Below are 57,284 nucleotides of genomic sequence, written 5' to 3' on the forward strand. Positions count from 1 at the left end.
TTGCCGTATTGATGCCAGATCGAACCGCAGCTTCTATGGAAGAATCGATTAAACGGATATCTTCGTTATTCCCAAAAAAAGCATTTAAAACAGCCACTGTAGACCGTGGGAAAGAATTTGCGTGTTATGAGGAGATTGAAAATGAACTCCCTATACACGTGTATTTTGCCGACCCTTACTCTTCCTGGCAGCGAGGCAGTAATGAAAAGGCAAATGACCTCTTGCGTGAGTTTCTCCCAAAAGGAACAGACCTAGCCAAGGTGTCGGAGAAGGAATTAAATCGTGCTTTACACCTTTTTAACCAAAGACCAAGGAAATGTTTAAATTGGAAAACTGCACACGAAGCGTTTTATGAGGAAGTGTGGCACTTAGATTGACAAACCGTCTTATAAAAAAATAAAAAATTAGTTCGGTTTTGGTTTTGATGTTACCACTACAATAAATAACCTTTAAGAAAATTAGAGTAAATTTTATCCCTCTAAGAGATCTCTAACTACAATTTACTCCCTAAACATAGGAAAAATTTAAATGGCTGACACAATTAGTCGTTATTTAACGACCTTTTGAGTCAGCCTCTATGCTTCTTTAAAAATCCATTTATATTAGTCTTCAATCAATAAAGGGTCTGTAATCATCCGTATGGGTAATAATTTCACATTCCTCTAGCAACTCTTCATCCTCGGCTTGCCATGTATGTGACTTTTTGTCTGCGCGACGAATGCTAACGTAATGATAATGATCAGTTGAGTAGATCTTATAACCTTTCTTTCGGCACCTTTTCTGAAATAAAATACCCTTCGCCACTCTCTTTTTTGGAAATCTCACATGTGGAAAAATGGATTTTCTAAATACAAATGTTCCGCCGCCCACGTGAGTTATATATGTGTTTTGATTATCTGGTCTAATTACAGCGAGAAGCTTCTTTCCCTCCAGATAGGTGAAAGAAGAATCGTTGCCTACCACTGAAGCCTCTGTGGTATTTAGGGCATTAAGGGCTTGGGTCAGATACTCTCTACCGTAATAATCATCATCATCAAATTTAGCGACAACAGTATGCTTGGCTTTCCTAATTCCAAAATTAAGGCAAGACTCCAAGGTCATTTTGGCCCGCCTTTAAATAGTAACGTTTTTATATTTTTTGGCTTTCTTCCTCCACTTACGAATCCCCATACCAGCTCTGTTCAAGATAATGATTAGCTCTTTGTTCTCACAATCTTTCCTGTCATAATTTTCAAAAATATTATCAATTTGATCTGATCGTACAAGTGATAACTGAAACACCCTTCATTCTTCAACTCCTCCTATATAAGGAATAAAATCGTCAGTGTACGCGACAACTTCAGATTCTTTTAATACCCTTTTATCGCTGGATTTCCATGTGTGTTTTCTTTTGTCTCTTTGCCGTATCGAAACATAATAATTACTGTCAGTGGAATAAATTTTATAGCCTTTTTGTTCGCAGTTTACTTGGAAAAATACATCCTCTCCCAAGTTTTTGTTAGGGAATCCTACGTCAGGATACAAAGATTTTTTCCATACAAGTGTCCCCCCTCCTAAATGTGGTGCATTTATACCAACTCCTTGGAGATAACAATTTTCGTTATTGGGTTTACGGATTGCAAGCAATTCTCTTCCTTGGAAATAGGTGCTGACAGACATTTTTCCTACTACTGAAGCCTCAGTATTAGCCAAAGCGTCAAGGGCTTGTGTAAGATATTTAGGTGAATAATAATCGTCGTCATCAAATTTTGCAATATTGGGGTGCTTTGCTTTTTCGATTCCAAAGTTCAAGCAGGCTCCTAATGTTAAATCCGGGAGCTTGTAAACAAACACATTATTGTGTTTTCGGGCTATTCTCTTCCATCTATTAAGGCTCATATTCGCCTTATTTAATATAATAATAAGTTCTTTATTCTCACAGATTTGCCGATTATAATTGTTAAAGATATTTTCTAACTGTCTTCTTCTTATCGTGCAAGTAATGATTGAAACACCGTCCATATTTATTCCTCCCAATTAACTTGGATTCCGCCTTTATCAAAATAAACTTCTTCCCAAAATCTATACATCTGCAATCCCCAGTTAATCTTTAACTCTTCCTGAGTAATTGGATGATTTTTTGCAAGTTTGATAGCTAAGAAAGGTAAATTGATACCTGCAGCGGTGCAATGGACAATAGTTCCCTGAATACGTGGGTTTATTTCAATAATTTTAGGGATATGATTACTATCTCTTCGAACTTGGACACCTATATTTCCATGAAGGCCAAGCTCTTTGACAATTTGGGATGAGTATTGAATGACATCTTCCTCTTTAACAATTGTACTTTTCACGGAAATACCATTATTGATTTCATCTCTTAATCTTGGAACTGCAACAATAACCTCCCCATGATTGGCTAAAATATCAACACTGTACTCTTCAAAAGGAAGGTATTCCATTACCATTGTGTCAGGAATCGATGAAGTCCCTTTTAAAGTTTCCATTAATTCATTAAAGCTTATATATACGGAAGACGGTTTTTCGTAATATAAAAGGTCAATCCGGTTTTTATTTTTGTCTAATATACGGAACCCCCGACTTCCGTCAGAAATGACTGGCTTTATGCAAACGGGTTTTTCAGGATAACCTAAAGCAAAAATTTCCCGGCTTAATTCTTCAGATGTATGAACGATTGAAAATTTTGGGGTAGAGATTCCTTTCATAGATAGGGAGTTGAATAACTTCCCTTTATTTATTGTCTTATCTAATGAGTTAAAATTTGAAACCGAAACGGCGACACCACTTTTCTTAAATTTCTCAGCATGATTTGATAAAGCTAGCAACTCTTGAGATACCATTGGAAGGATAACTTCAATTTTTTCATTGAAGCATAAGGTATGAATTTGGTTAATAAATTCTGGATCAGAAGCTTTAGGGACAGTAAAGAACCTATCAACCATTGCCTTTGCAGCTATATTCTCTTTAATATCTACTCCTATGATTCTGAAATTAACTTCTTTCACTGCTCGCAAAGACTTTATTACTCCAGGTGCTCCTGGGGATCCAATACCTGTTATTAATACAGTAATTAATTCAGACATTATTAAACTCCTTATTTTAGAATTAAAGTGAGAACGCTTGAAACTTTCTGGGATACGATAGGGGAATAGGAGAGTTCTTTATTTTAGAGTATTCATTAAAATTATGTAGGGTTCTATTAATTAGCCTTTTTTTCTAAAGATTGGTTAATTAAATGAAAATATCCCAATCCAATAAGTGTCCAAGCTAAATCATAAAGTTGAGAATACAATAAGATCAAAAAAAGGAAGGAAATGAAGATTTATGTCTTGTTATGAAGATGTTCTTCAAGATTTTTTTCACACAAGCAATGGTCGAAACTATATAACATTAGTTAAATAGTGCAATTTCAAACTATCATAATTTTCTCAAAAATATTGTTTTAACAGAAACATGGTTGTTTTATCGTGTACTGAAAAATGAGGAAAGGAAGCTTTGTCTGAGGAAATAAAGTGATACTCGTTATTTAATCCTTTTCCTTTTTTGAACTAGAAAATAGAGATTAAATAAACATTTTTTGAATTTAATTATCCTATGGGAGAGTAGGTAAATGAGGGCATCAAGCAGCAAGTGGAAAAAACATAAATTGATGATGGGAAATACCAATTTACAAGCCTATTTGCCAAAAACAATTCTTTTATCAAATCGATCATTAATAGAATGGGTAGAAAATTATACTAAAGTAATGCTAAAACCATGTTTTGGTTCACAAGGCAAAGGTGTTATCCAAATTACAAGCTTCCCTAATAAAGATTTTGAAGTTCATCATGAATATCAAAGAACCATAATTAAAGGGAAAGAGCAACTTTATGACTATTTAAAAGAAAACTACTATCGAAGGAGAAACACCAAATACATTATCCAAGAAAAGATCCCCCTAGCTTCGATTCAAGAAAATCCCTTTGATATTAGAGTCATGGTCCAGCGTAAAATAAATACCAGTGAGTGGACAGTAACTGCAAAGTGTGCGAAAGTAGCAGCCAATAATTATGTCATTACTAATGTAGCAAAAGCAATTCTGCCAGTCGGTCAAGCACTAGAAGAATCGTGTTTATCAAATTTCTCTCTTGCCAATATAGATACTAAACTCAATGAAATTTCTTTGACAATCGTCGAGCATTTATCCTATTTTTATCCAAAAACCAGAGCGTTTGGAATTGATTTGGGAATTGATGAAAAAGGGGAGATTTGGATTATTGAGGTCAATCTGCGTCCCTCAATTTTTATGTTTAAATCACTAAAAGATGGGTCCTTCTCGATAATTAAATCATTTCTTTAATTTTCTTCTGTGCCTCAAAGATGGAAAATAATTTATCAATGGATTAAAAAGATCTAAAATGTAATGTCGATAATTCGTAGTGTTTTTTGTTCAGTTGAGCTTAATAAAGAAAAAAATGTTTACACACATTTTAACGATTTTTTTCAAAAAGGTTTTCGGAATGGAAAAGAGGTTTAATGTCAAAAGGAGACATACAGTTCTCCTTTTGACATTATTAATTATTCTAGTGCTGAAAAAATTCTTTTTTCAACCAATATCAATATCGTTATGATTATTACCATCACTATCACTATCAATGTGGATATCATTATTACGGATATTATCCATATTTCAGGTACCATTCCTCGTTACAAGTGTTGAAAAAAAATCATTACCTCACAATCTCCTTCGAACTGATTCGAGATTTTTTTAATATCCTTTATTTGTCCAAACGTTTTTATATTTTATTCATAAGATATAGGGACGAAGGAGGTGATTATAATGGGTATACGGAAATGTCCTCCAATTACACCGCCAAACGAGCCACCTATGTCTCCTGAAACTAATTGTGAGACCTGTACTCCACCAGAAGGATCTACACCAATTCTGACAGTGAGCGTTCCAGGTGGACTTGCTATCAACTTATTAGGCATTCATGTTGAAGCTTGCCCACTCTGTATTACCGTGTTCACTGAAGGATCAAGCCTTACAGCTTCCCAAACAAGTGTCATAAACGACTTACTCGCTGTTATTCGTGGTTTGATTCCGAACGTCCCAGGCGCTTAATTGAAAAAGACAGGATAATTTTATTGCCAAAGGATTCTTGGGGTTGCAGCGAAGGGTTTTATTGAAGCGCAAATACACTATTATATATAAGCCTAAGAAAAAGCTGTTTCTTCAAATCCCATAATAATAAAAACTGAAAAAGCGCGTTCAAAAAAACAGACTCAGAAAAACTTATCACCATAAAGAGTAATGCAGTCTGCTCATATATCCTTCAATAATTCAGAACACTTTAAAGCCGTTAAAGTGGATATCATTCTGGTGTATAGATTCCTCTAAATTCTTTTCTTTGATTTACACCATCTAATTTTTGCAAAACCATTTTTGTTGATGAAGCAGAAGGCTCGTACACATTTTTCAATAACCTGTTCAAAAGTCTAAACCTCAGGGTAACTTTCAACATATAATTTATTAGATCCATTTAGAAAGGAGTTGAGATTATGACAACGACTACTCTTCTTACTGACTGTGAGACTTGTACTCCCCCAGAAGGTTCGACATCAATTCTTACAGTTAGCGTACCAGGTGGACTTGCTATTAACCTATTAGGCATTCACGTTGAAGCTTGCCCAATCTGCATTACCGTGTTCACTGGAGGTACAAGCCTAACAGCTGCCCAAACAAGTGTTGTAAACGACTTATTGGCTGTTACTCGTGGATTGATTCCGAACGTTCCAATCGTTTAAATGGAATGGACAAGGTCCTGTTTAACAAAAGAGTCTTAGGGTTCCACCCTAAGGCTTTTTTGTGGAAAATAAATGATCATTAAATTAAAAAAAAGGAAGCCGTTTCTTTAACTGCGGGGTGAAGATGAGATAAGGTAAGCTGCGGTTCAAATTAAAATATATGAGTTCTGCAATATCGAACTACCAGATGATGCCTAAAAATTTGTGCCTAACTTTTTGGTTAAAATCATAAGAATTCACGAGTTTTTAAGAAGTAAGCCTCAAGCAAAAACTGATTTTAGGTTCGGCAGCTTTAAATTTGGCCAAGAGCTAAAAAGAAACCCTTGATTTATCAAGGGTTTTTTAGCGTCCCAGAGAGGATTCGAACCTCCGTCATACAGTTTAAGAAACTGTATTTCTAAAAAATTATAATGCAAGTAAATTCAAGAAATCTGTTGATAATACTGAATTTACTTGGATATTAGTTTCATTTAGTTTTTCCTTAATTGTACAGAAAAGAATTGACATGGGTTTAACATAAATTTGTACTCTCTGTTATCATAATGAATAACTTCTTTTGAAAGTTAAAAAATACAAAGTTGAAATGTATTTTTATTGGATTTCATAGAGAAGTGCATTGAAATTAACCTAATTGCCCAAGCATTTTCATTTTTATATCTGACTAAAAAGAGTAAAACTAAAAGAATAACTTAGAAATATCGGTAAGAGGTGAGGGGATTTGAAAAAAGGGAAGTGGAGTCTTCAGTTTACAATCATGATTCTCGCTTGTGGGGTCGTTGCAATCTCACTCGTTATTACGGATATGTTGATCAGTAATACGGTTTCCCAAACAATTGAGAAAAGTCAGGGGAAAAACGCAGAAAGTATTGCTCGTACGGTCGCCAGAACTCCATTGGTAATCAGTTCTTTAACGGGATCAGATCCGCAAAAATTGGTTCAGAACTATGTTAATGAAATCAGAAAAGCAACAGGTGTGGAGTTTATTGTTGTGATGGATAACCATGGAATTCGATTATCCCATCCGGATCCAGACAAAATTGGCAAGAGATTTGTCGGGGGGGATGAAGGACAGGTGCTGAAAGGGAAAGAGCATATCTCCATTTCAAAAGGGACACTTGGCAGATCTTTGCGGTCCTTCACGCCGGTATACGATAAGAACGGTGCTCAAATTGGTGCTGTAGCTGTAGGAGTTTCTCTTCATACTGTGGAGGCGGCAGTAAAGCAGAGCCGAAATAATATTTATATTGGAACTTTTTTTGGCATTTTAGCAGGTATCATAGGTGCAGTCTTTTTGGCTCGGTATATTAAGAAAATATTATTCGGGCTCGAACCTTTTGCTATTGCAAAGGTACTGGAAGAACGAAGTGCCATATTGGAATCTGTCCGGGAAGGAATAATAGCTGTTGATCAGGATTCACAGATAACTTTAGTGAATAAAGCCGGAATTCAAGCATTAAAAAAGGCTGGTATCAATGAAAAACCATTCGGGAAAAAGGCGGATACAGTGCTTCCGTCATCTAAGCTAGGAAAGGTCCTTCATACTGGCAAAGCCATATTAGACGAAGAACTGGATTTACAGGGAATCAGCCTGGTAGTAAACAGGGTGCCGGTTGTCGTCAATGAAAAAGTTGTCGGAGCTGTTGCAACTTTTCGGGACAAGACAGAATTCCAGCAGCTCGCAATGCAGTTAACGGGAGTTCGTTTATATTCTGATGCCTTAAGGGCACAGTCTCATGAATTCATGAATAAGTTACAAGTTATACTTGGGATGGTTCATTTGCGTTATTTTGATAAAATCGATCAATATATTAGTGAACTAGTGGGGCAAAGTGAAAATGAAATTAATGCGATTACCAAGTCGGTACAGGAGCCTGTCCTGGCAGGATTTTTAATTGGAAAGCAAAGTTTTGCCCGGGAAGCAAGTGCGAAACTGACCGTCAAGGCAGCATATCCGGTGCCTCAGCCGGAATCCCCCGAAATCATACACGAACTGATTACGATAATTGGGAACTTAATTGATAATGCTGTGGAAGCAGTGGAAAAAATGCAGGAGAAACGGATAGAGCTTGTCTTTGAATATTTAGATGAGGTTTTAACCATTGAGGTTCGGGATACAGGGAAAGGAATAGCTGAAAGACAGCTTGATCATATTTTTCAAAAAGGGTTTTCAACCAAGGGAGAGAATCGAGGATTTGGCCTGCATTTATTAAAAGGCAGTGTTGCCAAATTAGGGGGAGAGCTTGAATACTCTTCAGAAGTGGGGCGAGGGACCAAATTTGTGGTATATATCCCCTATAAAGCAAAGGAGTTTCCTGATGATTAGAATCATGATAGTAGAAGATGATCCTATGGTAGCAGAATTTAATAAGCGCTATCTTGAACAAATAGAAGGTTTTACACTTGCTGCAGTATGCGGGACAGTGGAAGAGGCTATGGAAACATTAGAGAGAGAAAAAGTTCACATGGTTTTATTAGACATTTTCATGCCAGGTAAAAATGGCCTTGAACTTCTTTCTTATATCCGGGGGCAGGATTTACCCATTGATGTTATGGTTATTTCAGCGGCATCTGATAGCAATAGAATTCAAAAAGCATTAAGACTTGGCGCGGTAGATTACCTGATTAAGCCGTTTGAATTTGAACGTTTTCATGCAGCGTTGACTGCTTACCGTGAAAATTTAGCAGCAATCAAAGAACGCCCCCGATTTAACCAGAAAGAATTAGATCAGCTCATAGTGCATAAAGAAGAAAAGCATAGGCCGGGAAAGCTTCCGAAAGGTGTCTCGGTGGAAACACTGAGAATTATTTGGGATACAGTTTTAAAGATGAAGGCTGAAGCATTTTCAACTGATGATATTGTTTTGAAATCGGGAATATCCCGTGTATCAGTTCGGAAATATCTAAAATTTATGACGGATATTGGGGTCTTGAATGTAAAAGTACATTACGGACCGGTTGGAAGACCTTTTTCAGAACACAGAATCGCAGAAAAAAATATTCATTTAATACAAGAGTACTTGTAAGCAGCCAATAGGCTGCTTACTTTTTTTAATCTCATAACTGGTTAAATAAATTAAATAATGTAGAGATTTGAACAAAAAGTGTCTAATATAGAAAAGTGAAAACAAGAGGTACGTACATCTTAATATCATCCTAGGCCTAGTTTCAATTATTTATATTTATGGATAAACCTTGTTAAACAGCAAGATAAAAATTTATCCTGAATGCCTTCATATACAATTTTAGAAAGAAGGAAGTTTCATGTCTGTTTCTTTAAAACAAAAAACCAAAAATATACTTATTACCCCCTTAAAAGGAAGAGATCTTCTTGCCAATCCTTATGTCAATAAAGGGGTTGCTTTTACAAAGAAAGAAAGAGAAGAGCTAGGATTAAGTGGTCTATTGCCGGTTCAAGTACTAAATCTCGAGGAACAGGTAAAGAGAGCCTATGAACAATATCTTGCACAATCAACCAACCTTCGTAAAAACGGTTATCTATATGATCTGCATGACAGAAACGTGGTGCTTTTCTACCGCTTGTTGAAAGACCACATAAGCGAAATGCTGCCTATTATTTATACACCAACAGTGGGGGAAGCGATTCAGCGTTACTCACACGAATATCACCGGCCGGGCGGCATGTATTTATCTATTGATAGCCCAGAGGGTGTCGAAGACGCTTTTAAAAACCTGGGACGTGATGATATTGATTTAATTGTAGTCACTGACTCTGAAAGCATCTTAGGAATTGGTGACCAGGGAGTTGGCGGAATTAATATCGCCATTGGTAAATTGGCTGTTTATACTGCAGCAGCAGGTATTGATCCTAGCCGCGTATTGCCTGTAGTGCTAGACGTTGGTACTGATAACGAAAAATTAATTAATGATCCTTTATATATTGGAAATAAATTTAGCCGTGTTCGGGGTCAGCGTTATGATGATTTTATTGATTTATTTATCAATACGGCAAAGACATTTTTCCCTAAAGTATTGCTTCATTGGGAAGACCTTGGAAATGTTAACGCCCGCAATATTATCGAGAAATATGGCAATAAAATCCTTACTTTCAATGATGATATCCAAGGAACAGGTGCTGTTACACTCGCAGCCATCATGTCTGCTCTTCAGGTGACAGAACAGTCATTAAAAGATCAGCGTATTGTCGTATTCGGACCAGGTGCGGCAGGAATAGGAAATGCAGACCAAATGGTTGAAACGATGATTTTGGATGGAATGACGAAACAAGAAGCTTATGATCATTTCTGGGCTGTCGATTATCGCGGTTTGTTAACAGATGACATCGAAGGTATCTTCACGTTCCAACAGCCATATACACGTAAAGCAGAAGAAGTGAATAGCTGGGAAAGATGTGAAACGGGAATTATTTCTTTGCTTGAAGTGGTTAAAAGAGTAAAACCTACCATCCTTATCGGTACATCAGGACAATCTGGTGCCTTTTCAGAGGAGATTATTAAGGAAATGGCTAAACATGTTGAGCGGCCAATCATTATGCCGATGTCAAACCCAACTCATTTAGCAGAAGCAGTGCCAGAAAACATCATTAAATGGACCGAAGGAAAAGCGTTAATTGCGACTGGCAGTCCGTTTGATAATGTTCAATATAATGGGGTTTCTTATGAAATTGGACAATCAAACAACGCGTTTGTTTTTCCGGGCCTTGGACTTGGGGCAATCCTAGCAAAAGCTGATGTTGTATCAAAAGGTATGCTTGCTGCATCAGCGAATGCCGTTGCCAAAATGTCAGACAGCAGCAGAGAAGGGGCCTCACTCTTGCCATCAATCAGCCAATTACAAGAAGTATCAAAGGCAGTAGCTATTGAGGTCATTAAAGCGGCTATTTCTGAAGGCATAGCCAAAGCAAAAATCACGGATATCGAAATAGCTGTAAATGAGGCAATGTGGAAACCAGAGTATAAAGCAGTTACCCGTATTAATAAATAGCTGTGACCAGTAAGGAGGGAGCAGGGCTGCCCCCTTGGTGGCTTTCCTCCTCCTTCTAAAAATACGAACATTTTTGGGGAAAGTGAAGTGTAGTTGTCATGTCAGTTGGAAATATCTTTTTAACATTAATACCTATCTTTTTTACCATCATAGTTGGTTATTTGGGTGGTTATTTTAAAATATTTAATCCAGAGTCCTCTAAGGGGCTTAATACATTGGTTACAAAATTTGCTCTTCCTGCACATTTATTTATTGGAATTACCACTACTTCAAAACAAACCTTAATTGACCAGTGGTCATTCTTTATTACGATGACACTTGGCATTATCGGTTTTTATGTGATTTTGTTGTTCGTTGCTCGTTTGGCGTTTAAATATGATTTAACAAAGGCATCGATGTTCTCATTAAATTCAACACAACCTGCGTTTGCCTTTATGGGAATTTCAGTTTTAGGAAGCTTATTCGGGGCACAGGAAATTGCAATACCTGTCGCTATAACTGGTATTGTTGTTAATGCATTATTAGATCCAATTGCTACAATTGTGGGTACCATTGGACAAACAACTACAAAAGCAGAAGGCGGTAGAGCAAATAAACTAGGTATTATCTTACATGGTCTAAGTGAACCACTTGCATGTATTCCTTTATTTGCCGTAGTATTAACACTCTGTGGATTCCACTCGCCTGAAATCCTAAAGACTTCATTTGAGCAGATTGGTTCTGTAACATCAGGCGTTGCTTTATTCGCTGTAGGTGTGACAGTAGGTATTAGAAAAATAAGCTTTCAAAAGGTTGCGGTTGGTATCTCTGTATTAAAGGTTGTTGCCATTCCTTTATTTATGATTTTAATTACCAACCTGATTGGTTTGGATCATAAAGATACTATTAAAGCTATCCTCCTGGTAGCATTCCCAGGATCAGCTGTAGCAGCTATGATTTCTACAAGATTTAATTCATTAACAACCGAAACCGCATCTTCGTTTGTTATCAGCACGATCTTATCATTAATTTCCTTGCCAATATATATTTCTTGGCTAGTATAATATGGAATCCCTCCTAAGAGGAGGGTTTTTCAGAGGGTTGTTTGTGAAAAAGTTAACAATGTTTAATGCCACTTTTTTCTATTTTATCTTTTTGAACAGGTATTTTCTGCTGACATTTAAATATGTGAAGTGTTACACAATCGTCACAAACGGGCGGTGAAAAAGGATTGAATTTAGATTAATATATACATAGAGAAAGCGTTTCCAACAAATTTTAGGGAGGTAATAATGATGGCCATTTTATTAGAAAGAGGGCTACAGCAGGTGAGACAATTTTATATTGAAAAACTGGTCAAAACCGGCATTTACCACCCTAATGATAAAGAATTGAATTACATGACAATAAGCGAATTAAAAAATATCTATATGCAGGAAACGGCACCTAAAAATAAAAGAACTCAATTATTAGTTAGATAATTTGTTTTGAATATTTAAGGAGACTCAAGTCAGAAATGATGCGCAGGAGAGCCCGGGCTGCGCAGCGAGGAGTCTCCCAAATTGTCTACGTAAAGCCATTACCTTAAGCAAAATTCAACAGTCGAGTTTAATAGGGACTTGGATTAAAGGTCAAATAAAAAAGACGGATTATAAAATTCGTCTTTTTTAGCGTTAGTATTTAAATTAATAGAGAGGGGGCATTTTTTTATGAATCCCTTAAAAAAGGTATTTCATGATTACACTGTCTGGTCCTGTACACCTGGAATAATCTCCGAATCAATCATGTTACCAACTTGCACGTCATTTTTGATGATGCCCGTATATTTTGCTGTATTGGCAAATGGCAAAGATGCGAATCGAAAGACCGACTCCGTTATTGGTCTTCCTGTGAGAGAACCAACAAGTTAGTTAATTTTCTCCTACGGCTACTGCTGCATTTGAATTTACATCGATTGTCCCAATTAATACTGTGAAAAATCACCTCTCTTTGAGAGGGCTTTTAATAATGGACATTTTTTCTTATTGGAAAGTCAACGAAATCATTATCCATAATGATAATTATATTTGATATCAGTTCATTTTTTCAGCAATTTTGATTTTGAATGTATATAATAATAAAAACCCTTGAAATATCAAGGGTTTTTAAGTGTCCCAGAGAGGATTCGAACCTCCGACCTACAGTTTAGGAAACTGTTGCTCTATCCTACTGAGCTACTGAGACATGGTATAAACTAATTAACTTACTGCTTATTAGGCGCATTTCTAATTATACTTCTCGTACTCGAAAAGTCAATAACTTTGTTTCAAATTTTGGCTGTGTTAAAGTTCATTGTTGTTTGGAGCGGAAAGCGAACACAAGTTGCAGGAAATCCACAAGCAAGTCTAACAGGGCCTAATATTTAATAAAGCTGTAAAGCCATAATATAAAAAACAATAATAATATTATGTAAACTATATTAAAATATTTAATAATTGACATATTCTTATAATTCAATTATTATCTCTTTAAATGATTAAAACTCTTAAACTCAATAAACGATTTCTTCTTATCAAGAGAGGTGGAGGGACTGGCCCTTTGAAGCCTCGGCAACAGGTTCTGCGGAATACTGTGCCAAATCCATCAAACAGGTTTGTTTGAGAGATAGGAAGAGAGTTAACGAACTCTCTTCTTGTCCGGAGAGTTTTTTTTATTTTTCTTTACCTAGTTTAGCACTTGGAAAACTTGAGAATGAGTTAGAGGAGAGATGAGAAATGAAGTTCGGATTTTGGCTTCCTATTTTTGGCGGATGGCTTCGCAATGTTGATGATGAGAATATGCCGCCCACATTTGACTATGCAAAAAAAGTCGTTCAATCAGCAGAAAAGTGGGGATATTCAACCACTCTTGTTGCTGAATTGAATTTAAATGATATAAAAGGTCCTGAACATGATTCATTGGAAGCCTGGTCAACAGCAGCTGGTCTTGCAGCTGTTACAGAGAAAATCGAGATCATGGCAGCAGTGCGCCCGGGTTTTCATAATCCTGCCGTAACCGCAAAAATGGCAGCAAATATCGATCAAATTAGTAAAGGCCGCTTTACTCTGAACGTAGTATCTGCCTGGTGGGCGGAAGAGGCTCGGCAGTATAACGGGATTTTTACCGAGCATGACGAAAGATATGATCGTACAAAGGAATTTATTGATGTACTTAAAGGAATGTGGACAGAAGACACCTTTACATATCAAGGACAATTTTACAATATCCAGAATGCAAAGCTTTCGCCAAAGCCAGTTCAGCGTCCAAATCCCATTCTATATGCTGGAGGGGAAAGTGAGAAAGGCAAGCAAACCATCGTTGAAAAATGTGATGCTTATGTTATGCATGGCGGTACAGTAGAAGAGATTCAAAGAAAAGTTGCGGAAATGAAGGACCGCCGTTCTGAAACTGAGAATGCTCCACTTTCTTCTTTTGGAATGGCTGCATATGTGATTTGCCGCGATACGGAGGAAGAGGCACTACAGGAACTTGAAAAAATTACGACCGTAAAAGACACAAGTGGTTACGCTGGCTTTAAAGATTTTACAAGCAAATCACAGCTTGAACAAAAGATCCAGCTTCAGGACTACTCCGTGTCAAACCGTGGGCTAAGACCAAATCTGGTAGGAACACCAGACCAAATTGCTGACCGTATTATCCAGTACGAAGAAGCGGGATTAGATTTGCTCCTTCTCCAGTTCTCTCCGCAATTAGAAGAAATGGAACGTTTTGCAAGAGATGTAATGCCGTTGGTTGAGGAACGCAGAAACAGGGTTGTTTCACACTAAGAACTCAAAGGGGGAAATACTTTGAAAAAGGTATATGTTATACATGAAAATAGTGAATGGACAGATCATCTTACCAGGAGGCTTGAGGAGCTTGAGGTTCCATATGAGGAATGGCATCTAGACCAGGGAACTCTTGATCTTTCTGCAGAACCTCCAGAAGGAATCTTTTACAGCCGAATGAGTGCCTCTTCCCACACAAGGGATCATCGTTTTGCGGCTGAATATACTGCTCAAGTACTGGCATGGCTGGAAGCACACGGACGGAAGGTTTTAAATGGTACTCGTGCTCTCCAATTAGAGGTAAGCAAGGTACTTCAGTATCTGGAGTTAAATAAATATGGAGTACGGACTCCTAAAACGGTTGCTGCTGTAGGACGAGGGCAAATTCTCGAGGCTGCGTCTCAATTTGAAGGCAAAGCTTTCATAACAAAGCATAACCGTGCAGGAAAAGGACTCGGTGTACAGTTATTTCAAACAATGGATGCCCTTAGGACGTATGTCGAAAGCCCTGGTTTTGAAGAACCTGTAGACGGAATAACTTTAATCCAGGAATATATCCAGTCACCTGAAAGTTTTATTACACGTTGTGAGTTTGTAGGGGGCAATTTTGTATACGCCGTAAAGGTAGATACATCAGAAGGATTCCAGCTATGCCCGGCTGATGCATGTCAGATAGGGGATTTGTTTTGCCCGGTAGGCGAAGAGGTGGAAGAGAAGCCTAAATTTCAAATTATTGATGGATTTAGTGATCCAATCATTGAAAAGTACAAACAGGTTTTGGCTGAAAATTCCATTCGAGTTGCCGGAATTGAATTTATAAGGGATGCATCAGGAGAAATTTTTACCTATGATATTAATACAAATACAAATTACAATTCAGATGCTGAAGCAAAAGCAGGAAAATTTGGAATGCTAGAAGTGGCTGCCTTTTTGAAAAAAGAGCTAGAAAATCTATAATATTGAAAAATTGCTCCCGTATCTGGGAGCTTTTTTTTGGCTAATCAGAATTTATATCTCTAAATTCTGAACGCACGACGGACAGGAATGCCTAGTTTTTCTAATGAAAAAATTAGGTTGCTTGCATTATCTCCTTTAACATAAGGAAAATTGGGTATATTAAACAAAATGGAAGGGAGAGATTTTTGTGAATCACCTTGAAGGAAGACTGCTATCAGGGGTTTATGATGACCGGGAAAATGAGTTTGCTATTCGTAGAGTAAAAAGCTTTCACATTGAATCTATCTTAAATGAAAAAATGGCAGAAAGTCTTTTTTTCTATCTGCAAAAATATGAAGAAGATAAAGAAGGAATGGTTCTGACTTTAAATGATCAGATGCCTGTCCTTTTGTCGCATGAGGAAGTCTGCGAGCTTTTGGAGGATTTAAATAAAGTTAAATCAATGTTTAAACAATAGCTACTTAATTTACAGGAGACGAAAAAGTTGAAGGATTCTTTCTATAAAAGAGAAGCTAAGGAAAATCTATTGCTGCGGCTTATTAAGCAATTGTTTGGAGAAATAGTGGGCGTTATTCTTGAAGCCATCTTTAAAGCACTTTTTTCCCTCCTTTGGAGGTTAATTCTACGTACTATTCACTTTTTCACCTGGTAGCTTTCGAATGATTTCTCAGTATTAAAAATGGAAAGATGGATACTATTAGATAAGGATGCCTTTGCGTAGCAGGAGGAAGAAATGAAGAGATTTTTAAAAGGACTGCTATTATTTTTTATCATGATTATTTCAGCCTTTTCCCAAAATAGAGAAGCTGATTCTAGTATACCTGAAAAATCGGTTCCGATTTTTGTATCTAATAATGCTGAAAAAAATAACATACATTTAAAAATAAGGAGCTACTTAAGGGAAAAAGGGATTAACGGAAGTGTTGCTGTAATGAAAGGTTCAACGGTTTTATATAATGAGGGAGTTGGTAATGCTGATATAAGAAGGGATATCAAAAACACAAAGAAAACAACCTTTCCTATTGCCTCCATCACAAAATCCATGGTAGCTGCTTGCATTCTGCAGCTTCAGGAAAAAGGGTTACTTCACACAAAAGATCCTATTTCAAAATATATCGCAGATTTTCCTAATGGTAAACGCATCAAAATTATTCACTTACTGACCAATACATCGGGTTTAAAGCCCATACTTTGGACAAGGGCGCATTCATCACCATCTGATCTTATTAATCAAATAAAATTAATGCCTGTTGCTGCTTTTGCTCCAGGCACACACTGGGAATATAGAGATACAAATTACATGATTTTAGGCTATATAATCGAAAAAATTACTAAAATGCCACTTCATACATATATAAATGATAATATATTTAAAAAATCCGGAATGAGGGATAGCGGATTTATTACTTACCAGGAGCCAAGCCCCTTTTCGTCTAAAGGTTATATTAAAATTCATAATTTTTTACGGCCCTCCAGAAAATTAAATCCCGCACTTTTGTATGGAGCGGGGGATGTATATGCAACATCTCTGGATATTTGTAAGTACGACCAGGCTCTTATCAACGGAAAGCTTATTTCCAAAAAATCATGGAAAAAAGTAAAAACACCAGGATCCGCATCAGGTTATGGTCTTGGCTTGTATATTAAGCAAAATTTTGTTTTTAGCAGGGGATTTATCAGTGGATGGAGTTCTATTCATATCATATACAAGGATGGGACCTCGATAGTTATTTTACAGAATAAAAGAGATAGGGACTTAGATACTTTAAAAGCTGCAAAAGATATTAAGAGTATTATTACAAGAGAGGAAGCTTTGGCTAATAACAGAATATAAAAAAATAAAAATGTGGATAAAAGAAGGAGGAGGACCAATAGTAAATATACAGATAAATAAAAAAACGCCCTTTGGCGTTAAGATAAGTTGAACTAGGACCAAGATATATTGTAGAATAAGATTCGGCCTATTCAATAGTTTGATTGCAAGCACATAAAAAATCCTATAATAACATTAACACATACTTATTGAGTTGTCAAACAATCGGCTTAATTTTATCCGGGGAGTGGTTTGATGAGCGAAATTCAAGATAATGATCTTTATAAAGAGCAGGAACGGGTTGAATTTATTGTAAATGAAATCAAAGCAAAGGCCCAAAAGCTGTCAAAAGGTGCTAAACATATAGGGTCAGACGTCCTCGAAATCCGGAAAACCTTCTGGGAGGATGTAACGGTTAATTTTGATGAACCTGATGATATAGCAGAAACCTACACCAGCATTAAACAGCAGGCAGCTTTACTCGCAGAGAGGGAACGCTCCTTTAAGCAAACTGATAAACAACTTAGGCTGCTGGCTCGGCTAAAAAATTCACCATACTTCGGTCGAATCGACTTTCATGAACTTGGCGAAAGTGAAACAGAAAAAGTATACTTGGGTATTGCCTCATTGATGGATAGGGAAGACGAAAACTTCCTCATTTATGACTGGCGTGCACCGATTTCGAGTCTTTATTACGATCATGCTCCTGGACCGGCAGGGTACAGTACCCCTGAAGGACGAATAGAAGGAGATATGAAGTTAAAACGGCAATTTGTCATAAGAGATTCAAAGATAAAAGCAATGTTTGAAACAGGAGTGACCATTGGTGACGAGCTGCTGCGAGAGGTGCTTGGCAATAACGCAAACACCCAGATGAAAACAATTGTTGCTACTATACAAAAAGAACAAAATCAGATTATAAGGAATGAAAAGAGCAAGCTTTTAATAGTCCAGGGTGTGGCAGGAAGCGGTAAAACATCAGCTGCACTCCAACGTGTCGCTTATTTGCTTTACCGATACCGCGGTACAATTACTTCTGAAAATATATTGCTGTTTTCTCCAAATCCTCTATTTAATAGTTATGTCGGAACCGTTTTACCGGAATTAGGGGAAGAAAATATGCAGCAGACCACCTTTCAGGAATACATTATAAGCAGGATAGGAAGGGAATTTGAAGTTGAAGATCCGTTTTCCCAATTAGAATTTTTGCTTTCATCAAGAGACGTGTCGGAAAAAAGTCCCCGCATCCAGGGGATCCGTTTTAAATCGACTCTTGAATATAAGGAAGCTATTGATGAATATGCGTCAATTCTTTCTAAAAAAGGCCTTCTGTTTAGGGATTTATTATTCCGTAATGAAGGACTTATATCTAAAGAGGAAATAGGTAAATATTTTTACTCACTGGATAAAAACTTTTCAATGCCAAACAGGATTCAGCTTGTTAAGGAATGGCTCCTTAAAGAAATGAGAAGGAAGGTTAAAAAGGAACAATCGAAGTCATGGGTAGAAGAAGAACTCCAATTTCTCGATAAAGAGGATTTTCTGGAGGCGTTTAAAAAGCTGCAGGAAAAGAACCGCTTTAACGAAAATTCATTCGATGACTTTGAACTGGAACAAAAATGGCTTTCGGAAATGGTGGTAAAGGAGAAGTTTAAGCCAATTTTCAATGCCATAAAGAAACTGAAATTCGTTGATATGCCTGGTATTTACAGCCAGTTTTTTCAATCTGTGTCTAAGAAGGCTGGTTTTCCGGACAAATGGGCAGAAATTTGTTCGGGAACCCTTAATAGACTTGAATCTTCCCAAATGGCATACGAGGATGCGACTCCTTTTGTCTATTTACAGGATCTTATAGAAGGAAGAAAGTCAAATCCTTCCATACGCCATATTTTCATTGATGAGGCACAGGATTATTCACCATTCCAGTTTGCGTTTCTTCAGTCCATGTTCCCGTACAGCAAAATGACCCTGCTGGGAGATTTTAACCAGGCTATTTTTTCAGGCGCATCGGGGGCTGATACTGTTTTAACAAGTCAGCATGACCTTAACGATGACATTTTGGAAATAAAGCTCAACAGAACTTACCGCTCCACGAGGCCGATTGTAGACTTTACCAGATATATAATCGAGGGTGGGGATAAAATCGAGCCATTTAACCGGGAAGGGAAAAGGCCGGAAGTCATTCTTACTAACGAGTGGCAAATTAATAGCGAAATCGCTAAAAAGATTAAAGAGATGCAGGATAACGGAAATGAAACGATCGCAGTAATTTGTTTAACAGCATCAGAAAGCAAGAAATTTTATGAAAAGACAAAGGATTTATTTCCTTCTCACTTAATAGAAAAAGGTACAATGGCATATGAAAAAGGGATATCAGTCATTCCAGCCTATTTGGCAAAGGGAATAGAATTTGATGCTGTCATCCTTTATGATATATCAAAATACTCCAGGGAAAGTGAGCGTAAACTCTTCTACACTGCCTGTACCAGGGCGATGCACGAACTACATTTGTTTTCAAAGGGCGGTATAAGCCCGTTAATGGATCAAGTTCCTGAAGAATTTTATCACCTATCAAAATAAGAACATGAAAAAAGGTGCGAACCGATTGGTTTGCACCTTTTTTCATCCTCATAAAGGAAAGTGATTACAAAGTTAACATTTGCATGGGGCCGTAACGATATTAAGTATATCGATTACAGACGAGCGTTCCAATGGATCGCTCCGCAAATGTTCCTTCACCACTTGCAATGCCATAAACTAACCTTTGAGTCGCTGTTAACTCCATGTGGACCAGTCCCTCCTGTTATGTTTTGGCCTTGCACTCTTTATTTACCCGGGTCTAAAAAGTATAAACATTTTTAATAAAGAAATATTTAAAAATTTTATTATCAAATATTAATACCAGGTAATATATATCACAGCTTTTTTTTAGGATATGCAATACGATAGGAGGGAATTGAAATACAAAATGTAAAGGGGTAATGAAATTGACTTTACCACAGCTACAAATAGGGCATATGGCTCCCAAGTTTCCTATCATACAGGGTGGGATGGGTGTAGGTATATCTTTAAGCGGGCTTGCCTCTGCTGTTGCAAATGCAGGTGGAATCGGCATTATTTCGGGCACAGGAATCTCAGTGGAAGAAATGAGAAATCATATTCGTTTGGCTAGAGAAAAAACAAAGGGTCTCGGTTATATAGGTGTTAATGTTTTGTTTGCCATGAATGACTTTGCAGAGAAGATGAAAGCTGCTTTAGAGGAAAAAGTTGATTTTATTATTTCTGGTGCTGGAATCTCCAGGGATATGTATTCATGGGGAAAAGAGGCCGGAATCCCGGTTCTTTCTATAGTCTCCTCTGCAAAGCTGGCCAGGATATCCGAACGGCTTGGCGCTGCAGCTGTAGTAGTAGAAGGATTCGAAGCAGGCGGTCATCTTGGAACTGACAGGCCTATGTTTGATATCCTCCCGGAAGTAGTGGAAGCAGTTAAGATACCTGTCATTGCTGCTGGAGGAATTCTGACCGGCTGTGACCTCGCTAAAGCATTGGAAATGGGGGCATCAGGTGTCCAGATGGGTACACGGTTTGTCGCGAGTGAAGAATGTGATGCCCCGCTTTCCTTTAAGCGTAAGTATGTTGAAACAAAAGAAGAAGATCTTGTACTTGTAAAAACAACCGTTGGCCTCCAGGGCCGAGCTATTCGAAATAAATTCACTGAAATGATCAGCGAGGAAAACAAGCTTAAAATAGCTAAGTGTCTCGATTGCTTGAAAAATTGTTCTTACCGTTTTTGTACTCTTGATTCTTTAAAGGTTTCACTTAGTGGAGATACGGAAAACGGATTAGTGTTTGCTGGTTCCAGAGTGGCAGAAATCAAGGACATTCTTCCCGTTAAAACAATAATCGAGCGGATCATGCGGGAATACAGTCAGGAAAAGTCGCAAGTTGTATTTTAAAAGTGGAAGGTATGTTGATTAGGAGTGGTAATAAGCTGCTGCTTTAAGGGAAATGGAAGAAGTTTTATGGAATATAAAATAGGTAGTGATTGAATTCCAATAAAGTTAAATAGCAATAATTAAACATAATGAGCGGCTCTCCCTAGCGGGAAAGCTGCTTTCTATATGTATTGAATAGTTTCCGTTGTTCCACGGAAACTATTTTACACCGGTAATTATTTTCTCCACTGGCGTTCAACCTGTTGGTGGGCCATTCTCGTAATTTCTTCCTCCGGTGTGTGTTTAGGTGCTATAACATTAGTCAGGTAGTTTTTTCCCTCGTAATTTACTTTAATATTCACTTGAACCATTTTAATCTTCCTCTCATGATGATTTTAATTTGTTGTGTATAATTTATATACCAACTGCAAATTAAAATTAAACCTGTAGCCATCAAATGATTGTCGACATTTATTTACATAATGAAGGACCTGGGTTTAGGTTTAACCCAGGTCCTTTTTTACAGGCGATTAGGAAATTGGCCTTTTGTTCTTAAACCTCTACCATTAAAAATTCTTCAGCAAATTTCTGCAATTCCATACGGTTTGACTTATGTTTTTTTGCTGTTAATTCAGCCTTTCCAACTAATGTACAGGTCAATGAATCCTTTTTTAACTCTCGGATGGATATGTCGCCATTCAATAATTGAATGGCCAGATCTCTTACATGTTGATTCTCTGAAGATTGATACATGATAAATGCAATACAAGTTAATTTATCCACTTTCATCTTCCTCCCTTTGCGAATCAAACGTGTGTTCCTTGTGTAATTTCGACGGTAGCTCCCCAATTTCCTGTAAAAAATCTAATTTTTTATAATAAGAGGTATGATTATGGAATAAAATCTTGTAAAGAGGGATTCCTTAAAGGATTTTAGAGAAATTTATAGTGAAATATTATCGCATTAAGTTGAATCTTGTTTAGTGAATATGTTATTTTAGATAGTGATAAAAGGAATACATAAAAACGATGAAGAGGAAAGTAATTTTTGCTGTAATCCATAGCGAGTCGGGGATGGTGGGAGCCTGATGAGGAAGCGCAAATGAAGAACACCTCTGAGTTTCCATCCGAAAAGGCATTCCCAGTAGGCATGGACGTCACCGGCACGTTACGGGCTGGAAAGCATTATTTGCTTGCAAGCTGGCCTTTTTAGGCAATTTGGGTGGTACCGCGGAACTTAAACCTTTCGTCCCTTTTATACGGGATGGAAGGTTTTTTATTTTATAAATGTACTAGGAGGAAGCTATATGAAGAAAACAGTCATTAAGGACTTATACAGAAATCAGGAACAGTATACAGATCAAATGGTCACTCTATCAGGCTGGGTTCGAACTGTTCGGGACTCTAAAACGTTCGGATTCATCGAATTAAATGATGGAACCTTTTTTAAAAGTGTTCAAATTGTATTTGACGACCAGATGGAAAACTTTAAAGATGTAGCAAAGCTTTCTATAAGTTCTTCTATTACAGTAGAAGGAAAATTTATTTTGACTCCACAAATGAAGCAGCCCTTCGAAATTAAGGCTGAAAAGATTAGTATTGAAGGTAATTCGACTTCTGACTATCCTTTACAAAAGAAAAAACATTCATTTGAATATTTGCGGACAATTGCCCATCTTCGTCCAAGAGCAAATACTTTTAATGCCGTGTTTAGAGTTCGCTCGCTTGCTTCCTATGCTATTCATAAGTTTTTCCAGGATAAAGGGTTTGTAAATGTTCATACGCCAATTATTACTGGCAGCGATACTGAAGGCGCAGGGGAAATGTTCAGGATTACCTCACTTGATTTAGATAATCTTCCCAAAAACGAAGACGGTAAAGTGGATGTTTCAAAGGATTTCTTCAACAAAGAAACAAATTTAACAGTTAGCGGACAGCTTTCTGCCGAAACATTTGCCCTTGCATTTAGAAATGTGTATACCTTTGGTCCGACTTTCCGTGCTGAAAATTCAAACACTGCAAGGCACGCAGCTGAATTCTGGATGATCGAACCTGAAGTGGCATTTGCTGAACTTCCCGATATAATGAATTTGGCAGAAGAAATGGTTAAGTATGTTATTGGCTATGTACTAGAGAACGCTCCTGAGGAAATGGCTTTCTTTAACAGCTTTATAGAAAAAGGCTTGCTTGATCGTTTAAAACTTGCTCATGATGCAGATTTTGGCCGAGTAACATATACCGAGGCAGTGGAAATTTTAAAGAATGCCGGAGAGAATTTTGAATATCCGGTAGAATGGGGAACAGATCTGCAAACAGAACATGAACGCTATCTTTGCGAAAAGGTTTATAAGCGCCCAGTTTTCGTGACGGATTATCCTAAAGAAATTAAAGCTTTTTATATGAGAACGAATGAAGATAATAAAACTGTTGCTGCTACTGATCTTCTGGTACCTGGCATTGGTGAATTAATTGGCGGAAGCCAGCGCGAAGAGCGTGAAGATGTATTAAAAAGCAGGATAGACGAGCTCGGAATGAACATTGAGGACTATTGGTGGTACTTGGAGCTTCGCAAATATGGTGAAACGAAGCACTCTGGATATGGTCTTGGATTTGAACGTTTAGTCATGTATCTGACAGGAATGTCTAACATTCGCGACGTCATTCCATTCCCAAGGACAACCGGAAACGCTGAATTTTAAGCAATAAGATTAGTTTAGGTCACCTTCAAGTTTTTGGTGACCTTTTCTTATTTGTCTTTTAAAGAATCCGGCATAGAACTCGCAAAACCTATATATTTTTTCTTTTTTAAACAGTGGGTGCTCTTTTTAAGGGAATGTTATAAAGAAGTAGCGGAAAGTCTATCAGTAGACATTTATAAAAGTAGGATGTACATTATTAAATAGGAAAAAAGGTATAGCTGGCTGAATAGCTTGTTGTAGGAAGGGGTTATTTCGATTGAGCAATAGTACAAGCGAAAATCGCTATGAAATAAAGGTGGGGGGGTTAGATTTTAAATGGGATATGGGGGAAGGACTATTTTTATTCGAAAATGATGATTCAGTCCTTTTTTGGATTTCCTCAGCAATGAAGACCTTTTTTGATACAATTGAAGAAGTATCCGGAGAAGATGCTGCAAGCGTAGTATTAGAAACAACCGGATTTCGGCAAGGATTGGTAGTAGGCGAATATTTTCGTAATCTTAAAGGGGTTAATGTTATAGAAGCTTCGGCTCTTATTCCACATACATACGCTTCAGCAGGCTGGGGAAAAGCCAAAATCCTCGATTTAAATCAAGAAGCATTTACAGTTACAGTTAGAATGCAGGACAGCTGGGAATATAAAATAAACAAAGCACAAGCGAAGGAAAAAGGCGGAACTTTTCTTGCGGCTCACTATGCTGGAATTTTTACAGGGTTATTTGGAAAGAACATTTGGTTTGACGTTAAAAAAGACCAAGTAAATGGCGATGAATACAGCCTGTTCGAATATTCTCCATCTTCGGTTACCGTTTCGAAGAATATTCACCAGCTCGCAAGGAAAAAAGAATCGGAACATATTCGAGAGCTGGAAATATTGGTAGAGCAAAAAACAAAGGATTTGCAGGAACTCATTAAGCAAATATCCTCTCCTATTATTCCCGTTCTTGAAGGAATCGTGGTCGTGCCTCTAATTGGTAAATATGATGAAAGCAGATCTGAAGATTTGTTAGTAAAGACACTTAATAATTTACCAAAATATCAGGCGCAATTTTTAGTGCTGGATCTAACCGGCCTTGACCAGGAAATGAGTGGTTATAGTGCAGAGTTTATTCGTAAGCTCGGTGCAGCAGCATCACTAATAGGCGTTGATACCATTTTGGTCGGTATTTCTGCTGAGTTGGGGAAAAATATGACAGAGTCTAATATAAATCTATCGAAGTTTCCTTGTTTTCATTCGCTTCAGCACGGGATTTACTATTCCTTGGCACAGGTTGGCCGGAGAATCATATAAACATCAAATACCTAGGAGGGTATTTAATGCATAGAAATCAATCTTTATTTTTGTATATGGAAGAGCATGCAACAGATATTAGCAGTGAATGGTTTGAAAATATCGAGGATTCGGATGCGATGTCTGTTTATGCTTCTAGTAATTCTCATGTTGTTAAAATACTAAGAGAGCAGAACCTTGATTTTGTTCTTCATTTAAACCGGATTTTTATTGAAGAAAAGTCACAGTTTTTCAAAACTTTTAATGAATGGATTGTTATGATAGCCAGTGATCCAGAACATATGAAAACACCCATCCCTAATGTTATACGTGAATTCGTGCGGGTTAGGGATGTGTTTTTAAAATATGTTAGAAACTTTATCAATGAAAACAAAGAGAAGATAGAGCGGTCAATAGCTGATTTATGGAATGAAATGATAATAAAAGCTTTTGATGTTGCTATTCATCGGTTTGTGGAGGAAGCTTATAAAATTTCCAACAGGCAGCTAGTGGCCCAGCAGGAAATGATCAATGAACTTAGCTCTCCAGTTATCTCTTTGAATGATGACAGGGCTCTTCTTCCGTTAATAGGAGACATTGATACAGCTAGGGCTAAAAGGATATTAGAAAATACCTTAACGCAATGCGGTGAAAAGGGAGTCAAACACTTATATATTGATTTATCCGGTGTGGTAATGATTGATACTATGGTAGCTCATCAGATTTTTCAATTACTTAAAGCCCTCGATTTAATTGGGGTTGCATCTACTATTTCAGGCATTCGTCCAGAGATCGCTCAAACAGCTGTCCAGTTGGGACTATCTTTTGACCGTGTAACCATAAAGTCCACACTTGCTAATGCATTGTCTATTACAAAAATATAAAACGAAGGATCTCCACTGCAGGGAGATCCTTCGTTTTTATATTTTTTAACAGGAAAAAGCCCGCCGTAAAAGGCGGGCTTTTACATATAACCTTAGATTCTTTCCCGCTTGGAAGATATTTCATCCGCAAGACTAAGAAACATCCCAAATCCAAAGAATACCATTGATGCAATGATGACCCCAATACCAAAAACAGAAATATAATAGTTCTCATTGTAACCGCTTGCAAAAAGGCTGCCAAAAAAGATGACTAACCCAATTAAAATACCAATGGAAGCGATTTTCTTACCTGCTAAGGCTGGTCTCATATGGTCCATAATAACATCCCCTTTTACTGAATATTCTACACTTTGACACAAATTTGTCAAATGTTTTGTATAAAAGGTTTCCAAGATGGGCAAAAAACTTGCTTTTTTCAAGTGAGCTTTCTTGGCGGGGGGAGGGTTATGGGATTTAAAAGCGGGTAAAAATGAAAAAAAGGAAGCAAAGATTGGCCTCCTCATAATGGATTGTAATTTATTGATTATTTTTATTTAAATTTTCCTTTGCCATTTTGATTAATTCACTAACCATTTGGCCTCCGAGTCTTCCCCCTGTTTTTCCCGCCTGACGGGCTGTAAGAAGACCGTTATAACCGTGCTCTAATGGGACACCTACCTCTTTTGCTATTTCAAATTTTGCTTCTTCTGGCTTGCTAGTTTCAGCTATCTTAGCCTTTAATTCATCCATTGCTTTTCGCGATTCCGGAACGAGTAATTTCCTTTTTCTGGACATGATAATCCCTCCTATAATTAAGATAACCCATTTTGCTTATTCGATTCTTAAAACACCCGAAAGCTTATTAGGTTCAAGGGATTTAACTATAAAAATAGAATACAATCTTTTAGAGGGGGATATATTTGCGAATTAGAAACATTTTGTTTCTAGTGCCAGAAATAAAATAAAATGAACAAGACTTGCTAATTTTTCGTTTTCAAGCTGAAATCAAAAAGTTTCGCATTAACGGAAATTTATAAAACAGGAAATGAGATTCTAGATATAGAAAAGGAAATGAAAAATGGAGAGACTGGGGGTGAAAAAGATAACCATGCAAGAATAAGTTTTTATGTAATCACAGGATATAAAACAACAAGGGAAAAACGAAGATGAGCTTTGGACCTACTCTATAAACAGTAGAAATAAAAAAAGCTGCCCCAGCGGAAAGAGTACCGCATAAGACAGCTTTTAACTTAGTTTGAAAGATCGCACTCTTCCAGTTTAACAACCTTTGTTTTCTTAACAAATTTATAAACAAGCCAAGTTACAATAAAGAGAGGAAGGCCAATATAGGAAACAAGAACACCATTCCAATCGATATGGTCACCCATAAATGCTGAGTAGTTTTGTCCCAAGACTACAATTGTACAAAGAACAAAAGCAAATATAGGACCAAAAGGGAACAGCAAAGCTTTATATGGCAGGACATTTAGGCTTTTACCTTGTGCAACAAATGCTTTACGGAAACGATAATGACTTAGGGCAATTCCAAGCCAGGCAATAAAACCTGACATTCCAGAGGCATTAAGCAGCCAAACATAGACTTTGCCGTCACCGAAAAGTGAAGCAAGGAATGCCACTGTGCCAACAAGAGAAGTTACGATTAAAGCATTAACAGGAACTCCGTTTTTATTCAATTTACCTAGAAATTTAGGAGCTTTTCCTTCACGCGCCAAATCCCAAAGCATTCTGGTTGAAGCATACATACCAGAGTTTCCTGCTGAAAGTACGGCAGTTAAAATGATAGCATTCATTACAGATGCGGCAAAAGCAATACCTGCTTTTTGGAAAACCATTGTAAACGGACTTACTGTAACTTCACCGCTTGCCAGGTTTGGATTTGTATATGGTATTAATAAACCAATTACAAGGATGGCAAGCACGTAAAATAGAAGAATACGCCAGAAAACCTGTTTTACAGCCTTTGGAATGCTTTTTGTTGGATCATCACTTTCTCCAGCTGCTACCCCAAGCAATTCAGTTCCCTGGAACGAGAAGCCTGCTGCCATAAAAATACCGAGCATAGACATAAAGCCACCGTGGAATGGTGCATCAGCAACTGTAAAGTTTTTAAATCCAACAGGCGCATGACCGCCCATAATTCCAAAAATCATTAAAAATCCTGTAATAATAAAAATGATGACAGTGACTACTTTAACTAAAGAGAACCAATACTCAGCTTCACCAAAACCTTTTACAGAAAGATAGTTTAAGAGAAACATGATCACTAAAAATATACTGCTCCAAATCATAGAAGGTGTGTTTGGAAACCAAAATTTCATGATCATTGTGACAGCAGATAGTTCAGCGGCAATAGTTATAGCCCAGTTGTACCAATAATTCCATCCTAAAGCAAAACCAAGTGATGGATCTATAAATTTGGTAGCATATGTGCTAAAGCTTCCAGCAACAGGCATGTAGGCTGCCATTTCAGCAAGGCTGGTCATTAGGAAATAAACCATTATTCCAATTAGAATATAGGAGAGAAGTGCTCCGCCCGGCCCGGCTGTGTGGATAGCTCCGCCACTTGCCAAAAATAGACCAGTACCAATAGTCCCGCCTAAGGAGATCATGGTTAAGTGTCTGGACTTTAAGGAACGCTTTAACTCAGATGTTCCTTTTTTAGATTGTGGGAAAGCTGATGATAATGTTTTTTCCTTGTAAGATGTCTGCATGAAAATCTATACCCCTTTTCTAGATGTTGCGGAAGGAGTCGGGAATATAAAAATGCCCTCGAAGCAGATTCGACGGCATATCAGTACCCCGCATCATACCTTCCGAAAGATAGCACAACACGTTTGGCTGGTAGGGCACAAACGTGACAGTTCTGTTCCTTTTTGGAAACAGCCCCAGCTTGTCCTTGCAGAGAACAAAAACAAACTTCGGCAACTCTTCCTTTCAAACGGAGTTTTAGATTTTCTCTGAACCTCGTCCGTTTTACTAATAAAAGCCGCGACCTCTACCTCATCGGTTGATGAGGATTTAAAGTTATTAAGTTAGTATAGTTTTAAAGTATAATTAAAAACAGAAGAATGTCAATCCTTTTTTGGCTAATCAGAATTTATATCCCTAAATTCTGAACGCACGACGGACAGGAAGTCCTAGTCAGGCGAAAGGTACAGGATGTACCGATTTGAGCGTGATAAGTAAAACTAGGGCATCCGCCAAAGGGACTTGGCGAATGCCAAGTTTTTCTAATAAATTAGATGCGCTTATACCAGAATTAACTTTATATCAAAATAGTTATTCTTATTGAATTTGCAAGGAGGATGGAAAATGAACCAGAATAGGGAGCTATATAATTTAGTAAGGGATGTACATCATCTTCTTCAAAGGGGCATTGATAAAGAACTAGAATCTTTAAATATTAGCTTTGTTCAGTTTGGGGTCATTCAGGTTCTATCCCGTCTTGGAAAAGCTACGATGACAGAATTAATTGATGAAATTGGCTGTGCACCAAGTAACATGACTACTATGATTCAGAGATTGAAAAGGGATGGTTATGTCAAAAAAGAAAATCACCAATCCGATCAGAGAATAACACTGGTATGTCTTACAGAGAAAGGGGAACAAGTAAAAGAAAAATTCAATGCCCAATATGAAGAATATTTGAGAAAAATATTCGGATTTCTTGGGAATGAAGAGCGTATTAGACTTCAATTGCAGTTAGGATATATAAAGAATCAATTAAATACTTTATCAGGGACGGAAACATAAACGGGTTCCCGTTTATTTCCGCCTTATTTCATATACGAAATAAAAAATATTATTTAATTCATATATGAAATTTTTCTGTTTAATTAATTTCATATATGAAGTTAATCTGTAATAAATTCTCTGAGAGAAAAAGAGAGAAACCAGGTAAAGTACATTGTCTTTCAATTTCTTGGGTACCTTAAAATTTGAACTGAAAAACCACGGTTTCTTTTTGCTTAAAAAGTAATTCTTTAGTGAAGGGATGCCAGTAAGGAAATTTGGAGAGATAGTCCTTTGTTTAAAGACAGACTAATTTAAATTATTTTAAAAAACTATTAAATTTACTTAGAAAGGGATAATCAGTATATTTTATAAAAAGAAAAGTCTGTTTGTATCAGGAGGACACTTTTGATGAGGTTGCTTAGATTATTATTTGGATCAATAATTATTATACTTGCTTTTAATTTATTTTTAATACCTCACAAAGTGATGAGCAGCGGTATGAGCGGCGTATCAATGATCATAGCGATGGTTTCACCGATCAATACAGGTGTTGCTAACTTCTTGCTTAATTTTCCTTTATTAGTTATTGGATATTTGAAACTCGGAAAAAAGTTTATTGGGAATACCCTTTTATCAGTCCTGATTATTTCTGTAGGCCTTTATTTTGTTCCTGTGCAGGCAATTGTCCAGGATAAAATTTTGTCATCCATTTTTGGCGGGGCACTTACGGGATTGGGTGTTGGTATCGTATTTCGTTCCTCAGGCTCAACAGGGGGATTTGATATTATTGGCATGATGGTTTCGAGGAAAAAGGATTTTCCACTTGGAGCTCTTCTATCTGGAATGAATGCAGCGGTAATCATTTTAAGTGGCTTTCTATTTGACTGGGATCAGGCACTCTACACACTTGTATCCATATTTATCACTGGAAAAGTGGTTGATGCCGTGTATACTCATCATGTAAAACTGACTTTAATGATTATTACCGAAAAAGGTGATGAAATAAGGGAGAAATTTATCTCAAAGGTTTATCGGGGCTTAACTGTAATGGATGGTGTTGGAGGATTCTCAAATGAGAAGAGAAGCATTTTAATTGCAGTCATTTCACGCTATGAACTCGCTGAAGTTAAAAACATAATAGAAGAGGTAGACCCACAAGCTTTTGTGAACATTACAGAAACAATAGAAGTAATGGGGTTGTTTCATAAACCAAGTCCACAATAGGGAGGAAGCCACGGCTTCCTCCCTTCTTATTTTAAAATACTCCGCACAATGGTAGAATGGCAAAAGCAAATGGCATCCTTGAAAGGCTTTTGTTCGTCCAGCTATTCCCCTTGCTCTTTTAAGTAATACTTATTTATTCCGCAATAAGAATAGCGAATTCAAAATAAATCCATTAGGAATATAATAATTGCATAAACTTCCGGTGTGATTTACTAAGACTTAATTCAATAAATAACCAATTTATTTAGCTTGAAAGAAATTACCAAGCCTTAAGTTTGGCAATTTCTATAAAACTTTTAATATAATAAGATATTGAATAGATAGACAGTAAAAGCAGTGAGGTAAAAAATGAAAAAATATACAAAAGAAATCCTTTTGGTTTTTATGTCAGCCAGTATGATATTGTCTGGCTGCAGCGCACTCGATTCAAATTTATTAAAGCCTAAGCAAATTGAAGCTCAAGCAGATATGATTCCAGTTAAGAAAAAGGTTATTGCTCTAAAAGAGAAAAAACTCCCGCCGCTCCCTGATCACATTATTTTGGATGTTCCTTTATTTAAGCAAATGGAAGCTCCGCGCCTTTATAATGGATGCGAGGTAACCAGTCTCGGAATGATGCTTAAGTTTCATGGCTATCAGGTAAACAAGAATGAATTAGCCAGAAAGATTAAAAGAGTTCCCCTGAATATTGGTCAAGGATTAAAGGGAAATCCCAATGAAGGTTTTGTTGGGGACATGGAAAATGGTCCAGGGCTTGGTGTCTATCATGGACCCATTGTAGACTTAGCCAGACAGTATGCAGGCGATAAAGTTATTGATTTAACGAACAAGCCGTTTTCGAGCGTACTTGATAAAGTAGGACACGGTTTTCCCGTTTGGGTCATTATAACCACAAGCTTTGCTCCTGTTAATGTTTTTCAGTCCTGGAAAACACCACAGGGGACCATTAAAATTACTTTCAGCCAGCATAGTGTCGTAATAACTGGCTATGATAAAGACCATATTTACATTAACGACCCTTACGGATATAAAAACAGAAAGCTGGACCGGGAAAACTTCAGAAAAGCCTGGGAGCAAATGGGCAGCCAAGCGGTATCTTTATAAAAGAGTAAGAGACAGTTGCTGGGATGTCAGTATCGAGTTATTAACAAGTTTAAAAATGATGGTTACTAAACGAGAAAAAAGTCCGCATTATGCCGGACTTTTTATTTTGCTAGTTAAGAGACAGTTTCCTTAAATACAAGAGTAAATTTGGTGCCTTTATTGATTTCGCTGTCAATTTGTACTTTCCCTTTCATTCGTTTAAGTATATTAAAGGAAATCATCAGGCCTAGGCCTGTCCCTTTGGTTTTCGTAGAATAGTAGGGGAGTCCAAGCTGATTAAGCTGTTTCGTGGACAAACCAATACCTTTATCCTCAATAATAATTGAAACAAAACCATTCTGAGACTGGCATTTAATGATTAATTCCCCTCCCTCTGGCATTGCTTCAATACCATTTTTCATTAGGTTAATAATTAATTGCTTAAATTCAGTAGGGCTGCCCTCAATATTGGCACCATCCTGAATGTTGGATTGGATATCAACATTTGCAATGGTTGAATAGGGCCGCATAAATTCTACAGTTTCTTTTAGAAGAGATGAAGCATTCAGAATTTCAAAATCACTTCCGGAAGGCTTGGCCAAGGATAAAAAGTCATTTATTATGTTATGGGTTCTATCAAGTTCATCAAGTGAGAGAGATACGTACATAGTTTGTTCGGAGGTTAGATTCTTTTCATCTCTCATTATTTGCATGAACCCGCGAATCGTCGTCATGGGGTTTCTTATTTCATGAGCCAAGGATGCAGCTAGCTGGCTGATGGCATTCATTTTTTCAGCATTTTGCAGCTGCTCAAGCATATATACTTGAAGCCGGGTGAGTTCAATAAAGTATATAATGGCACACAAGGCTGCAAAGGAGATAATAGTAAACATCAGCACATAAAAAGAAGCATCTAATTTGCCAGTGGCAATGAGGAGGATTAGACGTGAAAAGGAGATTAAAATGTAAAATAAGCTGGCAATGCCAATTTTTTTGGTAATTTTGTATTGATGGTACTTTCTGGTCAAGATAAATAAGGGAATCGAGATGATCAGGTAATTCAATAAAGAAATAGGGATCGTGTTAGGTGAATTGACAGACTCAAATAATACTATTGCGGCGATGCTGAAAACACCTGGTTTTGGCCCTAAATATAGAAAAGTAACAAAAACCGGGATAAATTTCAAATCAAATGAAAGGCCATCCGAGATTTCAACAGGAAAGGACATGGTTAAAAAAGTGGTTAATATAAGAATTCCAAACAAGGATAACCGAAAAACCTTCTCAGCTTTCCCGATTAATAATGTGCTTGCAAGCGGGATGATCATCATAAGAAAAAAGTGTAAAAGAAGTTCTTCCGAAAACTGTTTCATTATCGTCCCCCCGATATCCTTGTCTATAATCGAATTATATCAAAAAAAGGAGGTAAAAATAGGATAAAAATTGAAAAAAACGCCAAAAAAAGGCGTTTTATAGTTTCAGGATTTCTGGTTCCAGCCCCTTATTATTCATTAGTCTGATTAATGAAGGCTCGATATGGAGGACAGTATAACTTGGGTCATCAGGACCTTTAAACCATTTCTCTAAGTACTCATTCCATAATTTATTTTTCATTTCCGCTGAGTCGTCAACTGCAGCCTTACCTTCAATTTCAAGAAATGAATCTCCGAATCCCTCTCCATCATAGCCGAGTAAAATGTGTACGTAAGGGTTTTTTTCAATTTCTTCAACCTTATGGGTTTCTTTGCTAGTTGCTGTATAGAGTGTTAGACCTTCATGGAAAAATGTCATATAACGGGAATGGGGCTTGCCTTGCTGAACAGATGCGAGTGTTCCGACTTTATTCTCTTGCAATATTTTTAATACTTTCTCTTTAAGTTCACTGTTCGTCATCTAAATATCACTCCTTTACTAATAATCTCTTTTATTATTCCTCCAAATGAGAGCTCTAAACGGAAGGATGTGTTCTATTTTGCCTTAGTGGGTGAAAAAAATCGTTTGATTAAAATAAAATGTGGTAGTATGTAAAAAAAGAGAAAGAAGTTTATGAATAATAATTAATTAGGATGATAAATATGGATAAAAATAAAAAAATCGGGTTAATCGTTGACGTAGAGACCACTGGTCTACGCCCCGGAGCCGATGAAATGATCGAATTGGCACTAATTCAGTTTGCTTATCAAAAGGATACTGGTGAATTTCTGGAAATCTTAGATCAGCAATCATTTTTAAGAGAGCCTTTGTCAAGTACTTCAAAAAGAAATTATTCTTCTGCATTTAAAATACACGGTATCCCTTTCAGCGATGTAGAGGGAAAGGTTTTTGACGATCCAAAAGTTAAAGACCTTCTTAGAGATTCTGACTCTGTTTTTGCCCACAACGCTTCCTTTGACCGAAGTTTCTTATATCATATGTATCCCGAGATAAACGATCTTCACTGGTACTGTTCTATGAGGAATGTTCCTTGGAAAGTTTATGGATTTGAAAACAGTAAGCTTCTTACATTACTTCAGGCTCATGGTATTACAAAATATCAGTCGCATCGGGCTTTGGATGATATAACTAATTTAATGCATTTATTAAAAAAGGAAAGCCCTTCTGGTTCACCTTATTTAAAAGAAGTAGTTTCTAAAAGGCCAATGAGAAAGTACGCCCCTCAGCCTAAAACCTCCGGTAAGTGGAAATCATATATAAAACAAACTGCTGATGAAACAGGGGCTGCTTCGGAACGTTCGCAATACAAACGAAAGTTTTAAATTCCTTATACATAAAGAATTTTTAAGTACTTGCCCTGATGGGCTCTTTTTTTTGTCCAGATCAATATAAGCAGATAATTGGACATAGCCATGAAATTATACAAAAATAATAAAGTTATTCTATATACAAATAATAAGAAGGAACAGCATAGAGGAGGTAACATCAATGAAGGATTTATTCCAAGTAATCGAAGAAAGAAGAGCTGTTAAGGTTTTTAATCCAGATGAAAAGATATCAAAAGAAGAACTTACAGATATTCTGGAGCTTGCTGGCAAGGCACCATCAGCATGGGACCTACAACACTGGCATTTCTATGTATTTCATGACCAGGAAGCAAAGGATAAATTATTTAAACTTGCCTATAATCAAACGCAAATTCGTGATGCGGCTGCAACTATTGCTATTTTAGGCGATAAAGAAGCAAACAAGAATTACGAACCTGTTTTTGCACCACTTGTAGAGGCTGGGGCATTATCTAAGGAAATCTATAATGCATTAGCCGGCCAGATTGAGGGCGCTTATCAAAGAGAAGAATATCCACTTGTAGCTGCACATCACAATGCCGGATTGGCTGCCATGCAGTTAATGCTGGTTGCACAAGCTAAGGGGTGGGATACCTGCCCGATCGGCGGATTTGATCATGAAGGTTTTATAAAAGAATTTAATGTTCCAGAACGTTATGTTCCCATTATGATCATTCCTGTTGGGAAAAAGTTAAAGCCTGGCCGTCCTTCGCCACGCCTGGAAATCAACAAATTAACCACATGGATTTAATATAATAGGGAGTGTTCCATAAAAGGGACACTTCCTTTTTATTGTGCTTATCATTTCTCAGCTTTAATCTGAACAGGTATAATTTAGATAATTAAAGGACCCGGAAGGGAATAGTTAGGAGACGGCACATGAATTTTCTTTCTGACAATACACCTCAAGAGAGATTTAATTTAATAAATACCCTTAGTAAAAAGTTTAAAGAAAGGGCATCTCTTACGGATGAATCTGGATCATTTCCATTTGAAAATATCCAGGATCTAAAAGAATCAGGCTATACTGCTTTGACTGTTCCAAAAGAATATGGAGGCGAAGGTATTTCATTATATGAAATGCTGAAGCTGCAGGAAAGAATAGCGGAAGGAGATGGATCGACTGCTCTTGCCATAGGATGGCATATGGGTATTATCAAAAATCTTGGAGAAAAAAGGTCCTGGAATAACGAAAAATTTACCTGGCTTTGTGAAGAAGTAAAAAAAGGGGCTTTGATAAATAGTGCAGCTTCAGAACCGCAAACCGGAAGTCCTACAAGAGGCGGGAAACCTCAGACAACGGCCCAAAAGGAAAATGGCCATTGGATAATTAATGGAAGAAAAATCTTTACAACCATGTCACCAGTTCTTGACTATTTTATTGTAAGTGCATCCGTTGTAGAAACCGGAGAAACTGGAAACTTCCTAATTCCCCGCTCTGCACAGGGACTTGAAATAAAGGAAACATGGGACAGCATTGCCATGAGAGGCACCGGGAGTCACGATTTAATCCTAAACAATGTATCGGTACCATCTGATTATTTTGTTGAAATCCTTACTCCAGGTAAAAAAGGGGCTAATGGTTGGCTGCTTCATATTCCTGCATGCTATCTTGGAATAGCAGAGGCAGCTAAAAAGTATGCAATCGAATTTGCAAAGGAATATTCACCAAACAGCATTAAAGGATCTATTATTGATATACCTGCAGTAAAACAAAAAACGGGTGAAATGGAACTGTTATCTGTCCAATCCTCACATTTCTTATATTCTGCTGCTCGCCAATGGGATGAAGCTACTGAGGAGGAAAAGCAGACAATGGGACCATTGCTGGGGGCAGTCAAACTGTCAGTCACTAATTCAGCAATAGAAATAGTGGACATAGCTATGAGAATCGTTGGGGCAAAAAGCTTATCTATCAAAAATCCCCTTCAAAGATATTATCGGGACGTTAGGGCAGGGCTTCATAATCCGCCTATGGACGATATGACAATTCTCTCGCTTGCCGAAAAAGCGATTTCGTCAATCGATTAAAAACCTGGTTTAAACATAGTGAACAGCAGAGAGAAGGATCAAGCGGAATGGAGGACATTTTGCTGTTGAATCTGTCGGAATTAAAACGTGTAATCCCGGTTAAATTGGTCACCCTATTTTTATAAGGGGTGATTGAAACATGCCAAGAGGAAAAGAATTAGAACAGCTGCCTATGGCGAACATTCTGCCTGGAGCGGGAATGGACCACAGTGCCAAAAACCGGGATTCTTTAAGTGGAATTGCTAGGAAAGAACAGCCTGAGCCAGCTGATATTGATAAAGAAAATGAAGATATGGTTTGAAACATGTAAATATGTTGGAATGAAAAAGGGCAGGCTGAACGGCCTGCTCTTTACGTTTTTTACTCTTCAACTAATTCATTTATTTCCACAGTAGACCGCTCTTCAAGAGGTCCGCGTAAATGGACTGTAGCTGTTCTGCCGTCTTCGTTCAACTGATCAATCCAAACTGAGGTTCCATTATATTTTACTACAATATCAGCAGAGGAAGATAAAATTTGTTTTACTCTTCGTTCATTCATCTCTGATCACTCCATTTCCCATTTTCGTTTTATTTTTCTCAAAAAAAGAACTTTTATTCTGCCAAAGGTAACAACCAATTACGAAAAGCTTGTGATAAAATAAAACTAGAAGTATTCAGCTAAGAAAAATATTCTACATACCTGGAAGTGGTCAAAATGGAAAGAAACTTAATTAATGTAATGGAAGAAATCGTTACTACCTTGGTGAATGTAGCAATGCTAAGTCCTGATTATCAAACTTTCTGCCCTTGCAGTAAGTGCAGGAATGACATAATTGCTTTAACCTTAAATACCCTTCCAAGCCATTATGTTACAACAGAACACGGAAGAAAATTAATTTTCGAACAGCTAAATACAATGGAAAACCGAAAATGGATTAACAAGAGAATAATTAGTGCCATACATACGGTGGGAAAGTTCCCAATGCATGATCGCTAAATAGAAGAAAGCCAACCTTTGGCTTTCTTTTTTTTCGTTTAGTAAATTCTTTGAACATAAAACTTCACATAATATAAAAAATGGTATAGAATAAACAAAACATTTAATTCCGATTAGACAGGTGTGAAAAATATGATTTCTAATTCAATACCTCAGCCATTAGTTCGAACTAATCAATGGTTTCTCGTATTGTGTGTACTTGCAGCATGGATAACAAAACAGGAATGGATCCTTGCGATTCCACTTTTTGCCGGTATCTTGGGTCTGGCCATTGATTTTAATCCGGTCATGCGGTTTGCAAAGCTGTTTTTAAAGAAAAAACCAACTGAATATATTCCTGAAGATCGTGATCAGCAGCAGTTTAATCAAGTAATTGCTGTAATATGCCTTGCTGGCAGTTTAATAAGCTTTTTCCTAGGCTGGGACATTGCAGGTTATGTTTTTTCAGCCATGGTTGCTCTTGCTGCAGGCGTTGCTTTAATGGGATTTTGTATTGGCTGCTTTATCCGTTTTCAATGGAAACAATATCAATATAGACAGTCGCTTAAGAAACAGCTCTAAAAACGCGGCCGAGTTTAAAAACAGCACTTCTTTTCAGAGTGCTGTTTTTATTTTGCTTAAAAAAAGGACTTCTAAAAAGGGATCACGACTATCTTTTCATTACACACTAGTGTGTTTTTTTTGCCATATATCGTAAGGGTATATTATATAGAAGGAAAACGTTCACAAACCATAAAAAAACCTTTTAATCTCTGAAGCCCTTCATGGTCTTATGCTTATAAACCTATTCATAAATATCAAAAGTTTTTAATTTGTACTTTTATTCACAAATTGACAAAAAAGGTTCATAAACAATGTGCGGAAATACCTAACAAAAATCTTAAAATAGAAATGAGAGTAATAATAAATGAAAAGATATTTAAGGAAGGATGATTACTTTGTTAAATCAGGATTTAAATACAATAATCAGTCAAATGGAATCCTTGGATCACCATGAAATAATACTAAAAGAAACTAGTAAGGTATCCGAATTTTCCTATCATTTACTTTCAAGAGAAGAGTTCTTCACAGGACAAATTGGCTATAGGATTGATCTGGAGGGTAATCCTTTAACGGGTATGAAAGAAGGGGAGTGGAAAGATGATTGGGTTGTCATTGGTTATGAGGAAGGAGAGGGTGATCCATTATTTATTGATTTGTCCAATGAAGTTCATCCGGTTTTGACCACCAAACATGACCATGGCTGTTGGAAGCCCAACATTCTGTTTAGTTCCTTTAATGATTTTATCGAAAATATATCTTAATAAACGAAGGCTGCCATACTTGGCAGCCTTCGTTTATTTTTCGTACGGGTAATCAATCGTATTTCCGTTTATTGTGCCCGGAGATTGAGGATCCTCTATACTTTGCATGTATTTTTCAAATTCTTCCTGAACCGCGGGAGGTGCTCCAGGCTTTAAATGCCAGTTTCCAGGATCGGCAACAAAATAGGGACTTTTTGTAAACTCCGGTTCAATACTTGGCATAATTTTCACCTCGATTCTATTTGTTATTTTTCCCCATAGGGCCAATCATTCAAACAAAATCAAACTTTTAAAATAGTTTAAAAAATAAGGAAAAAACTTATTGCGCATCATATCCCAGCGGGAGTATGATATCTATTGGTAAATAAGTGAATAAATAGGCAAGTCCATACGGATGAGAAATTCTGCAGAGAGAAGATGACAGCCATGTATAGTGAAAACGATATTTTACGAAATGAAAAATATAGCATTAAAAACGGGATAGCTTCAACTATTGTTCTCAATATAAGCAATAACTATTTTACTTTATTCGCAATAGGAGTCCTTGGAGCTTCGAACTACCAAGTTGGCCTGATTAATTCACTTCCGCAATTTATCGGTATGTTTGCAATGGTTATCTGTTCCTTTCTCATGAATGGATTAGCAGAGAAGAAACGCTTTACAGGCTACTCAATTCTTTTTACTAGGCTTTTTCTTTTGCTTATGTTTCTTGTCCTTTATATACCATTAGAATATAGAAACTGGACATTTGTTATCCTCGTAGGATTGATGAACTTCCCTGGTTCCTTTGCCAATCTAAGCTGGCAATCCTTTATAGGGGACTTGGTTCCCGATAACAGGAGAAGCGGTTTTTTTAGTGACCGGAACCGTGTATTAACTATTGTGGGTATGATAACCACTTTTATTGTTGGCATTGGTCTGCAGCTATTCGATAAAGCCAACCCGATGCCATATAAAATTTTATTCCTAGCTGCGTTTATATTTGGAGCAGTGGAAGTATATTATTTAAACAAGCATACTGAACCGGTACGAAAAGTTAAAAAGGAAAACAAAAAGGAGTTCAAACTTCTGGATTGGAATGCATTCAAGGATAAACGATTCGTATATTTTCTAATATGCAGTTTGTTTTTTAATTTTGCCTGGCAGATGGCATGGTCACTATTCAGTATTTATCAAATAAAAGATGCTCATGCTACAGGCCTTTGGATTAGCTTGTTTAATGTTGCGAATCAGGTTGCCCAGATCGTAAGCTTCCGCTGGTGGGGGAAAATGGCAAATAAACACAGCAATTCAAAAATGCTCTTTTATTGTGCCCTTGGAATGGCTACAGCTCCTGTTCTTAACATCCTTTCAGATAATCTGATATACTTGGTTATTGTGAATGCAAGTTCCGGCCTGTTTGTTTCGGGAACAGTCTTGCTCCTATTTAATCAGTTACTCGAAGTGACAAACGAACAGAATAGGGGAACATATATTGCAAATTACAATATTTTATTAGCTATAGTTGGTTTCATTGCACCTCAATTTGGGGTATTTCTTCTTGAAACAAATAGTATGGATTTTGCTATGACGATCTCGAGTCTTCTTAGAACTTTAAGTGCCATACCTTTTTATTTTTTGTTTCACTACATGAAAAAGAACGGGCTCCAAAAGCCTAAGCCAGTTACTGATTTCTAAATAATATAAAAGATGTGGGAGAAAAAAGATGAGCGAATGCAAGATTAATCATTCAACAGAAGACGTAAGAAAAAAATTTGAAACTCAAATGGAGTTTTTGCCGTCTAATATTAAGGAAGCTTTTCCAACTTTTCTCGAAAGCGGTCAAAATCAGGAAAGTTTGAATTTAGCATTCCATCTTCTAAAAAAATATGATCTTTCCACTAATGAAGAAAAGAGCAGACGGAATATTGAATTAGGGAAATTGGTGTCAAAAAATAGCGAGAAGTAAATTCCTCGCGGACCATCAATTGAAACCCATATGAATTTTACTTTTTCTAAAGATGTGTTATAGTAATTGAGGTTCGTTTACCGTGATAGTTACTGGTAAGTGAGAGGAGACTTAAAATGAAAAAAATACAATTGCCGAAGGGAATTAGCCGCAGTAATGTAATGTTTTTTGCAGTAGCTGTTGTGCTTTTCTGGATAAAGACATATTCGGCTTATAAAATTGAATTTAACCTGGGAATAGAAAATACCCTGCAGCAATTTTTACTATTTATTAATCCCATCAGTTCTGCACTTTTCTTTTTTGGAATTGGCCTTTTGTTTAAAAAACGGGCAAAACTTGTGATCATTATCATGGATTTTCTTTTGTCATTCCTGCTATACGCGAATATAGTCTATTATCGTTTCTTCAATGATTTTGTTACTGTTCCTGTTCTCATGCAGACTAAAACAAATGGCGGCCAGCTCGGAGACAGTGCTTTATCGCTTATGTCAGTGTTTGATATCTTCTATTTTGCAGATACAATTATCCTGATTGTTCTTGCATTGAAGGTTTTTAATCATATTCAGGAATCAACCAGAAAGCCATTTAAGATCGTTTTGCTGTTTTCAATTACAGCATTCCTTTTTAATCTAGGTTTAGCTGAAAAAGATCGTCCGCAGCTTTTAACAAGATCTTTTGACCGTGCGTATCTGGTTAAATATTTAGGTGCATACAATTTTACCATTTATGATATTATCCAGAACATCAAATCATCAAGTCAGCGTGCGCTTGCTGACAGCAGTGATATTACGGATGTGGAAAACTACCGTAAAGCGAATTACGCTGAGCCGAATATTGCTTATTTTGGCAAAGCAAAAGGTAAAAACGTTATTACCGTATCAATGGAATCTTTCCAAAACTTTATGATTGGATACAAACTTAATGGACAGGAAGTAACTCCTTTCCTAAACAGTCTTGCCCGGGATAATAATACATTCTACTTTGATAATTTTTATCATCAAACTGGACAGGGTAAAACATCTGATGCAGAGTTCCTTATGGAGAATTCCCTTTATCCAATGGCACAGGGTTCTGTATTTGTGAATAAAGCTCAAAATACGTACCATGCTATGCCAGCAATTTTAAAAGGCTATGGATATAATTCAGCTGTATTCCACGGAAACTACAAAACATTCTGGAACCGTAACGTTATGTATAAAGCCCTTGGATATGATCAGTTCTACGATGCTGAGTATTATAATATGTCAGAAGAGAATACGAAAAACTACGGCATGAAGGATAAGCCATTTTTCACTGAATCTATGCCAATGTTAAAAAGCCTTAAACAGCCTTTCTATACAAAATTCATCACTCTTTCAAACCATTTTCCTTTTGAAATGGACCCACAGGATACAGATTTCCCTGCAGGCGATTTCGGTGATGATGTAGTAAACCAGTATTTCCAGTCTGCCCATTATATGGACCAGGCATTAGAGCAGTTCTTTAATGATTTAAAAACTTCTGGATTGTACGACAATACAATCGTAGTATTATATGGTGACCACTATGGTATCTCAGAGAATCACAACGATGCTATGGCGAAAGTGCTTGGGGTAGATGAAATTACTCCTATGCAAAGTGCTTCACTCCAGCGTGTTCCATTATTTATTCACGTTCCAGGCGTGAAGGGCGGCGTTCAGCATCAGGTCGGCGGAGAAGTCGATGTAAGACCTACTGTTCTGCATTTGCTTGGTGTTGATACAAAGGATTTCATGGAATTTGGATCAGACCTATTATCAAAAGAACATCGAAACTGGGTATTATTCCGTAATGGCGACTATGTTGGCCAGAAGGTTACTCAGCTTAACGAAAAATGCTATGATTCAGCAACTGGCCAGTTAGCAGCCGATCCTGCACAATGTAAGGATATTGACAATAAGGTTCATACTGAATTGGATATGTCTGATGAAGTAGTATATAAAGATCTGTTAAGATTCTATAAACCGCAGGGATTTACTCCAATTAATCCAGACGACTATGAGTATCTTGGCAAAGGCAAAACAAAGAAATAAGACATGGGTGAGGCAGAGCCTCACTCTTTTTTTGCATTTTGGGAACTTCACCATATGTCGGCTTTGCCCCACACCTAAGAAAAAGCTAAATTTTTTCAAGGATGTTCCATTTTCAGCATAATCATTGCATCTACTTCTTTTTCATTGATTTAAGTATTTAGACTAAAGTCCATATTTTCATTATGTCCAGTCAATTTCCCAAATGGAACTTGAACAATTTGTAGAAAAAGGGATACAATAAGAACAAAAGTTCGAAGAAGATAGGAAACGAGCTATGAATAATTTAAATCTTCCACATTACCATATTTCAGTCAGGCCGCTTGTAGAATATGTATTTCGCAGTGGCAGTATAGACTCGAGGTTCCAGTCGCCAACAAGCTTGATTGAAGGGACAAGGGCACATCAAAAAATCCAAAAGACCTATAATGAAGGTGACCAGAAAGAAGTTCCGTTAAAGCTATCAATAGAGCACGGCGGTTTTTTGTTCGAATTGGAAGGAAGATGTGATGGACTGCTTTTTGGGGATAACGGGAATATCATTATTGATGAAATTAAATCTACTGCAGCAGGTATAGAGGGTATTTTAAGCGATTCCTACCCGGTACACTGGGCTCAGGCAAAATGCTATGCATATATGTTCTCCAGGGCTAAAGGTATAAAAGAAATAAGTATCCAGCTTACCTATGTGGACAGTAAAACAGATGATCTAAAAAGATTTCATCAAACCTTTTCTTTTCAGCAATTGGAAACCTTTGTAATAGAGATATTGGAAACCTTTCTTCCTTTTGCCCGAATGCAGACAGAACATAAAAACCTCCGCCACCAGAGTATAAAGGATTTAGGTTTTCCTTTTAAAACTTATCGCAAGGGGCAAAAAAAGCTTGCTGCCTCTGTATTTGCAGCCATCAAGGAAAAGAAAGAACTATTTTTAAGAGCACCAACAGGAATAGGAAAGACCATTTCCACCATTTTCCCCTCGGTTAAAGCTGTTGGTGAAGAGGAAATAGACCATATTTTTTACCTAACGGCAAAAACTATAACGCGCCAAACCGCAGAAGAAAGCTTTCATCTTTTAGAAAAAGAAGGGCTTCATTTTAAGACAGTCACTCTTACGGCAAAGGATAAAGTTTGTTTAAATGACACCACATCCTGCCAAAAGGATATGTGCCCTTTTGCGGATGGATATTATGACCGTATTAATGGGGCAGTACTCGACATATTTACAAATGAAAATAATATATCTCGTGGGACAATTGAGGAATATTCAAAAAAGCACAGGGTATGCCCCTTTGAATTTTCATTAGATCTGGCCTATATAGCTGACGCGGTAATCTGCGATTACAATTACATATTTGACCCGCGAATTTCTTTAAAAAGATTTTCTGAGGAATATAAGAAGAGGTCTCTGTTATTAATTGATGAGGCTCATAACCTTGTTGACCGGGCAAGGGGCATGTTTAGCGGTGACTTAATGAAGTCCCCCTTTCTGAACATAAAAAGGTCCTATAAAGGTAAAAACCAAAGAATTTTCGAATCAGCCAAAAATATTAATCAATATTTTATCGATCTCAAAAAGGAAGCTGATAATCGGAAGGAATGGATTTTATCAGAGTTTCCTGATAATCTCGTTAAACTGGCTGAGGAATTTAATAGTGGAACAGAAGAAGAATTAGCATCAGGCAGCACTGATACGGAGCTTCTTGATGTTTACTTCATGACTCTTGCTTTTGTAAAAACGGCTGCCCTTTTTGATGGCCATTATACTATTATGGTTCAAGCTGATAGAAAAGAAGTTACTATAAATCTTTTTTGCCTAGACCCTTCATTATTATTGAGCAAAATGGGAAAAAACTATCATTCAAAGGTTTACTTTTCAGCTACATTTACACCTATGAATTACTTCAAAGAAATGCTTGGGGCAAATAACGAAGCAATTGAGGTATCAATAGAATCTCCTTTTGATAGCAGCCAGACCGAGGTTTTTATTTACCCTATATCAACTAGATATAAAGACAGGGAAAAGTCCTATTCTCCAATTGCAAAAACGGTCAATGATTTAATCACTGTACGACCCGGAAATTATCTTGTTTTTTTCCCATCCTACCAATATTTGATGGAAACATTTGAAGCTTTTAAAGAAATAGATGCTATGACTGAAACAATCATTCAAAGCCGTGGAATGGGAGAAGGCGAAAGAGAAGCTTTCCTTGCCAGCTTTCAGGAGGAAAACAAGAATTCACTAGTTGGATTTGCCGTGTTAGGCGGTGTCTTTTCTGAAGGAGTGGACTTAAAAGGTGAACGGTTGAACGGAGTCGTATGTGTAGGTGTTGGGCTTCCGCAGGTTGGACTGGAAAGAAATATTATTAAGGATTACTATACGGCACACGGAAGTAATGGTTTTGATTATTCTTATGTCTATCCTGGCATGAATAAGGTTTTGCAAGCAGCAGGCAGACTGATTCGCTCTGAGGATGATTATGGAACGATTGTACTGATGGATGATCGATTCCTCGAGTATAAGTATCAAAAGCTTTTACCACAGGAATGGAAGGATTTCCGGATTATTTGATTAACCAACCGTTAATGCAGAAAAAGGAGTACACCAAATGAAATACAGATTTTTTGCTTTTATTTTCAGCTTTGTTTTACTATCAGGTTTATTAACGGCCTGCACCAGTATTGATACCAGGACGTCAGAGAATAGTCATTCCAATCCTGATCAGCAAACAACTGCCTCAGTGGGGAATCCTAAATTAAAGGAAGCTACAGTTGTAAAAAATGTTGATGGAGATACATTGGTTATAAATTTGAACGGACGAGAGGAAAAAGTAAGAATGCTTTGCATTGATACCCCTGAGACACACCATCCACGTCTGGGAGTCCAGCCTTTTGGTCCTGAAGCGGCTAAATTCACAGAGGAAACATTGTATGTTGGCCGAAAAATACAGGTTGAAACGGGTATTGGGGATGGACGGGATAAATATGGCCGGCTATTAGCCTATATTTATGTGGATGGAAAAATGTTTAATGAAACTCTTTTAGAAAAGGGATTGGCGCGTGTTGCATATATATATCCACCTAACACAAAATATGTAGACCAATTTTACGCCGTCCAAAAACAAGCTCAGGATCAGGGTATTGGGATCTGGTCAATTGAAAATTATTCAAAGGAAGATGGATTCCACAAGGAAAATGCAGAAGCAGGAAGCTCCTCACAAAAATCTTCTGACAATAGAAAAACGGTTAACAAGGAAAAAAGCCAAAATTGCGAAGGAAAAATTAAAGGAAATGCCAACTCTCATATTTACCATGTACCAGAGGGAGCCTTTTATAATTCTAATATGAATAATATAGTTTGGTTCTGCACGGAGAAGGAAGCTCAGGACTCTGGGTACAGGAAATCCCAAAGATAAACCAGACTATCATTTACGCCAATTGGCAATACTTTTTGAAGTATTGCTTTTTTAGCTAATCAGAATAATTTAGATCCCTAAATGCTGAACGCACGACGGACAGGACAAGGAAGGCTTCGGCAGCATTATCATCGCACGAAGGAAAAGCACATGCTTTTCCGAGGAAGTCCTAGTCAGGCGAAAGGCACAGGACAAGGAAAGCTTCGTCAACTTTGCCTCTCACGAAGAAAAAGCATAGCTTTTTCGAGGATGTGCCGATTTGAGCGTGATAACTAAAACTAGGGATCCGCCAAAGGGACTTGGCGAATGCCAAGTTATTCTAAAAAATGATGTTTTATTTTGTACACAGCAGGATACATATTTAGGGATTGGAGGTTCGGTAATGAGAGATGTAACATTGACAGAAATATTTAATCATCATATAGCCCAAAAATTCTTAAACAGATCTGGTATAGCTCATGCAATAGCTGTTGCGTACCATGCATTTCACCTTGCAAAAGAGCAAAATGTTGATACCGATATAGCCGCAAAAGCTGGATTTTTGCATGATATCGGCCATTATACCTGGTATAAAAATGGTAAATGGGATTATGAATTATACCGAAAAAATGATATTCATCCTATAAAGGGGGCTGAAAGGGCCCATAAGCTTTTAATCCGCCTTGGCGAAAACCCTGTGAAAGCAAAAACCATTGCACTTGCAATACTGTTTCATACGGATTCATTTCTACCCTCAAATGATATAGTCAGAACTCCTCTGCAGCAGATTGTAAAATGGGCGGACGAAAAGGATGAGGAAAAAGGAGGCATGCATCATTATCGAACGATAGATTCGGTCCGGGCAATAAAAAGTCTGAAGCGGCTGGATGAAATGATTGATAAAGAATTGGAAAAAGACAGCAAGTAAAACTTGCCAATTTGCCGCCCTTAATTGGATAATAGAATGGGAGTTTACAAAACGGGAGGCGAAAAGATGAGCGAATTATTATTAAAGCAATTTGAATTAACACGAAGGAATTTTTTAAAAAAGATTTCCTCAATTGACCAGGCAACTGCTGACATTCAGCCTAAAGGATTTAATAATACCATCCATTGGCATATTGGTCATGTTTTGACTGTAACAGAGCAATTTATGTTTGGCTTCCCAAAGAAATCAACAAACCTGCCAGAATTATATATACAATTGTTTGGGAATGGCACCAAACCTGCAGACTGGAGTGGAGATATTCCTTCTGTTGAAGAATTAACTTCTAAATTGCAGGAACAGCTTGGGCGCTTAACGGAATTAGAAGTCTCAAGCTTCAAAGAAAAATTAAAGCAGCCTTTCCTGGGACTAGAAACCTTTGGTGAATTAGCTGGTATGGCACTGTTCCATGAAGCTAACCATTTAGGGCAGATACAGGCCATGGAAAAAATTGTTCTCGCTCAATAAGATTTATTTAAAAAGAGGCTTGCCCTTAGGCTGCCTCTTTCATTTATATTTTCTTTAATCCTTCACTCTGCAAATATTCAGCAGCTTCTTCGTAAGTTTCAAAAGTTGATTCAATATTTCCCCCAAAATAGAGGTTCCATAATTCATTCTCAAACTTTAAGCTTAAGACATGGTTCTCATCATCAGCCCATTGTTCCTCACCGTCGATTATTTCATTTTGGGTTCCGAGATATTCTTCCTTATCGGGAGACAAGGATTGGATCGATGCACTCAAAAGGTGACGAAGTTCTTCCGCTGAGAAATCCCTTATATTCACCATTCCTTTTTCATCAGTTTCATAACCCTCAAGATTCCCCGCATAAACAAAGCCATTTCCATTTGGGTGGAGATGATAGACGATATTTTTTTTATCGGAAATACTCTCTTCGTATTGAAAGTTAACTCTTTTTAAAGAAACATCTTTTCTGTTTAGCTCGGTAAATGACTCAATGATAGCCAGTTTTTCTTCAAAAGTAAGCATATATGCCTCCAAATAACATGATTCTCTATAGTTTATCACAATCCGCCCTGGAAATTAAAAATCATTATGTAAAAAGAAAGCGCCCTTAATTGGCGCTTTCCCTGCAGGCATTGCTTAGTAAACGTATGCAGAGCCTACAATGATTAACAAGATAAACAGAACAACGATTAGCGCGAAGCCGCCTCCGTATCCGCCACCCATATTAACACCTCCCATTATTCGTTAATGCATTTTATTCAAAAACATAAATTTTGCATGGACATATGACTAATCTTTAAGCGTTTCAGCCCTGTTAAATTTTTCAAAAAAAGATTGAAAAATTCATTTGTTGGTGTAAAATTACACCATAAGGAATATTGTGGAATTTTAGCCTTTAAGGAAGGCGGGAAAAGTATTGGATAAAGAAATTATAGATAAGCGGAAAAAGATTTTTTGGGAGGAGCTAAACAAGTTAAGGGAGGAAGAATATCTTTCTTCAAAGCTACTTAGGCAGGTTTCAGCTGCCTATAGAGAATATTATTTAGATAAGGAGAAGGTTTGGGACCAATCACAGCAGCCTTCAGATTCCTTAGCGTATGTACCAGATGAAAAAGAGCTAAAACCTGAGCCGAAACCTGCTGAAACCAAACCAGTTAAATCGATTAAAGAGAAAAAATTTTTCTCCCAAGAGGAGATACGTGAAAGAAATATTACTTGGTCCTTGAATATTGGGGTAATCTTTTTACTGATCGGTGGATTGTTTGTAGCTACTAGTAATTGGGCTACAATGACCTCTGCAATGAAAAGTACCTCCATCGCAGCGGTGGCTGTTTTGTTTTTTGGTATAGCTCTCCTATCAAGTAGGATATTGCATATAGATAAAACAGCATTTGCCTTTAATGTACTCGGAAGTTTATTTTTGCCTATATTTATTCTTTCATTAGGTTGGTTTGGACTGCTAGGTTCCTATTTAACAGTAAATGGAGCAGGTAAACATATCCTTGGGTTACTTGTGAGCATTCTGCCAATATTGGTTTATATCTATTTGGCAAAAAACTTGCAGTCTCGCCTGTTTGTTTGGTTTTCATTTATTTCAGTATCAGCTTCCGCAGCGTTTCTTCTTGCGGCATTTAACTTGGAACAAGACAGCTTTTACCTTGGAATCATGCTATTTAACGGCGTATTTATCTATGGATATCATCGTCTAAAAGACAGAGAAACCATAAAATTATTTACGAAGGAACTATTCTCATACGCTCAGGTAAATCTGGTCCTTTCAAGCCTTTTTATGCTTTTTCTTTTCCAAAATGAAGTTCAATATGGATTTAACCTTTTGCTGACAGCTCTTATTTATCTTTCCATGATATTTGTAACGGGAAGAAAGGAATATCATTTTGTATTTACCGTAATGCTGGTTTATGGTGCATACCAATTAATTGAACATAGCTTCATGAGCCATTTCTCAGCTCTCCTTTATGCTGGGCTAGGTGCTGGATTTTTGTTCTTTCCAAAAGGTATTAGAGAAAAGTCTTCACTTGAATTAGCCTTCCAGTATACCAGCGCTGTTATTTCTGCTTTGGCTTTTATTTATATTAGCCTAGAAGGAATGGTCATGAGGACGGGGTCGCCTTCATTTGTCTTGTTTCTAGCATATATCGTCATAACTGGAAATTTTCTATACCTGTCAAACAACAGGGCAGGAAGGCTTTTTCCTTATTTAAGTTCCTGTTTTGCGGCTTCCTCCTTATATGAATTGATTCAGCTGGCTGACCGCTGGATTATTAATATTAATTTTGCAATGGGATTGTTTTTTGCAGGTTTTTCGCTATTTATTTTACTGGGAACGGTTAAACATCCAAAACTAAATGTTATCCAGGAAAGTTCAAGGGATATTGGAATTGTCATAATGGTTCTATCATTATTTGCAGCAGCAGTCCTTGAAAGCTATCTTCTGCTTGGCGTAATGTTCCTTCTGTTTTCATTCATTTCTTTCATTCTTTTTAGAATGGAAAAAAGGAAGTTTTATTCTGCTGCAGCTTTATGGATTCTGCCTGCTTCACTGGGATTTTCAGTCGCATCATTTGGTGAAAAGCTTAATACTGTTTCCCCAGATTGGGACCGAGATCTTAGCCAGCCAGCAAATTTAACTATTGCTGCAATTATTTTGCTGATGTCGAGCAGGCTATGGAAAAAGTCTGCCTTTCCGAAATTTTTTTATCCAACAAATATTGTTGTCTATTTTTTTATGACATTAGCAATGTTATTGGTCCCCGTAGCTTCCATTGATGAAATATGGGTACAGCCACTTATTTTTGCAGTAGGCATAGCCATGTTTTACATTCTTCATAAACAGGCAGGCGCCAGGTGGATATCTTTTTTACTGAGTGGGTTAACTTTAATATTGTATTATTCATTGTTTCAGTCGTTTGATATGTTTACACCTTTTACACCGCTTGGAGAATCGCTAATTGTCCCGTTCGGGCCAATACTTCTATTGATTATTTCATTATTATCGAGAAAAACAGATAGCAAACTGTCCGAAAGCTTTGCCTGGGCTGGCCAAATTATTTATCCGCTGTCACTTGCCCTAATATGGTTTGGATACCCGTCAGACAAAGAATACAGTCTTTTTATCGCTAGTCTGGTTTATGGTGCAAGTATTTACCTTAGCAAAGAAGAATGGACTATAAAAAGCTTCTTATATGCTTCTTTCACCATGGTTTTCCTCACCGTTGAAGCTATTTTTGATACCATGAACATTCCTGTGAATCGTATTTATGATTTCCCAGCGACTGCAATACTTATCTTTACTTTCTGGTTATTCAGTTCAAAAGACTTTAAAAAGAGAACAGTTTATTATCTTGTTCCCTTTTCGCTGATAGGTGTAGGCGCCTGTGTAATTTCCTATCCATTTGACCAATATGTTTATACTGAAATCTTAGTTTTTGGAATAGCGCTTTTAATTTTTCTTCATCGTATTAAATGGGATCTTCTGAATATTGTCGTCCTTTTCCTTGTTTTTATAGGTACAATCGAATTCTCAATAGAAACAGCTTGGGGCCCTTTTGAAAAAATGTTTTTAGCAGGAGGTCTGGGTGCAGGGCTTACCTTGATAGGAAGGGGTACTTATAAATCGTTATATGAATCCCATTTTCATATTTTTAAAACAAAAATGGATGGCTATACCATTATCTCCTTTCTATTTTATGGACTTATGTATTACTTTGAAATGGATGCAATATGGACAACTGCCTTACCTGGCATTCTTATTTCACTTACCCTATGGATGCAAAGAAATCGTGTTCATAAGGCATATTCCTTTTTGGTTCCAGTTTTAGCAGGAGGTTATTTGCTTCAGCCTTACTATTCAACACTTAAATATATGCACATACCAAGCCTATGGGAGAGAGAAGCGATCGTACTTCCCTGGATTGTTTTAATGATCTTTTCCCGCAAATTTTTAAGAGGCCGTTTTACCTTGCAAATGAACATAATACAATGGGTTGTTTTGATTGCAGCAGCAGCCAGTCTGATAGAGGATGCTTTAATAAGCTCAACAGTCTATGATGCTATGATACTTGGAACCTTGTCACTTGGATCCATGCTTGCAGGAATGGCCTGGAGGATTAAAGCTTACTTCTTTACTGGTTCGGGAGTATTATTATTGAATGTAATACTTCAAACAAGGCCGTACTGGGGCAATATGCCATGGTGGGGTTACCTGCTTGCTGCAGGATCCATTTTAATAGTTGTAGCTAGTTATAATGAATGGCACAAACAAAAAGCTGCAAAAGGAGAAGCAACATTCATTACAATATGGAAAAATAAAATATTGCCTAAGTTGAAAGAATGGAACTAATTTGGCAATGAATTGTGGGGGAAACTTCTTTTTATGAAAAGAGTTGACGTAGTATATGCATTTATTACCGATCCAAAAAAGGAAAAAATATTAACCGTGAAAAATATTCGCGAAGAAGGTTTTGACTACACACTTCCCGGAGGTGCTGTCGAAGAAGGTGAGAACCTCATAGAGGCAGTTATTCGGGAAGTTAAGGAAGAAACTGGCCTGGATATTGTGCCAGGAAATATTCTCACCATCAACGAGGCCTTGTTTAGCTCCAGGGGGCATCACACCATTTTTTTTACCTTTGAAGGCATTGTTACAGGCGGAACTATTGAATTAACCCGGCCAGAGGAAATCCTTGAAATAAACTGGATGGACCTTGAAGAAGCAGAAAAAAAGCTTAAAAGCTTTGGTGGAGGAATTAAACCCTACAACAAGGACGGCCAGTCTGTACCTTACTATTTCCGAGGAACTATATAAAAGGATATTAGGTTGCTGAAGATTTTCTTTAGTGACCTTTTTTGTTTTATCAAAAAAGCAATCCGGCCATAAGCCGGATTGTAGTGTGGGAGGCAAGCATCACGCTTATAGACATCATATCCCTTAAAAATGAACAAAGTATGAAGAGAATTTTAAAAGAATAGCAATTTTGGCCAACCGATTTTGGTTGAAATTATTCTTCATTTGTAGGATTAATGCCTAAAACGAGAGTTTCATAGTTTAAACCCTTCGGTGTAGTGGAAAACCGATGTATATAAAGATAAAAACGGGAGGGACTATAATGATTGAAATTAAATCTACCTTAGAAGGGAAACAAGCAGTTCTTAGTGGCCTTAAAAGTAAACTGGAAGGCCTAGGATATACGGTAGGAGGGAACTGGGATTATGATCATGGATATTTTGATTACAAACTGGATGAAGGTGAGGAAGAGCAATATCTAAGAATCCCTATTACAGCACTTGACGGAGATTTGGAACAGGAAAACAGCAGGGTAGAGCTGGGCAGACCCTTCATGCTCTCCCATGAATACAAAACAGATGTCGATGTGGATGGGAACGTGGGAAATGTCAGTGCTTCCTTAAATCAATTTCGTGAGCCCTCCGACAAGGATGCACCTTTTCCGAAGAAATTTATAGAAATGGGAGTAGGTCTAGTTAAAAATACCGAGAATGAATTAATAAATGAAAAAATAATTTAATTCAAAAGACCCCCATTTAGTAGAACTCTATACCGTACTTTATAGGTAAAGAGGACTGGAAGTGGGGGAATCAATAATGGCAGTTAAATATATTGATATAGACCAATTATTAGAAGCTACCCATGAAACGGATTCGGCAAATGATTTTATTTTCAAAAATACAGTTGAAATTGACCATCTTCTGGAAGTAACAGAGGATTGGAATTAATATTAGGGAGGCTTTCCAAATTAAAGGAGAGCCTCCTTTTCCGTTTGTTTACCACTGTCCATAAATTTATGACACAGTTATTTATTTAAATTACTATTGTTTTCTTTATGAGGCATTCTCATATTAAATAAAGCTGTTTTAAAGCTGTGAAAAGCGGGAAAATGGGAGATCGTACAGGTTCGAAAGCTGAGAAGGCTCCTTTGTGCTCCCGCGCCATAGAGTTTTGAAGAAGCCAACCTATAGCTAAACGAAAAAACGCAAGTAATGTTCGAAGCTGCTTCTCGTGAAGTTATTTACATGCAGTAGTTTAACTTCTCGAGGACAGCGGCCTATGATTAAAAATCAACACAGGTTTATATAATATAACCCAATTAAAAACACATCCAAAAAGGTGATTCTTCCCCATCTTTGGATGTGTTTTTTTATTTAAGTTTTTAATATTCTTTAAATTTTCAGAAAAATCAATTGACTTTTCACTATCTTCACGGTATTTTTATATTAAATATATAACACTAAAAATTAATATCGATAAATATGCGTTATACAAAATAGGAGGCGGATAGATGGATAGTACTGTTTCATACGATTTACTGGCGGAGGATGAAAAGCACACACAGTTTTTAAAGCGCATTGAAGCTGGAGAGAAAATCGAAGCAGATGACTGGATGCCTGAAGAATACCGAAAGACCTTAATCAAATTAATCTCTATGCATGGAATTAGTGAGATTATGGGTGCACTCCCCGAGAAGGAGTGGGTTCCTAAAGCTCCTTCATTAAAAAGAAAGCTTGGTATCATGGCAAAGGTCCAGGATGAAATGGGCCATGGACAGTTACTGCTTAGGGTTTCTGAAGACTTAATGAAGCCTTACGGTAAAAACCGTGAAAATATTATGCAGGATTTGTTCAATGGGGATTTGAAATTCCATAATGTTTTTCATATGGAGGCCCCAACGTGGGCCGACGCGGGACTGATTGGCTGGCTTGTTGACGGTGCAGCTATTATCACCCAAACAAATATGCTTGATGCATCTTATGGCCCGTATGCAAGGGCTTTAAAAAGAATCTGCGCTGAAGAGGTTTTTCATGCTCAACATGGGGAGTCTATCATTATGGCTCTCGCAGAAGGCACAACAAAGCAAAGAGAAATGCTTCAGGACTCCCTTAACCGTTGGTGGGATGCATTATTGATGTTTTTTGGTCCCGGGGATGCGGGTACTACTGGTACCTCCAAGCAAGATATAACAATTAAATACAAAATCCGAACAAAAACAAATGAAGAACTAAGGCAGGACTTTTTTACAAAATATATTCCACGTGTTCTTTCCTTGGGGCTAAAACTGCCTGACTCAACCATGCGTTTTGATGAAGAGTCAGGAAAATGGATATACAAGCAGCCAGATTGGGGCAAGTTTAAAGACATTATTAAAAATAAGGGCCCAAAATCAGAAGAACGCCTCCGGCTTCGAAGGATTTCTTATGAAACCAATGAGTGGGTAAGAGAAGCCCTGGGCTCAGCTGCAGCTATAGAAAGGAGGTAGCTCTATGACAAAAGGGTTCTACGAGGAATATGAAGTTTTTAGCCGCCGATCTGATACTGCCCCTATGCAATATCAGTTTTCCCTGCTTGCCCCGAATGAAGAACTGGCCCTTATTATGGCTCAGGAAAATTTCATGCGCAGGGAACCTGCCTCCGATATCTGGGTTATAAAAAGAAGCCATATACGGAAAATGACCCTGGAGGAAAAAGAGACTCTTAAAAGGCTGGACAATAAGGATTACCGCAATACAAAGGGTTACGGATATTTGAAGAAGAAGTGGCGTAAGTATGAACAAGGAATGCTTGATGAAAAGGAAATTATGTCATGGGGAGGAAATCAGCCATGACAAAAATTATTAGCCCAGATGAAGCAAACCAAAATTCTTCTTTTAAATCTTCATTGACTGAATTGCTGTATCAGCTCGCTGATGATGATTTTATTTTGGCATACCGCGGTTCTGAATGGCTTGGCCTTGCTCCCCATATAGAGGAGGATGTAGCCTTTTCCTCCATTAATCAGGATACTATGGGCCACGCTGTTATACTTTATCAGCTACTGGAAGAATTAGGTGAAGGAGACATGGATGTCCTAGCGCATTCGCGGGCTCCAAAGGAACGACGAAATGCTGTTCTCCTAGAAAAAGTTAATGGGACTGGTACCTATCTCGAAAATCCCAACTATGATTGGGCATTTACAGTTATCCGACATTATTTTTATACAGCAGTAAAAAAAATCAAAATGGATTCCTTGAAAAATTCCACTTATCAGCCTCTTGCTGATGCTGCCGCCCGTGTAAGTATAGAGCTCTTTTATCACATGATGCATTGGAGAACGTGGTTCCAGCAATTGATGCTTGCTGGAGGAGAAGCCCGAACAAGAATGGAAAGTGCCATCTCTCAGGTAATGGATGAGATGGAGGGAGTACTAACTCTTGGTCCTAAAGGGCAGGAAATTATCAAATTCGCATTAATTGAACATGATCAAACTCTTAAAGCCCGCTGGCAGGCAGTAATGATTCCGGTGTTCACTTCTGTAAATTTTGTAATTCCGGAAAGTATGGGAATGAAAAGCGGAAACGGACGGAACGGCGAACACACCGCCGATCTGGAATCAGCGCTGGCAATCATGAATGAGGTATATATCCTTGATCCTGCCGCCAATTGGTGATTTCTGAAAAACCCATCAAGGGAATGATTACATTGAATAATATAGGCAGCGAACAGGAAAAAGAATTAATTTTGAAAGCGCTTTACGAAGTGAAAGATCCTGAGATTTCAAGTATTTCAATAGTAGATCTCGGAATGATGGAAAGTACCGAGGTTGTAGGAAATACAGTAAAGGTCCAACTTGTGCCTACCTTTTTGGGCTGCCCCGCTTTGGATATAATCCGTCAGAATACAGAAAATGCAATAAAAGCAACAGTACCAAGTTACGAGGTCCAGGTTGAATTTATCCATCATATTCCTTGGACATCTGACCGGATTTCAGAAGAGGGAAGAGAGAGGCTTAAGGAGTTTGGAATTGCCCCGCCTCCTAGAAAACTTCCGGAAACCGGAATTTGGGAGGTGGATTGCCCTTATTGCGGTTCGCCCTACACCACACTTGAGAATCTATTTGGTCCTGCTGCATGCAGAAGCATACTCTACTGCAAATCGTGCAGGAACCCATTTGAAGCAATGAAACCCTTATTTACAAATATATAAAAAACAATTTGAGGAGAGATAAAATGATTAAAATGATCGCCCTATACAAACACCCTGAAAATAAGGAAGCTTTTGACGAGTATTATAAAAACACTCATACCCCGATTACTGCTAAAATTCCAGGTCTCCGAAAGATGGAAGTAACAAAGATAATTGGCAGCCCGATGGGGGGAGAAGGCAAATATTATTTAATGTGTGAAATGTACTATGACGATATGGCTTCC

60 protein-coding genes, 1 tRNA gene, 2 riboswitches and 1 other annotated feature (1 of these 64 running past the window's edge) are annotated in these 57,284 nt (G+C 37.4%); of the genes, 46 read left to right on the forward strand and 15 right to left on the reverse strand.

What is annotated here, in order from left to right; translation table 11 throughout:
- Nucleotides 1-377 (forward strand): IS30 family transposase (locus AC3WR0_RS16895; protein ID WP_492553401.1); only part of this gene is annotated, 377 nt, incomplete at its 5' end.
- Nucleotides 378-609: 232 nt separating this feature from the next.
- Here the strand turns inward: AC3WR0_RS16895 and AC3WR0_RS16900 are convergent.
- The 3 genes from AC3WR0_RS16900 to AC3WR0_RS16910 form a co-directional block, all read right to left on the reverse strand.
- Nucleotides 610-1,101 carry a hypothetical protein gene (locus AC3WR0_RS16900; protein ID WP_492553402.1) on the reverse strand — a complete coding sequence of 164 codons (492 nt, stop codon included), beginning with the start codon at nt 1,099-1,101 and terminating at the stop codon, nt 610-612.
- Nucleotides 1,102-1,284: 183 nt separating this feature from the next.
- A complete protein-coding gene (locus tag AC3WR0_RS16905; protein WP_492553403.1) occupies nt 1,285-2,016 on the reverse strand; it encodes a glycosyltransferase family 2 protein in 732 nt (243 codons plus the stop codon).
- Nucleotides 2,004-3,083, reverse strand: a complete 1,080-nt coding sequence (locus AC3WR0_RS16910; RefSeq protein ID WP_166026498.1) for an ATP-grasp domain-containing protein — start codon at nt 3,081-3,083, stop codon at nt 2,004-2,006. The genes AC3WR0_RS16905 and AC3WR0_RS16910 overlap by 13 nt, the downstream gene beginning before the upstream one ends.
- 527 nt (nt 3,084-3,610) lie before the next feature.
- On the opposite strand from AC3WR0_RS16910, the gene AC3WR0_RS16915 reads away from it, so the two are divergent.
- From AC3WR0_RS16915 to AC3WR0_RS16955, 9 genes are all read left to right on the forward strand, one after another.
- Complete coding sequence (locus tag AC3WR0_RS16915; protein ID WP_492553404.1) at nt 3,611-4,339, forward strand: YheC/YheD family protein; 729 nt, start codon at nt 3,611-3,613, stop codon at nt 4,337-4,339.
- Nucleotides 4,340-4,819: 480 nt separating this feature from the next.
- Nucleotides 4,820-5,104 (forward strand): hypothetical protein, encoded by a 285-nt coding sequence (locus AC3WR0_RS16920; RefSeq protein ID WP_492553405.1) that lies wholly within the window; start codon nt 4,820-4,822, stop codon nt 5,102-5,104.
- A 437-nt stretch (nt 5,105-5,541) separates the two neighbouring features.
- Nucleotides 5,542-5,787: a hypothetical protein gene (locus AC3WR0_RS16925; RefSeq protein WP_027319473.1), complete on the forward strand. Its 246-nt coding sequence runs from the start codon at nt 5,542-5,544 to the stop codon at nt 5,785-5,787.
- Nucleotides 5,788-6,505: 718 nt separating this feature from the next.
- Nucleotides 6,506-8,110: a DcuS/MalK family sensor histidine kinase gene (dcuS, locus tag AC3WR0_RS16930; RefSeq protein WP_492553406.1), complete on the forward strand. Its 1,605-nt coding sequence runs from the start codon at nt 6,506-6,508 to the stop codon at nt 8,108-8,110.
- Nucleotides 8,103-8,810, forward strand: a complete 708-nt coding sequence (locus AC3WR0_RS16935) for a response regulator (protein WP_492553407.1) — start codon at nt 8,103-8,105, stop codon at nt 8,808-8,810. The genes dcuS and AC3WR0_RS16935 overlap by 8 nt, the downstream gene beginning before the upstream one ends.
- 238 nt (nt 8,811-9,048) lie before the next feature.
- Nucleotides 9,049-10,749: an NAD-dependent malic enzyme gene (locus AC3WR0_RS16940; protein WP_492553408.1), complete on the forward strand. Its 1,701-nt coding sequence runs from the start codon at nt 9,049-9,051 to the stop codon at nt 10,747-10,749.
- A 98-nt stretch (nt 10,750-10,847) separates the two neighbouring features.
- Nucleotides 10,848-11,792 carry an AEC family transporter gene (locus tag AC3WR0_RS16945; protein ID WP_492553409.1) on the forward strand — a complete coding sequence of 315 codons (945 nt, stop codon included), beginning with the start codon at nt 10,848-10,850 and terminating at the stop codon, nt 11,790-11,792.
- A gap of 228 nt (nt 11,793-12,020) precedes the next feature.
- The gene (locus AC3WR0_RS16950; RefSeq protein WP_492553410.1) at nt 12,021-12,209 is read left to right on the forward strand and encodes a Fur-regulated basic protein FbpA; all 189 of its coding nucleotides are present in this window, start codon (nt 12,021-12,023) and stop codon (nt 12,207-12,209) included.
- A 228-nt stretch (nt 12,210-12,437) separates the two neighbouring features.
- Nucleotides 12,438-12,638 carry a hypothetical protein gene (locus AC3WR0_RS16955; RefSeq protein WP_492553411.1) on the forward strand — a complete coding sequence of 67 codons (201 nt, stop codon included), beginning with the start codon at nt 12,438-12,440 and terminating at the stop codon, nt 12,636-12,638.
- A gap of 239 nt (nt 12,639-12,877) precedes the next feature.
- Here AC3WR0_RS16955 and AC3WR0_RS16960 read toward each other — a convergent pair.
- Nucleotides 12,878-12,951, reverse strand: a tRNA-Arg gene (locus AC3WR0_RS16960).
- Between the two features lie 322 nt (nt 12,952-13,273).
- Nucleotides 13,274-13,378: riboswitch (SAM riboswitch) on the forward strand.
- A gap of 103 nt (nt 13,379-13,481) precedes the next feature.
- Between AC3WR0_RS16960 and AC3WR0_RS16965 the strand changes: the two genes are divergently transcribed.
- The 7 genes from AC3WR0_RS16965 (at nt 13,482) to AC3WR0_RS16995 (ending at nt 21,260) form a co-directional block, all read left to right on the forward strand.
- A complete protein-coding gene (locus tag AC3WR0_RS16965) occupies nt 13,482-14,534 on the forward strand; it encodes an LLM class flavin-dependent oxidoreductase (RefSeq protein WP_492553412.1) in 1,053 nt (350 codons plus the stop codon).
- Between the two features lie 21 nt (nt 14,535-14,555).
- Nucleotides 14,556-15,491, forward strand: coding sequence for an ATP-grasp domain-containing protein (locus tag AC3WR0_RS16970; protein WP_492553413.1), 936 nt, complete (start codon nt 14,556-14,558; stop codon nt 15,489-15,491).
- Nucleotides 15,492-15,678: 187 nt separating this feature from the next.
- Complete coding sequence (locus AC3WR0_RS16975; RefSeq protein ID WP_492553414.1) at nt 15,679-15,948, forward strand: hypothetical protein; 270 nt, start codon at nt 15,679-15,681, stop codon at nt 15,946-15,948.
- Between the two features lie 27 nt (nt 15,949-15,975).
- Nucleotides 15,976-16,143 (forward strand): hypothetical protein, encoded by a 168-nt coding sequence (locus tag AC3WR0_RS16980; protein WP_492553415.1) that lies wholly within the window; start codon nt 15,976-15,978, stop codon nt 16,141-16,143.
- 81 nt (nt 16,144-16,224) lie between these two features.
- Nucleotides 16,225-17,325: a serine hydrolase domain-containing protein gene (locus AC3WR0_RS16985; protein ID WP_492553416.1), complete on the forward strand. Its 1,101-nt coding sequence runs from the start codon at nt 16,225-16,227 to the stop codon at nt 17,323-17,325.
- Between the two features lie 234 nt (nt 17,326-17,559).
- Complete coding sequence (gene helD / locus AC3WR0_RS16990; RefSeq protein WP_492553417.1) at nt 17,560-19,884, forward strand: RNA polymerase recycling motor HelD; 2,325 nt, start codon at nt 17,560-17,562, stop codon at nt 19,882-19,884.
- A 401-nt stretch (nt 19,885-20,285) separates the two neighbouring features.
- Nucleotides 20,286-21,260: an NAD(P)H-dependent flavin oxidoreductase gene (locus tag AC3WR0_RS16995; RefSeq protein ID WP_492553418.1), complete on the forward strand. Its 975-nt coding sequence runs from the start codon at nt 20,286-20,288 to the stop codon at nt 21,258-21,260.
- A 215-nt stretch (nt 21,261-21,475) separates the two neighbouring features.
- Here AC3WR0_RS16995 and AC3WR0_RS17000 read toward each other — a convergent pair whose 3' ends face one another.
- Nucleotides 21,476-21,610 carry a BA3454 family stress response protein gene (locus tag AC3WR0_RS17000; protein WP_492553419.1) on the reverse strand — a complete coding sequence of 45 codons (135 nt, stop codon included), beginning with the start codon at nt 21,608-21,610 and terminating at the stop codon, nt 21,476-21,478.
- A 181-nt stretch (nt 21,611-21,791) separates the two neighbouring features.
- Nucleotides 21,792-22,022, reverse strand: a complete 231-nt coding sequence (locus AC3WR0_RS17005) for a hypothetical protein (protein WP_492553420.1) — start codon at nt 22,020-22,022, stop codon at nt 21,792-21,794.
- Nucleotides 22,023-22,258: 236 nt separating this feature from the next.
- Nucleotides 22,259-22,495, forward strand: a binding site (T-box leader).
- A gap of 50 nt (nt 22,496-22,545) precedes the next feature.
- On the opposite strand from AC3WR0_RS17005, the gene asnS reads away from it, so the two are divergent.
- The 3 genes from asnS (at nt 22,546) to AC3WR0_RS17020 (ending at nt 26,091) form a co-directional block, all read left to right on the forward strand.
- Complete coding sequence (asnS, locus tag AC3WR0_RS17010; protein WP_492553421.1) at nt 22,546-23,937, forward strand: asparagine--tRNA ligase; 1,392 nt, start codon at nt 22,546-22,548, stop codon at nt 23,935-23,937.
- A 322-nt stretch (nt 23,938-24,259) separates the two neighbouring features.
- The gene (locus tag AC3WR0_RS17015) at nt 24,260-25,228 is read left to right on the forward strand and encodes an STAS domain-containing protein (RefSeq protein ID WP_492553490.1); all 969 of its coding nucleotides are present in this window, start codon (nt 24,260-24,262) and stop codon (nt 25,226-25,228) included.
- Between the two features lie 26 nt (nt 25,229-25,254).
- Nucleotides 25,255-26,091 (forward strand): STAS domain-containing protein, encoded by an 837-nt coding sequence (locus tag AC3WR0_RS17020; protein WP_492553422.1) that lies wholly within the window; start codon nt 25,255-25,257, stop codon nt 26,089-26,091.
- Nucleotides 26,092-26,183: 92 nt separating this feature from the next.
- Here the strand turns inward: AC3WR0_RS17020 and AC3WR0_RS17025 are convergent, their stop codons facing one another.
- The 3 genes from AC3WR0_RS17025 to AC3WR0_RS17035 form a co-directional block, all read right to left on the reverse strand.
- Nucleotides 26,184-26,408 (reverse strand): MFS transporter, encoded by a 225-nt coding sequence (locus AC3WR0_RS17025; protein WP_492553423.1) that lies wholly within the window; start codon nt 26,406-26,408, stop codon nt 26,184-26,186.
- A 199-nt stretch (nt 26,409-26,607) separates the two neighbouring features.
- A complete protein-coding gene (locus tag AC3WR0_RS17030; protein ID WP_492553424.1) occupies nt 26,608-26,865 on the reverse strand; it encodes an alpha/beta-type small acid-soluble spore protein in 258 nt (85 codons plus the stop codon).
- Nucleotides 26,866-27,320: 455 nt separating this feature from the next.
- Nucleotides 27,321-28,802, reverse strand: coding sequence for an amino acid permease (locus tag AC3WR0_RS17035; RefSeq protein WP_492553425.1), 1,482 nt, complete (start codon nt 28,800-28,802; stop codon nt 27,321-27,323).
- 102 nt (nt 28,803-28,904) lie between these two features.
- A riboswitch (Lysine riboswitch) is annotated at nt 28,905-29,097 on the reverse strand.
- Between the two features lie 306 nt (nt 29,098-29,403).
- On the opposite strand from AC3WR0_RS17035, the gene AC3WR0_RS17040 reads away from it, so the two are divergent.
- The 3 genes from AC3WR0_RS17040 (at nt 29,404) to AC3WR0_RS17050 (ending at nt 32,154) form a co-directional block, all read left to right on the forward strand.
- Nucleotides 29,404-29,844 carry a MarR family winged helix-turn-helix transcriptional regulator gene (locus AC3WR0_RS17040; RefSeq protein ID WP_492553426.1) on the forward strand — a complete coding sequence of 147 codons (441 nt, stop codon included), beginning with the start codon at nt 29,404-29,406 and terminating at the stop codon, nt 29,842-29,844.
- Between the two features lie 387 nt (nt 29,845-30,231).
- Entirely contained in the window at nt 30,232-31,050 is an 819-nt protein-coding gene (locus AC3WR0_RS17045) for a YitT family protein (protein ID WP_492553427.1), read from the forward strand.
- A gap of 348 nt (nt 31,051-31,398) precedes the next feature.
- Nucleotides 31,399-32,154, forward strand: a complete 756-nt coding sequence (locus tag AC3WR0_RS17050; protein WP_492553428.1) for a C39 family peptidase — start codon at nt 31,399-31,401, stop codon at nt 32,152-32,154.
- 113 nt (nt 32,155-32,267) lie between these two features.
- Here AC3WR0_RS17050 and AC3WR0_RS17055 read toward each other — a convergent pair whose 3' ends face one another.
- Both AC3WR0_RS17055 and AC3WR0_RS17060 read right to left on the reverse strand, forming a co-directional pair.
- The gene (locus AC3WR0_RS17055; protein ID WP_492553429.1) at nt 32,268-33,506 is read right to left on the reverse strand and encodes an ATP-binding protein; all 1,239 of its coding nucleotides are present in this window, start codon (nt 33,504-33,506) and stop codon (nt 32,268-32,270) included.
- A 97-nt stretch (nt 33,507-33,603) separates the two neighbouring features.
- Entirely contained in the window at nt 33,604-34,026 is a 423-nt protein-coding gene (locus AC3WR0_RS17060; protein ID WP_492553430.1) for a pyridoxamine 5'-phosphate oxidase family protein, read from the reverse strand.
- A 182-nt stretch (nt 34,027-34,208) separates the two neighbouring features.
- Here AC3WR0_RS17060 and AC3WR0_RS17065 point away from each other — a divergent pair, with 182 nt between their 5' ends.
- The 4 genes from AC3WR0_RS17065 to AC3WR0_RS17080 all read left to right on the forward strand — a co-directional run bounded on the left by AC3WR0_RS17065 (nt 34,209) and on the right by AC3WR0_RS17080 (nt 37,245).
- Entirely contained in the window at nt 34,209-34,889 is a 681-nt protein-coding gene (locus tag AC3WR0_RS17065) for an exonuclease domain-containing protein (RefSeq protein WP_492553431.1), read from the forward strand.
- Nucleotides 34,890-35,055: 166 nt separating this feature from the next.
- A complete protein-coding gene (locus AC3WR0_RS17070; protein WP_492553432.1) occupies nt 35,056-35,664 on the forward strand; it encodes a nitroreductase family protein in 609 nt (202 codons plus the stop codon).
- Between the two features lie 128 nt (nt 35,665-35,792).
- Nucleotides 35,793-36,944 (forward strand): acyl-CoA dehydrogenase family protein, encoded by a 1,152-nt coding sequence (locus AC3WR0_RS17075; protein WP_492553433.1) that lies wholly within the window; start codon nt 35,793-35,795, stop codon nt 36,942-36,944.
- Between the two features lie 139 nt (nt 36,945-37,083).
- Nucleotides 37,084-37,245 (forward strand): hypothetical protein, encoded by a 162-nt coding sequence (locus tag AC3WR0_RS17080; RefSeq protein WP_492553434.1) that lies wholly within the window; start codon nt 37,084-37,086, stop codon nt 37,243-37,245.
- Between the two features lie 59 nt (nt 37,246-37,304).
- Here the strand turns inward: AC3WR0_RS17080 and AC3WR0_RS17085 are convergent, their stop codons facing one another.
- Nucleotides 37,305-37,484, reverse strand: a complete 180-nt coding sequence (locus tag AC3WR0_RS17085) for a small, acid-soluble spore protein, H family (RefSeq protein WP_492553435.1) — start codon at nt 37,482-37,484, stop codon at nt 37,305-37,307.
- 156 nt (nt 37,485-37,640) lie between these two features.
- Between AC3WR0_RS17085 and AC3WR0_RS17090 the strand changes: the two genes are divergently transcribed.
- From AC3WR0_RS17090 to AC3WR0_RS17100, 3 genes are all read left to right on the forward strand, one after another.
- Nucleotides 37,641-37,922: a late competence development ComFB family protein gene (locus AC3WR0_RS17090; protein ID WP_027319500.1), complete on the forward strand. Its 282-nt coding sequence runs from the start codon at nt 37,641-37,643 to the stop codon at nt 37,920-37,922.
- Nucleotides 37,923-38,054: 132 nt separating this feature from the next.
- Entirely contained in the window at nt 38,055-38,483 is a 429-nt protein-coding gene (locus AC3WR0_RS17095) for a DUF4395 domain-containing protein (RefSeq protein WP_492553436.1), read from the forward strand.
- Nucleotides 38,484-38,860: 377 nt separating this feature from the next.
- Nucleotides 38,861-39,226, forward strand: coding sequence for a hypothetical protein (locus AC3WR0_RS17100; protein WP_492553437.1), 366 nt, complete (start codon nt 38,861-38,863; stop codon nt 39,224-39,226).
- Between the two features lie 33 nt (nt 39,227-39,259).
- On the opposite strand, the gene AC3WR0_RS17105 is transcribed toward AC3WR0_RS17100, so the two are convergent.
- The gene (locus tag AC3WR0_RS17105) at nt 39,260-39,448 is read right to left on the reverse strand and encodes a hypothetical protein (RefSeq protein WP_492553438.1); all 189 of its coding nucleotides are present in this window, start codon (nt 39,446-39,448) and stop codon (nt 39,260-39,262) included.
- Nucleotides 39,449-39,652: 204 nt separating this feature from the next.
- Here AC3WR0_RS17105 and AC3WR0_RS17110 point away from each other — a divergent pair, with 204 nt between their 5' ends.
- The 7 genes from AC3WR0_RS17110 to AC3WR0_RS17140 all read left to right on the forward strand — a co-directional run bounded on the left by AC3WR0_RS17110 (nt 39,653) and on the right by AC3WR0_RS17140 (nt 48,070).
- Complete coding sequence (locus tag AC3WR0_RS17110; RefSeq protein ID WP_492553439.1) at nt 39,653-40,903, forward strand: MFS transporter; 1,251 nt, start codon at nt 39,653-39,655, stop codon at nt 40,901-40,903.
- A 28-nt stretch (nt 40,904-40,931) separates the two neighbouring features.
- The gene (locus AC3WR0_RS17115) at nt 40,932-41,174 is read left to right on the forward strand and encodes a hypothetical protein (protein WP_492553440.1); all 243 of its coding nucleotides are present in this window, start codon (nt 40,932-40,934) and stop codon (nt 41,172-41,174) included.
- Nucleotides 41,175-41,290: 116 nt separating this feature from the next.
- On the forward strand, nt 41,291-43,225 hold the full coding sequence (gene ltaS / locus AC3WR0_RS17120; RefSeq protein ID WP_492553441.1) for a lipoteichoic acid synthase: 1,935 nt from the start codon (nt 41,291-41,293) through the stop codon (nt 43,223-43,225).
- Between the two features lie 274 nt (nt 43,226-43,499).
- Nucleotides 43,500-45,794, forward strand: a complete 2,295-nt coding sequence (locus tag AC3WR0_RS17125) for an ATP-dependent DNA helicase (RefSeq protein ID WP_492553442.1) — start codon at nt 43,500-43,502, stop codon at nt 45,792-45,794.
- A gap of 37 nt (nt 45,795-45,831) precedes the next feature.
- Entirely contained in the window at nt 45,832-46,638 is an 807-nt protein-coding gene (locus AC3WR0_RS17130; protein WP_492553443.1) for a thermonuclease family protein, read from the forward strand.
- A 382-nt stretch (nt 46,639-47,020) separates the two neighbouring features.
- Nucleotides 47,021-47,545: an HD domain-containing protein gene (locus tag AC3WR0_RS17135; protein WP_492553491.1), complete on the forward strand. Its 525-nt coding sequence runs from the start codon at nt 47,021-47,023 to the stop codon at nt 47,543-47,545.
- Between the two features lie 66 nt (nt 47,546-47,611).
- Nucleotides 47,612-48,070: a DinB family protein gene (locus AC3WR0_RS17140; protein ID WP_492553444.1), complete on the forward strand. Its 459-nt coding sequence runs from the start codon at nt 47,612-47,614 to the stop codon at nt 48,068-48,070.
- Nucleotides 48,071-48,113: 43 nt separating this feature from the next.
- Here the strand turns inward: AC3WR0_RS17140 and AC3WR0_RS17145 are convergent, their stop codons facing one another.
- Together AC3WR0_RS17145 and AC3WR0_RS17150 are read right to left on the reverse strand one after the other, a co-directional pair.
- Nucleotides 48,114-48,590 (reverse strand): hypothetical protein, encoded by a 477-nt coding sequence (locus AC3WR0_RS17145; RefSeq protein ID WP_492553445.1) that lies wholly within the window; start codon nt 48,588-48,590, stop codon nt 48,114-48,116.
- Nucleotides 48,591-48,704: 114 nt separating this feature from the next.
- A complete protein-coding gene (locus AC3WR0_RS17150) occupies nt 48,705-48,791 on the reverse strand; it encodes a YjcZ family sporulation protein (RefSeq protein WP_155899821.1) in 87 nt (28 codons plus the stop codon).
- A 193-nt stretch (nt 48,792-48,984) separates the two neighbouring features.
- On the opposite strand from AC3WR0_RS17150, the gene AC3WR0_RS17155 reads away from it, so the two are divergent.
- From AC3WR0_RS17155 to AC3WR0_RS17195, 9 genes are all read left to right on the forward strand, one after another.
- Nucleotides 48,985-52,428: a hypothetical protein gene (locus tag AC3WR0_RS17155; RefSeq protein WP_492553446.1), complete on the forward strand. Its 3,444-nt coding sequence runs from the start codon at nt 48,985-48,987 to the stop codon at nt 52,426-52,428.
- A 33-nt stretch (nt 52,429-52,461) separates the two neighbouring features.
- Nucleotides 52,462-52,893 carry an NUDIX hydrolase gene (locus tag AC3WR0_RS17160; protein ID WP_492553447.1) on the forward strand — a complete coding sequence of 144 codons (432 nt, stop codon included), beginning with the start codon at nt 52,462-52,464 and terminating at the stop codon, nt 52,891-52,893.
- 301 nt (nt 52,894-53,194) lie between these two features.
- Nucleotides 53,195-53,611: a YugN family protein gene (locus AC3WR0_RS17165; RefSeq protein WP_492553448.1), complete on the forward strand. Its 417-nt coding sequence runs from the start codon at nt 53,195-53,197 to the stop codon at nt 53,609-53,611.
- 76 nt (nt 53,612-53,687) lie between these two features.
- A complete protein-coding gene (locus AC3WR0_RS17170; protein ID WP_492553449.1) occupies nt 53,688-53,819 on the forward strand; it encodes a hypothetical protein in 132 nt (43 codons plus the stop codon).
- A 563-nt stretch (nt 53,820-54,382) separates the two neighbouring features.
- Complete coding sequence (gene paaA / locus AC3WR0_RS17175) at nt 54,383-55,357, forward strand: 1,2-phenylacetyl-CoA epoxidase subunit PaaA (protein ID WP_492553450.1); 975 nt, start codon at nt 54,383-54,385, stop codon at nt 55,355-55,357.
- A gap of 4 nt (nt 55,358-55,361) precedes the next feature.
- Entirely contained in the window at nt 55,362-55,703 is a 342-nt protein-coding gene (paaB, locus tag AC3WR0_RS17180; protein WP_492553451.1) for a 1,2-phenylacetyl-CoA epoxidase subunit PaaB, read from the forward strand.
- A complete protein-coding gene (paaC, locus tag AC3WR0_RS17185; protein ID WP_492553452.1) occupies nt 55,700-56,524 on the forward strand; it encodes a 1,2-phenylacetyl-CoA epoxidase subunit PaaC in 825 nt (274 codons plus the stop codon). The genes paaB and paaC overlap by 4 nt, the downstream gene beginning before the upstream one ends.
- 23 nt (nt 56,525-56,547) lie before the next feature.
- Nucleotides 56,548-57,060 (forward strand): 1,2-phenylacetyl-CoA epoxidase subunit PaaD, encoded by a 513-nt coding sequence (paaD, locus tag AC3WR0_RS17190; protein WP_492553492.1) that lies wholly within the window; start codon nt 56,548-56,550, stop codon nt 57,058-57,060.
- Nucleotides 57,061-57,083: 23 nt separating this feature from the next.
- A protein-coding gene (locus AC3WR0_RS17195) for an EthD family reductase (RefSeq protein ID WP_492553453.1) crosses the window boundary here: on the forward strand, nt 57,084-57,284 show its 5' portion. The gene runs 108 nt beyond the window's last position; only the first 201 of its 309 coding nucleotides appear in the window; it begins with the start codon at nt 57,084-57,086; its stop codon lies off the right edge, out of view.

This window comes from Neobacillus sp. FW104-15D2, from assembly GCF_058790155.1.

What these genes read in the sequence shown, in the direction of transcription:
- AC3WR0_RS16925 (WP_027319473.1), top strand. Translation starts at nt 5,542, where the DNA reads ATGACAACGACTACTCTTCTTACTGACTGTGAGACTTGTACTCCCCCA.
- AC3WR0_RS17015 (WP_492553490.1), top strand. Translation starts at nt 24,260, where the DNA reads ATGGGGGAAGGACTATTTTTATTCGAAAATGATGATTCAGTCCTTTTT.
- AC3WR0_RS17115 (WP_492553440.1), top strand. Translation starts at nt 40,932, where the DNA reads ATGAGCGAATGCAAGATTAATCATTCAACAGAAGACGTAAGAAAAAAA.
- AC3WR0_RS17105 (WP_492553438.1), bottom strand. Translation starts at nt 39,448, where the DNA reads ATGCCAAGTATTGAACCGGAGTTTACAAAAAGTCCCTATTTTGTTGCC.
- AC3WR0_RS17125 (WP_492553442.1), top strand. Translation starts at nt 43,500, where the DNA reads ATGAATAATTTAAATCTTCCACATTACCATATTTCAGTCAGGCCGCTT.
- AC3WR0_RS17140 (WP_492553444.1), top strand. Translation starts at nt 47,612, where the DNA reads ATGAGCGAATTATTATTAAAGCAATTTGAATTAACACGAAGGAATTTT.
- AC3WR0_RS17145 (WP_492553445.1), bottom strand. Translation starts at nt 48,590, where the DNA reads ATGCTTACTTTTGAAGAAAAACTGGCTATCATTGAGTCATTTACCGAG.
- paaB (WP_492553451.1), top strand. Translation starts at nt 55,362, where the DNA reads ATGACAAAAGGGTTCTACGAGGAATATGAAGTTTTTAGCCGCCGATCT.
- asnS (WP_492553421.1), top strand. Translation starts at nt 22,546, where the DNA reads ATGAAGAAAACAGTCATTAAGGACTTATACAGAAATCAGGAACAGTAT.
- AC3WR0_RS17110 (WP_492553439.1), top strand. Translation starts at nt 39,653, where the DNA reads ATGTATAGTGAAAACGATATTTTACGAAATGAAAAATATAGCATTAAA.
- helD (WP_492553417.1), top strand. Translation starts at nt 17,560, where the DNA reads ATGAGCGAAATTCAAGATAATGATCTTTATAAAGAGCAGGAACGGGTT.
- AC3WR0_RS17050 (WP_492553428.1), top strand. Translation starts at nt 31,399, where the DNA reads ATGAAAAAATATACAAAAGAAATCCTTTTGGTTTTTATGTCAGCCAGT.
- AC3WR0_RS17160 (WP_492553447.1), top strand. Translation starts at nt 52,462, where the DNA reads ATGAAAAGAGTTGACGTAGTATATGCATTTATTACCGATCCAAAAAAG.
- AC3WR0_RS16920 (WP_492553405.1), top strand. Translation starts at nt 4,820, where the DNA reads ATGGGTATACGGAAATGTCCTCCAATTACACCGCCAAACGAGCCACCT.
- AC3WR0_RS16910 (WP_166026498.1), bottom strand. Translation starts at nt 3,083, where the DNA reads ATGTCTGAATTAATTACTGTATTAATAACAGGTATTGGATCCCCAGGA.
- AC3WR0_RS16935 (WP_492553407.1), top strand. Translation starts at nt 8,103, where the DNA reads ATGATTAGAATCATGATAGTAGAAGATGATCCTATGGTAGCAGAATTT.
- AC3WR0_RS17040 (WP_492553426.1), top strand. Translation starts at nt 29,404, where the DNA reads ATGAACCAGAATAGGGAGCTATATAATTTAGTAAGGGATGTACATCAT.
- AC3WR0_RS16985 (WP_492553416.1), top strand. Translation starts at nt 16,225, where the DNA reads ATGAAGAGATTTTTAAAAGGACTGCTATTATTTTTTATCATGATTATT.
- AC3WR0_RS17150 (WP_155899821.1), bottom strand. Translation starts at nt 48,791, where the DNA reads ATGGGTGGCGGATACGGAGGCGGCTTCGCGCTAATCGTTGTTCTGTTT.
- AC3WR0_RS17065 (WP_492553431.1), top strand. Translation starts at nt 34,209, where the DNA reads ATGGATAAAAATAAAAAAATCGGGTTAATCGTTGACGTAGAGACCACT.
- AC3WR0_RS16955 (WP_492553411.1), top strand. Translation starts at nt 12,438, where the DNA reads ATGAATCCCTTAAAAAAGGTATTTCATGATTACACTGTCTGGTCCTGT.
- paaA (WP_492553450.1), top strand. Translation starts at nt 54,383, where the DNA reads ATGGATAGTACTGTTTCATACGATTTACTGGCGGAGGATGAAAAGCAC.
- AC3WR0_RS17135 (WP_492553491.1), top strand. Translation starts at nt 47,021, where the DNA reads ATGAGAGATGTAACATTGACAGAAATATTTAATCATCATATAGCCCAA.
- AC3WR0_RS17085 (WP_492553435.1), bottom strand. Translation starts at nt 37,484, where the DNA reads ATGAATGAACGAAGAGTAAAACAAATTTTATCTTCCTCTGCTGATATT.
- AC3WR0_RS17070 (WP_492553432.1), top strand. Translation starts at nt 35,056, where the DNA reads ATGAAGGATTTATTCCAAGTAATCGAAGAAAGAAGAGCTGTTAAGGTT.
- AC3WR0_RS17080 (WP_492553434.1), top strand. Translation starts at nt 37,084, where the DNA reads ATGCCAAGAGGAAAAGAATTAGAACAGCTGCCTATGGCGAACATTCTG.
- AC3WR0_RS16915 (WP_492553404.1), top strand. Translation starts at nt 3,611, where the DNA reads ATGAGGGCATCAAGCAGCAAGTGGAAAAAACATAAATTGATGATGGGA.
- AC3WR0_RS17035 (WP_492553425.1), bottom strand. Translation starts at nt 28,802, where the DNA reads ATGCAGACATCTTACAAGGAAAAAACATTATCATCAGCTTTCCCACAA.
- AC3WR0_RS16945 (WP_492553409.1), top strand. Translation starts at nt 10,848, where the DNA reads ATGTCAGTTGGAAATATCTTTTTAACATTAATACCTATCTTTTTTACC.
- AC3WR0_RS17000 (WP_492553419.1), bottom strand. Translation starts at nt 21,610, where the DNA reads ATGGTTCAAGTGAATATTAAAGTAAATTACGAGGGAAAAAACTACCTG.
- AC3WR0_RS17095 (WP_492553436.1), top strand. Translation starts at nt 38,055, where the DNA reads ATGATTTCTAATTCAATACCTCAGCCATTAGTTCGAACTAATCAATGG.
- AC3WR0_RS17030 (WP_492553424.1), bottom strand. Translation starts at nt 26,865, where the DNA reads ATGTCCAGAAAAAGGAAATTACTCGTTCCGGAATCGCGAAAAGCAATG.
- AC3WR0_RS16940 (WP_492553408.1), top strand. Translation starts at nt 9,049, where the DNA reads ATGTCTGTTTCTTTAAAACAAAAAACCAAAAATATACTTATTACCCCC.
- AC3WR0_RS17075 (WP_492553433.1), top strand. Translation starts at nt 35,793, where the DNA reads ATGAATTTTCTTTCTGACAATACACCTCAAGAGAGATTTAATTTAATA.
- paaD (WP_492553492.1), top strand. Translation starts at nt 56,548, where the DNA reads ATGATTACATTGAATAATATAGGCAGCGAACAGGAAAAAGAATTAATT.
- AC3WR0_RS17055 (WP_492553429.1), bottom strand. Translation starts at nt 33,506, where the DNA reads ATGAAACAGTTTTCGGAAGAACTTCTTTTACACTTTTTTCTTATGATG.
- AC3WR0_RS16995 (WP_492553418.1), top strand. Translation starts at nt 20,286, where the DNA reads ATGAAATTGACTTTACCACAGCTACAAATAGGGCATATGGCTCCCAAG.
- AC3WR0_RS16900 (WP_492553402.1), bottom strand. Translation starts at nt 1,101, where the DNA reads ATGACCTTGGAGTCTTGCCTTAATTTTGGAATTAGGAAAGCCAAGCAT.
- AC3WR0_RS17020 (WP_492553422.1), top strand. Translation starts at nt 25,255, where the DNA reads ATGCATAGAAATCAATCTTTATTTTTGTATATGGAAGAGCATGCAACA.
- AC3WR0_RS16965 (WP_492553412.1), top strand. Translation starts at nt 13,482, where the DNA reads ATGAAGTTCGGATTTTGGCTTCCTATTTTTGGCGGATGGCTTCGCAAT.
- AC3WR0_RS17025 (WP_492553423.1), bottom strand. Translation starts at nt 26,408, where the DNA reads ATGGACCATATGAGACCAGCCTTAGCAGGTAAGAAAATCGCTTCCATT.
- paaC (WP_492553452.1), top strand. Translation starts at nt 55,700, where the DNA reads ATGACAAAAATTATTAGCCCAGATGAAGCAAACCAAAATTCTTCTTTT.
- ltaS (WP_492553441.1), top strand. Translation starts at nt 41,291, where the DNA reads ATGAAAAAAATACAATTGCCGAAGGGAATTAGCCGCAGTAATGTAATG.
- AC3WR0_RS17090 (WP_027319500.1), top strand. Translation starts at nt 37,641, where the DNA reads ATGGAAAGAAACTTAATTAATGTAATGGAAGAAATCGTTACTACCTTG.
- AC3WR0_RS17060 (WP_492553430.1), bottom strand. Translation starts at nt 34,026, where the DNA reads ATGACGAACAGTGAACTTAAAGAGAAAGTATTAAAAATATTGCAAGAG.
- AC3WR0_RS17170 (WP_492553449.1), top strand. Translation starts at nt 53,688, where the DNA reads ATGGCAGTTAAATATATTGATATAGACCAATTATTAGAAGCTACCCAT.
- AC3WR0_RS17165 (WP_492553448.1), top strand. Translation starts at nt 53,195, where the DNA reads ATGATTGAAATTAAATCTACCTTAGAAGGGAAACAAGCAGTTCTTAGT.
- AC3WR0_RS17130 (WP_492553443.1), top strand. Translation starts at nt 45,832, where the DNA reads ATGAAATACAGATTTTTTGCTTTTATTTTCAGCTTTGTTTTACTATCA.
- AC3WR0_RS16950 (WP_492553410.1), top strand. Translation starts at nt 12,021, where the DNA reads ATGATGGCCATTTTATTAGAAAGAGGGCTACAGCAGGTGAGACAATTT.